This window comes from Marinobacter sp. F3R08 (assembly GCF_018860425.1).
GTDB lineage: Bacteria > Pseudomonadota > Gammaproteobacteria > Pseudomonadales > Oleiphilaceae > Marinobacter.
Genome location: NZ_JAHKPI010000014.1, coordinates 851,013 through 907,215, shown reverse-complemented (window position 1 = coordinate 907,215; position 56,203 = coordinate 851,013). Strand labels below are relative to the sequence as shown.

Below are 56,203 nucleotides of genomic sequence, written 5' to 3'. Positions count from 1 at the left end.
TCAGTTTGGTGTGGTTCGCCGGCTAAAAAACCGGAATGTCTGGGACAAGGCCTGGACTGAGCTGATGCGCCAGCCTCTGCTGGAGGCCCCGGGAGTGATCCCGAAGGCCTGCGGACCCCAGAGTGGCGTTGGTGGTTATGGCAGTCCGGCCTTCGTATTTCCAGACAACTGCCCGGATCGCCAGACCGGAGGCAGCGCCAGGGGTGAAAAACTGCTCGCTTCGTTCCTGGAGCGCCGCTGCGTGGGCTACCAATACAACATTTCCAGCCCGAACACTGCCCCGCGGGCCTGTTCACGGCTCAGTCCGCATATTGCCTACGGTACCGTCAGCCTCCGGGATATCTATCAGCAGGCCAAAACCACCGGCAACCATCGTAATACCCTGCCCCGCAAAAAGAAGAGCCTGACCAGTTTCCGCTCCCGGCTGCACTGGCACTGCCATTTCATCCAGAAACTGGAGGACGAACCGGCGCTGGAATTCCGGGCCATGCATCGGGAAATGGAGGCACTTAAAACCGGCCCTGATGATACCGAACGCCTTCAACGCTGGCAGGAAGGCCAGACCGGCTGGCCCCTGGTGGACGCCAGCATGCGAGCCCTCAAGCACAGCGGTTGGATCAACTTCCGGATGCGGGCCATGCTGATGGCCATCGCCAGTTACCAGCTGTGGTTGCACTGGCGCGATCCTGCCCTGCATCTTGCCCGGCTATTTACCGACTTCGAGCCAGGCATTCATTACTCCCAGACCCAGATGCAGTCCGGCCTGACCGGCATCAATGCCCTGCGGATCTACAACCCGGTGCTGCAGAGCCAGAAGCTGGACCCCGAAGGCGAGTTCATCCGGCGCTGGCTACCAGAACTTGCCGGCGTGCCGGGCGACATGATCCACACACCCTGGTTAATGACGCCGACCCAGAAGGAACGTTACGGCGGCAATACCTACGCCTCACCGGTGTGTGATCATGAGCAGGCGGCACGGCTGGCCCGCAAGGCAGTTGGCGATTTTCGCAAGCAGCATGTCAGCCAAAGGGAGACAGACCGGGTACTGCAACGCCATGGCAGCCGGAAGGGACCGGTGCAGAAGGGGCCGAAAGCAGCAGGACAACGTGAATCACGTGATGACACTGGAAACTCTCAGCTGTCCTTGTTCGAGTGATAAGCTCTGCAGATGGCAATTCGCAATCAGGTTCCGGGGGCGTAATGTGAAAATCGGTGAACTTGCAAAAACAACGGCCATTCCCGTTGAAACCATCCGCTATTACGAGAAAATTGGCTTGTTGCCTGAACCGCAACGGGACCACAGCGGATACCGTTTTTATCTCAACGCTCACCTTGACCGTCTGCGCTTTATCAAACGCTGCCGCAGCCTCGATATGGCACAGGATGAGATTCGTGAGCTGATCCGGCTGGCCGAGAAACCAGAGGCGGACTGCCGTGACGTGAATGCCCTGCTGGCCCGCCATCTCGTTCATGTCCGCGAACGGCTGCAGGAACTGGCCAGCCTGGAACAGACCCTGGTCAGACTGCAAAAAGCCTGCGCTGACGGTGGAAGTGTGCGCGAATGCGGCATTCTGGACGGGCTGAGCTCAGAACTCGAGTCACTGGCAACCGAACATCCTCACAATCATGTACCCGGCACTCATGGTGCGGGTCAGAACTGATCAGTCTGAAAACGACGAGCAACAGCTCTTGACCCTGTAGCTACTACAGGGTTTCCAATAAGACTATCTTAACCAAGGAGGTCTTTATGGCGTGCAGCTGCTCTGCTCCCGAACCCAAATCTTCTGCACCGGGTTTTCGCCGGGCGTTATGGATCGCCTTGTGGGTCAATCTGGCCATGTTTTTTGTGGAAGGACTGGCCAGCCTTTCGTCCGGCTCGGTTTCGCTGATGGCAGATGCCATCGATTTCTTCGGCGACAGCGCCAACTACATCCTGTCCCTGACAGTGCTCTCCATGGGGATGCTCTGGCGCGGACGCGCTGCGATGGTCAAAGGCATCACCATGACAGTATTCGGCCTGGTGGTCTGGGCCCGGGCCGTCTGGGTGGTTCAGGCAGGCATTACGCCGGAACCACTGACCATGGGCACCGTGGGGCTGATTGCCCTTGCCGCCAATGTGGGTGTGGCCGTTATGCTGTTCCAGTTTCGTGAAGGCGATTCCGATATGCGCTCGGTCTGGCTGTGCAGCCGCAACGACGCCATCAGCAATATCGCGGTAATGGTGGCCGCCCTGGGCGTATTTGGAACCGGCACGGCCTGGCCGGATCTGATCGTTGCCGCGATCATGGGTTCGCTGGCCATGACTGCCGGCATCAGCGTAATGCGACATGCCCGCCGTGACATTGCTGAAGCGAAGGCCGGCTCTGCAGAGCCGGCAACGGCAACCTCACAAAGCCGTTAAAAAGCGATGGAGATCATGACCGGGATAAACACCAGGGCAAACAGCGTGGTCAGCAGCACCGTACCCGCTGCCTGCCTTGGCGACGTATCCAGCAGTGTGGCAATCACCACAGTGTTGGCGGCAATCGGCGTGATCGAGATCAGGAACATGGCCTTGTGAACGGCCGGCTGGTAGATGCCAAGAAGCGTTGAATCAACCCACCAGAACACGATGGCCACCATGGGCCAGACAACGAACTTCCCGAAGAACGCCAACGCCGTGAAACGCATGTTACCGGCCAATCCACGAAAGCTGGTGATGCTCATGCCGATGATCATCATTCCCAGGACACTGTAGGCCCCACGCAGATTATCGAACAATGGCACAAAAATATCCGGAATTCCTGCGCCCGCCAGGTTCAGGACAACGGCCGCCAGGAAAGCGTAAACCGAGGGCAGTTTCAGCACCCGCCAGAGCGCTTCCCTGATGCTGTAGCGCCCCCGTGCAGCAAGATAGAAACCGACGGAATTCTCGAAAAGCGTGGTTCCGAGCATGCACACAATGTAAAGCGCCAGCCCCTCTTCCCCGAACAGCAGCAGGGCCACCGGCACGCCGAAGTAACCGGTATTCCCGGAGCCCACGCACAGCGGAATGATGTTGGCACTGCCATCGGAGAGCGTTCTTTTGGCCAGTTGTAACTGCACGATCCCCAGAACAGAACAGAGTCCAAACACCAGAAACGGCAGCAGAATGACTTCCGGCGACAGGGGGGCAGCCATTACTCCGGAAAACACCACGGAGGGAGTCACGATGTAAAGCATGATACCGGCAATATGGCGACCGCTGGCCTCAAGGTAGCGACCTGCCGTCCAACCCAGGGCAACCGTTACATAGAGTGGAATTAGCTTGATGAAAAGGGCAAATGCGGCGGCCATTGACACTCCGTAGGCAAAACATGCTTCCGACAACAGGTGCCGGAGTCTATCACTGAACCCCGTCCAGATCGTCATATCGACTCAGTGAAAAAGCCTTAATGATTTAAGTCATTTCAAACGCCACCTTCCTGATACCATAATTAATCTGACACTCATAACAGGGTCAACTCAATGAACAGCGCTTTCAGGCCAGACCTCGCCTCCGCCCCCTGCATGCTGGGGGAACAACATCCCGATATCGTCCAGCCGCCAGCCGCCAGCGAGTCGACAGCTCTGCAGAATAGTCTCAGCCGGGTATTCGGTATTCGTCTGTCAGGGCATGGCAATGATGCGAACGCACGTTTCCTGGCCAATCTCGCCCGCCTGTTTCATCTTCGCCGGGTCGATCCTGAGTCGGTTATGGAAAAACATGATAAAGCCTGGGCAAACGTTTACCTGATTCAGTACGGCATCATGCGGCTGTTCCGGGAAGCACCCAGCGGCAAGGTCTCGATTCACCATTTCTTTTCCGAGGGCGATATTATCTGGCCGGTGTTTGGCCGTACCCGCACCGTCAGAAACACCCTCTGCCTGACCACGGTCACGCCGGTAACTGCCTGGGTGGCCGACTTCTCCGCGTTCCGGTCGGCCATCCAGTCACACGCTGAGGGGCTCTGGCCCCAGTTCGCACTCGCGTTGACCGAGGAAATCGCAGAGCTGACCAGCATGAGAGAGTTCCGCAAGCATACGATGCCTGCTCGGGATCGTTACACATTGTTGCTGGAGGAATATCCCGAGCTGGTAAAACGGGTGCCAGACAATCAACTGGCGTCGTGGCTGGGTGTTGTACCGGCGACCTTTTCCCGGCTGAAAACCGGGGCCGGGAATAAACGCTCGTAAGCTTCCGCATCGCATGAAAAAGGGCAGCAGCCGTTCGCCTGCTGCCCTGAAAGACGCTCAATACTTGCTCAAAAACCAGCGTTTATCCGTGCAGTTTCACTGCCAGCTCCGCAACATGTTTGCCCTGGTAACGCGCAATCGCCAGCTCTTTCTCACTGGGCTCGCGTGAACCGTCCCCACCCGCGATGGTGGAAGCCCCGTAAGGTGTGCCGCCGTTAACTTCCGAGATATCGAAAAATTCCGGTATGCCGTAGCCCAGAGGCACAATCACCATGCCGTGGTGAGCCAGAGTGGTCCAGAATGAGCTGATGGTGTGCTCCTGGCCGCCACCGGTGCCTGTGGACGTAAAGACACTGGCTACCTTGCCATGCAACTTGCCACCAGCCCAAAGCCCGCCGGTCTGGTCCAGGAAAGTACGCATCTGGCCCGCCATATTCCCGAATCGGGTCGGCGTGCCGAAAATAATCGCATCGTAATCCGCCAGTTCTTTCGGATCAGCTAGGGGCGCGCCCTGATCTGCCTTGCCTCCGGCGCTCAGAAACGCCTGATCGGCCATGGTTTCCGGAACGCGCTTGATGGTGACGTCAGCGCCATCGACACCTTTGATGCCTTCTGCAATTGTATTAGCCATGGTTTCAATATGACCGTACATGGAGTAATACAATACGAGTACCTTTGCCATTGGAAGAATCTCCTTCGTTATTGATCAGATGGCGAAAGGTTATCCAGCGACAGACTTGGGAGAAATCGGAAGTTTTTCGGCAGGTCATTCAGTTTTTCTGAACAGGTTCACAGGGCCTCCACCCCGACTATTGCGTACACGTGTACGCTCAAGTATTTTAGAGCCATGACTTATTCGGAAGGCCCTTCAATGACAACCGCTCAACCCCCGGCCCACAATATTCATCACCGCACCGAGGAATGGCTGAACACTGCTACCCATGGGTTGGGAGCCGTACTCAGCATCATTGGCACCGTGGCACTGATTGCCGGTGCCAGCGAAATTGGAGATACCTGGAAACTGATCAGTTTCAGCATTTTCGGCGCTTCGCTGATCCTGCTCTACCTGGCTTCCGCCCTGTATCACAGCGCACGAAGGCCAGAATTGAAGAGCGCGTTCAAAACCCTTGATCATTGCGCAATCTTTCTGCTGATTGCCGGAACCTACACGCCGTTCCTGCTCGTCAACATGCGGGGCACCGTAGGCTGGACACTGTTCGCGGTGATCTGGTCTCTGGCCATAACCGGCGTGGTGCTGAAGGTCATTTTCAAGAACCGCTTCAAGCTCGCCCGAGTCGGCATATACGTGGCCATGGGCTGGCTGATTACATTCGCCTCCTCAGACCTGGTGGCCAACCTGAGTGAAACGGCGCTCAACCTCACGATTGCCGGCGGCATCGTATATACCGCCGGAGTTGCCTTCTACCTGGCAGACCGCATCCCCTATATGCATGCGATCTGGCATTTGTTTGTCATTGGCGGCAGTGCTTGCCACTTCAGCGCAATCTACTTTGGGGTTCTGCCCTATACGGCCTGACCGGAAGGCCACTTCCATCGGCACCAACACCGGAGAAAGCAATGGCCAAATGGCTCGTAAAATCAGAACCTTCTGAGTGCGGTATTGATGATTTTGTCGCGGCACCGGGCGGAGTGATCCCCTGGGACGGTGTACGGAATTATCAGGCCCGGAATTTTCTGGCCCGCATGGAAGAGGGAGATGAGGTTTTTCTCTACCACTCCAGCTGCAAGCACATCGGGATTGCAGGCATTGTAAAGATTGTTCGCAGCCACTATCCCGACCCGACCCAGTTTGATCCGCAATCACCGTACTTCGACAGCAGGAGCTCTGCGGAGAAACCCCGCTGGCAGGCCGTCGACATGAAGTATGTCTGTACCCTGCCAAGACTGATCCCCCTGGATGAACTGAAATCAATACCCGGGCTCTCTGACCTGCCGTTGGTGAAGAAGGGAAGCCGGCTTTCCGTCATGCCCGTCGGTGAAGAGCAGTGGCAGATCATCCTGCACCAGGTTCAACCGGCTTAGGCTATCCAATTCGTTCACCGCCCTTTAGAATTCGGCACTTCCCCGAATCATCTGGAGCCGTAGTTCATCATGTCGTCCGAAATAAGCCCCGCCTCCGGTTTCGAAAAACTCCGTCGCATAGAGGCCAGCAAGGTTTTTCAGGGTGCCGTCATCAGCATCATCATCCTGTCGGCACTGACCATCGGCGCCAAGACCTATGATCTGCCACCGCTGGTGGAACAGACGCTCATCGCCATGGACAATGCCATCACGCTGTTCTTCCTGGTGGAAATCCTGTTCCGGTTTGGCGTATGCGCCAACAAGAAGCGTTTTCTGTTTGACGGCTGGAACCTGTTCGACACCCTGGTGGTGATCGGCAGCCTGATCCCTCTGGATAATTCTGAAGCGGTGCTGTTAGGGCGTCTCTTGCGGGTGTTCCGGGTTTTGCGTCTGGTGTCGGTGGTGCCGGAGCTTCGGTTTCTGATCAACTCGCTGTTGAAAGCCATTCCGCGCATGGGCTATATCGCCCTGCTGATGTTTATCATTTTCTACATATACGCCGCCATGGGTTCGATGTTCTTCGCCCGGGTGGATGAAGAGCTCTGGGGCGATGTGGCCATTGCCATGCTCACCCTGTTCCGGGTGGCCACCTTTGAAGACTGGACAGACGTGATGTACGCCACCATGGAGCAGTACCCGCTGAGCTGGCTGTACTACCTGACGTTCATTTTCCTGACCGCTTTTGTGTTTCTCAACATGATGATCGGGGCAATTCTGGAAGTCATGAGCGAGGAGCAGAACGCCAAACAGGCCCAGGCCGCTCACGACGAACGGGACGAAATTGCCCGCCAGCTCCAGGCCGTCCAGGCACAACTGGCGGAGCTGACAAGGCAGGTTGCCGGAAAGAACCGGGAGTAGGTTCCGGAGGCCGGGGTTCTAGAAAACCGGCTTGGTCATGGCCAGATGGAATATGGCGGTAATCTGCACAAGCGCAAGCACAGCGGCCACCGCCCTCTTTGGCACACTCAGTGTGGTTCTGAGCGCAAACAGCCCGGCGATAATGTAGCCGATCAACAGAACGATCTTTGCTGTCAGCCAACCATGGACGAAGGACATCCAGGGCGTTACAAACACCAGGCTGATGGCTGCCGCCAGCAACACGGTATCGTTCGCGTGCGGAATCCAGCGCAGCGGTGTTGCCCGCCAACCAGGCTTACCTACGGCATCCAGCAGCAGACGCAGGGCGAAAAGCACAACGGTCAGGTAGGCCGTGGTCATGTGCAGGTGCTTGAGAATCAGGTAGGCACTCATAGATCATCCTGTTTTGAATCAAAGCGATAGTGGCATTGTACGCAAAGATACCCCCAACCGGGTATGGTCTTTTTTGCCTTCCGGATATAACATGTACTTAGTTTACATCTATTATCGGAGATGATCATGCAGGCCACTCACTCAGCCAGCAAACCCGGCACTGCCCGCATCCACCAGCTGTTCGGCTATCCGTTCCGGGTATTTTTCCTTTCGATGACTCTGCTTGGACTATCCGTTATCCCGTTGTGGGTGATGCAGGTGAATGGTGTTATTGGTCTGCCCCTGGCTATGCCTGGGTTGTTCTGGCACCAGCATGAGATGCTTTTCGGCTTCCTCTCCGCGGCCATAGCGGGGTTCCTGTTGACCGCAGTTTGCGTGTGGACCCAGACAGAGCGTACCCACGGATTGAAGTTAGTGATGCTCTGGGGAGTATGGCTGGCCGGTCGTCTGTTACTGGCAACCGGGGCGGACCTGCCCTACTGGCTGGTACAGGCTGTGAATCTCGCCTTCCTGCCCCTGATCATGGTGGATGCCGGCTGGCGAATCTGGCATGCCCGGCAAAAACGGCAGCTGATGATCATGGTAGTCCTCGGCCTGCTCTGGTTGATGCAGATCGGCTTTGTAACGCAGCTCGACATGGCCTTCAGCTACGGTGCTCTGATTATGGCCATGGCACTGATCAGCGTTATCGGTGGCCGCATCACGCCGGCGTTTTCCAGCGGATGGCTGCGCCAACATGGGCAGGACAGTGCCGCTGTGAGCGTGGTCCCGGCACTGGACCTTGCAAGCGTATTCAGCCTTATCCTGCTCATGGTCTCACTGGTCACCGGCTGGCAAACCGTTACCGGTGTACTGGCCCTGATTGCCGGCATGCTTATGCTGGTGCGGCTTGCAGGCTGGAAGGGATGGCTCCTGCGCAAGGAACCGCTGCTCTGGATTCTGCACCTGTCCATACTCTGGGTGCCGGTGGCACTGTTCCTTCTGGCAGGGACATTGCTCGGAGGCTGGCCATCCAATGCCTGGAGTCACGCCGCCGGAACCGGAGCTGTGGCATGCCTTATTCTCGGAGTCATCGCCCGGGTATCTCTTGGCCATACCGGCAGACCACTGGTGTTGCCAAAGGGCATGGTGCTGGCATTCTTTGCGATTCACCTGGCGGCGCTTGTCCGGGTGCTGACTGCCTTTGAGGTCATCCCCTGGCATTCCGGAATCGGCAGCAGCGCGCTGCTCTGGATGTTTGCCTTCGGGATGTTCCTCTATCGCTATACGGGGATTCTGGCCAGCCCCAGACCGGATGGCCGGGAAGGCTGAGATGAAATCAGGGCAATCCGAAACTGCAATCATCCACTAAAGGTCAATAGCCCCTCGCCAAATTCGAGCTACAGTATAAGAAAACCATTTTGTAACAGAGAAACTGGCACTATGAACCCGGATCATTTTGATAAAGAAGACCTGATCAAATGTGGCCACGGCGAGCTCTTCCCTGGCTCCATGCGTCTGCCCATCAACGAGATGCTGATGTTTGACCGCGTCACGCACATCGCAGATGACGACGGCCTGTTCGGCAAGGGCAGCCTGGTAGCCGAGCTAGACATCAACCCGGACCTCTGGTTCTTCAAGGTTCACTTTGTCGATGATCCGGTAATGCCCGGGTGCCTGGGTCTGGATGCCATGTGGCAGCTGGTCGGCTTCTTCCTGGCCTGGGGTGGTGGCGAAGGCAAGGGGCGCGCACTGGGCGCAGGTGAAGTCAAATTTACTGGCCAGGTGTTGCCAACGGCCAAGAAAGTCACCTATCGCCTCGATCTCAAGCGTGTGATCAGGCGCAAGTTGACCATGGCAATCGCAGATGGCCGGATGGAAGTAGACGGCCGGGAAATCTACACTGCCAAAGACCTGCGGGTCGGCATGTTCACCTCGACCGATGATTTTTAGGAGTTAACAGGATGCGTCGCGTTGTAATCACCGGTATGGGCATTGTTTCCAGCCTTGGTACCAACCAGAAGGAAGTTGCCCAATCCCTCAAGGAATCCCGTTCTGGCATCGGCTTCAGCGAAGAAGCCAGGGACAATGGTCTGCGCAGCCACGTGTGCGGCCAGATCAACCTGAACCTGCCTGAACTGATTGACAGGAAACTCTGGCGTTTCATGTGCCCGGCTTCCGGCTACACCTATCTGGCAATGCGTGAAGCGATTGAGCAGGCCGGGCTGACCGACGAGCACATCAAGGCAGACACCACGGGCATTATTTTCGGCCAGGGCGGTGCCTCCACGGTTGAACTGCTCGACTCCATCGACACACATCGCGACCGCGGAATCCGTCGGGTTGGCCCCTATCGCGTACCCCGCACCATGGGCAGCGCGATCAACGCCTCGCTGGCGACCGGATTTGGTATCCGTGGCGTCAACTACGGCATTACATCGGCGTGCGCCACCAGCGCGCACTCCATCGGCCATGCCGCAGACCTGATTGCCCTTGGGCGCCAGGATGTGATGTTTGCCGGTGGCGGCGAGGATATTCACTGGACCCTGAGCCTGCTGTTCGACGCCATGGGAGCCCTGTCCACCAAGTACAACGATACGCCGGAACTGGCCTCACGCACCTATGATGCGAACCGGGATGGCTTTGTTATTTCCGGTGGTGGTGGTGTGCTGGCACTCGAGGCCCTGGAGCACGCGGAAGCACGCGGAGCGAATATTCTGGCTGAGATTGTAGGATTCGGTGCCACCTCAGACGGCGCCGACATGGTCGCCCCGAGTGGAGAAGGTGCGGTGCGCTGCATGCAGCAGGCCATGAAAAACCTGGACGGTGACATCAGCTACATCAACACCCACGGCACCAGTACTCCGGCCGGTGACGTAACCGAACTGAAAGCACTGAAAAACCTCTTTGGCGACAAGATCCCGCCACTGAGCTCCACCAAGCCCCTGTGCGGGCATGCTCTGGGTGCAGCCGGTGTGCACGAGGCGATCTACAGCCTGATCATGCAACGCGAAGGCTTTATTGCGCCGTCCGCCAATATCGAGACCCTCGATGAGGGTGCTGAAGGCTATCCGATCGTGCGCGAGCGCATGGACAATCAGAATCTTGACCTGGTGATGAGCAACAGCTTCGGCTTTGGCGGCACCAACGCCACACTGGTGTTCAAAAAGGTCTGAACCTTATCGGGACAGCCTGACAGAGCGATATTCAGCCGGGGATATTCCCATCCAGCGCTTGAAAGCCCGGCTGAATGCGCTCAACTCCGAAAATCCGAGCTGCTCGGCAATTTCCACCAGCGGCTTGGTTTTATCCTGCATGTAGGTAAGCGCCTGCCTGCGACGCACATCCTCGAGCAAACGGGCAAACGTCAGCCCTTCCCGTTTCAGCTTTTTGTGCAGCGTGTAACGGCTCATGTGCAGCTGCGACGCCACGACTTCCACACCAACCTTGCCACGAGCAAGCTGCACACTGATCAGCGAACTGACCCGCAAACTCAGCGATGCCCGCGCCACCTCTGGCGTCAGAGGCTTGGATGTCATCTGGAACTCCTCCTTTTCAACACGTTAGTCTGAAAACCCGGAACCGTGAGCGTACACATGTTCGCCGAAAATAATCAATACAACCTTTGAGCAGGATCAAGGGAGCGCCCGCCCGACTACGGCAAAATGCCCGCCGTCATAATCGCCCGGAGCCACTATGAACACCCCGGAATTGCTTGCCCCTGCGGGCACCCCAGCACACATGGAAACCGCCTTCGCCTATGGCGCCGATGCGGTGTACGCCGGCCAGCCCCGCTATTCACTGAGAGTAAGGAACAACAGTTTCAAAGACGTTGCAGCGCTCGGCGCAGGTATTGAACGGGCCCACGCTCTGGGCAAACAGTTCTATCTTGTCTCCAACATAGCACCTCACAACGACAAAGTGCGCTCCTACCTCAGAGATCTGGCACCGGTACTGGAACACAAGCCCGATGCTCTGATCATGTCTGATCCCGGCCTGATCATGCTGGTACGGGAAAGGTGGCCGGACCAGCCCATCCATCTCTCGGTACAGGCCAATGCGGTTAACTGGGCCACCGTGGAGTTCTGGCGGCGCCAGGGAATCAGCCGGGTGATCCTGTCCCGGGAGCTGGCTCTGAACGAAATTCGCGAGATCCGCGACCGGGTTCCTGACATGGAACTGGAGGTCTTCGTACACGGCGCCCTTTGTATGGCCTACTCCGGCCGATGCCTGCTGTCGGGCTATATGAATCATCGGGACGCCAATCAGGGCGCCTGCACCAATGCCTGCCGCTGGAACTACCAGCCGGTCCAGCACAGCCACGACCAGACCGGCGATCTGATCGCAACCAGTGGCGGCATGGCACAGGGAGTGTCCCCGAAAGAGATCCTGCTGGAAGAGCCCAACCGCCCCGGAGGCTTCATTCCTGCTTACGAGGACGAGCACGGCACCTACATCATGAACTCGAAGGATCTGCGAGCGGTTCAACATGTGGCGGAGCTCGCCAGAATCGGGGTGCACTCCCTGAAAATTGAAGGCCGCACCAAGAGCACCTATTACGTGGCCCGCACCACCCAGATCTACCGCCACGCCATCGACGACGCCATGCAAGGCAAGCCCTTCGACATGGGCCTGATGGACGAACTGGAAGCCCTCTCAAACCGGGGCTACACGGAAGGCTTCCTGCGCCGGCACGTTCCCCAGGAATACCAATCCTACGAACAGGGCTCCTCATTCCTCGGCACCCAGCAGGTTGTCGGCACCATTACCGATATGAATGACCAGTGGCTGACCATCGACGTGAAAAACAAATTCGCACCCGGCGATCAACTGGAACTGATCAGCCCGTCGGGCAACCTGCGGTTCTCGGCCAATATCATGGAAAACCGAAATGGCCAGTCTATGGAATATGCTCCTGGCAGCGGCCACATCGTTCGTATTCCAAAACCGGCTGATCTCCCGCAGCCCCTGGAGCACAGTTACCTCACAAGAATCCTGCCTGCCGGGGACTAGCAATTCGTATGAGGCGTCGGCTGAGGGAGGCACTCCCGCCCGGCGCCAGCCTCGACCTCACAGCCCTGCAATAACCAGACTATCAGCCTCATTGCCAGCCTCTTAGTGCCCCAAAGGCCGATTAAGGTATAATCAGCCCTGGCACAAATTAATACCTGACTATTTTACTCTGGTATTGTATAATCGCTCGCCAGAAGTGATGGACCAAAGCGGCTTCATCGGCTTTTTTTTCAGCACCCGCTTTGAAAATCCGTCATCCAAAAAGCGATTGCAGGGCGTATTCAACATGCGTACGACCACTGCAACACCCGAACTGATGACATCCGATCGGCAGCCCGCCTATGAGGCTGCCGGCGACACCAAGGGCGCAAGCCCGCGATGAGAGAATACGGAGCGACGATCATGGCGACCACCGACCAAGAGGTGAACGAGCTGATCAAACGGGAATACGAGCACGGATTCGTTACAGACATCGAGTCCGACACGTTTGAGCCCGGCCTGAACGAAGACGTTATCGCCCGCCTGTCCGGCATCAAAAAAGAACCGGAATGGATGTTGGAATGGCGCCTGAAAGCCTACCGTCGCTGGCTCGACATGGAAGAGCCGGACTGGGCCCACGTGGGCTACCCCAAGGTCGACTACGACTCGATTTCCTATTATTCCGCGCCCAAGCGCAAAGAAGACATGCCCCAGAGCCTGGACGAAGTGGATCCGGAGCTGCTCAAAACCTATGAAAAGCTGGGCATTCCCTTGCACGAACGGGAGAAGCTTGCAGGCGTTGCCGTGGATGCCGTGTTCGATTCGGTCTCGGTGGCAACCACCTTCAAGGAACCCCTGGCCAAGGCCGGTGTGATTTTCTGCTCTATTTCCGAGGCCATCCGCGACTACCCGGAACTGGTCCAGAAATACCTCGGCACCGTGGTGCCTCACGGCGATAACTTCTTTGCCGGGCTGAATTCGGCGGTGTTCTCCGACGGCACCTTTGTGTACGTGCCCAAAGGCGTTCGCTGCCCGATGGAGCTGTCCACCTATTTCCGCATTAACGCAGCCAACACCGGACAGTTCGAGCGCACCCTGATTATCGCCGATGAGGGCAGCTACGTGAGTTACCTGGAGGGCTGCACAGCGCCCATGCGGGATGAAAACCAGCTGCACGCCGCAGTTGTTGAACTGGTTGCCCTGGACGATGCCCAGATCAAGTATTCCACGGTCCAGAACTGGTACCCGGGCGATGAAGAGGGCAAAGGTGGCATCTTCAACTTTGTCACCAAGCGCGGCGCTGCCATCGGCAAGAATTCCAAGATCTCCTGGACCCAGGTCGAAACCGGCTCTGCGGTCACCTGGAAGTACCCGAGCTGCGTCCTGCGCGGCGAGAACAGTGTCGGGGAGTTCTACTCCGTAGCGCTGACCAACAACTACCAGCAGGCTGACACCGGCACCAAGATGATTCACCTGGGCAAAAATACCTCCAGTACGATCATCTCCAAGGGTATTTCCGCCGGCAAGAGTTCCAACGCCTATCGCGGACTGGTGAAATTTGGCCCGGGCGCTGAAGGTGCACGCAACTTTACCCAGTGCGATTCACTGCTGATCGGCGATCGCTGCGGCGCACACACCTTCCCGTACATCGAGAGCAAGAACAAGTCGGCCATTGTCGAGCACGAAGCAACCACCTCGAAGGTCAGCGACGAGCAGATGTTCCTCTGCCGCCAGCGTGGTATCGAGCCGGAACAGGCGGTATCCATGATTGTGAACGGCTTCTGCAAGGAAGTGTTCAAGGAGCTGCCGATGGAGTTCGCTGTCGAGGCCGGCAAGCTGCTTGAGGTGAGCCTCGAAGGCTCGGTCGGTTAAACACCCTTGCCCCGCTGGCCTCGAGCAGGTCAGTGCGCAGGCACAGGCAGGGTTCAATTTACATACAGAATTTCAGAATACAGAGAGAAGCCTACAAATGCTGAGCATCAAGAACCTGCACGCATCCGTTGAGGGCAAAGAAATCCTCAAGGGCATCAACCTGGAGATCAAAGCCGGGGAAGTTCACGCCATCATGGGCCCCAACGGCTCAGGCAAGAGCACCCTGTCGCAGGTGCTGGCAGGCAATGACGCATTTGAAGTCACCGGGGGTGAAGTCACCCTGAATGGCGAGAATCTGCTGGAGCTTGAAACCGAAGAGCGCGCTCGTGAAGGCATCTTCCTGGCGTTCCAGTACCCGGTGGAAATTCCCGGGGTAAGCAACCTTCAGTTCCTGCGCACGGCGGTAAACGCCATGCGCCAGCACAAAGGCCAGGGCGAGATGAACGCGGCCGAGTTCATGAAGCTTGCCAAAGAGATCTCCAAACAGGTGGATCTGGATCCGGCGTTCCTCAAGCGCGGTGTCAATGAAGGCTTCTCCGGTGGTGAGAAAAAACGTAACGAAATCATGCAGGCGCTGCTACTTCAGCCCAAGCTGGCGATTCTCGACGAGACCGACTCCGGGCTCGATATCGATGCCCTGAAAGTTGTTTCCGACGGTGTAAACGCCCTGCGTGCAGAAGACCGCGCCATCCTGATGGTGACCCACTACCAGCGTCTGCTGAACCACATCGTGCCAGACTACGTGCACGTTCTGGCTGGCGGCAAGATCATCAAATCCGGCGGCCGCGAACTGGCCCTGGAGCTGGAAGAACGCGGCTACGGCTGGTTGGGCATCAAGGATGAAGACACTGCCGACAGCTCAGCCAACTAAGGAGGTCGCGGAATGAAACCAGCACCAACTCTTTCCACCGCGTTCCTGCACCCGGCTGGCCAGGCACTGCCCGAGCCTCTGCTTGCTCTGCGCAAGCAACGGGGATCAGCCCTGGTCGACATGCCATTGCCGACCCGGAAAACGGAAAACTGGAAGTACTCCAGCAAGTATCTCAAGCTGACCGATGACATGGCCATTTCCCTGCCGGCGGAAGGAAAGACCGGGAGCAGTCTGGCAGTACCGGGCTACAAGGTTGCGTTCCTCAATGGCGTCATGATTCCGGAAGCCTGCGAGTATCCGGATCTGGACGGCATCAGCATCAAGAGCTTTGATGATCTGAGCGACGAGGAGGCCGCTGACCTCGCCGATCGTCTGGACAGCACTCTGGATAACAAGGCGGTCCAGATGGCCCGGCTTAACTCGGCCCGGTTTGAAGATGGCCTGCTGATCCGGCTCAAGCCTGAAGCCGTGCTTGACCAGCCCCTGTTCATTGTCCACGAAGTGACTGCCGAGGCGAGTGGTTCGGCCTTTCCACGCATCTTCGTCGATGCCGGCCGGCACAGCCAGATCACGCTGGTGGAAGAATACATTTCCAGTGGCTCTGCCCAGGTGATGGTCAACACCGTCACTGAATTCAACATGGCAGACGGCGCCAACATCACCAGCATCCGCCTCAACATGGAAGGCGAGAATGTTCAGCACATAGGCTCCACGGGCGTTCTGCAGCAGCGCAGCTCCCGCTTCGAAAGTCACGCCGTTGGCTTTGGAGGCCCTCTGCGCCGGCACGATCTGCAGGTTCGGCTTGAAGGCGAGGGTGCCGAATGCAAACTCAACGGCGTGGTTGTTACCCAGGGCAAACAGCACTACGACAATCACACCACCATTGAGCATGTGGCCGCCCACTGCAACAGCGAAGAAACCTATCGCAATATTGCAGCAGACCAGTCCCATGCCATATTCAACGGTCGGATTCATATCCACCAGGACGCCCAGAAGTCCAATGCAGATATGAACAACAACAACCTTCTGCTGTCGAACGGTGCAGAGATCGATACCAAGCCGGAGCTGGAAATCTACGCCGATGACGTGAAATGCGCCCACGGCGCGACCATTGGCCAGCTCGATGAAATCTCACTGTTCTACCTGATTTCACGGGGTATCGGCCGGCGCGAGGCCAACGTCCTGCTGACCATGGCGTTTGTCAACGAACTGGTAGAACAGATTCCGGTCGAAGCAGTGCGGGAAACGGTCCAGGGCCGGCTGAGCCACTTCTTCGAACAGACATTCCAGGAGGCGTAACCGGTTATGACCGATCTGTCCGTGGCAAGTACCGCCAGGCGTCCCACCTTTGATGTAGACGCTATTCGCCAAGATTTCCCGATCCTGTCGCAACAGGTGAACGGCAAGCCCCTGGTGTATCTGGATAACGGTGCCTCAGCGCAGAAGCCCGAGGCGGTACTGAACGCCATGGATCGGTATTACCGGGAAATGCACTCCAATGTTCACCGGGGCGCCCATACACTCGGAGACCGGGCTACGAGCGCCTTCGAAGGTGCCCGTGACACTGTCCGGGAGTTTCTCAATGCCAAAAGCACCCGGGAAATCATCTGGACCCGTGGTACTACCGAAGCCATTAACCTGGTGGCCAATGGCCTGGCCCCTCGACTGAAGGCCGGTGACGAAATTCTGGTCAGCCACATGGAACACCACGCCAACATTGTGCCCTGGCAAATGATTGCCGAGCGTACCGGTGCAAAGGTGGTTCCGATCCAGGTGACGCCAGAGGGTGAGCTGGACCTGGAGTCTTTCACCAGTCTGCTCAATGACAGAACCCGGGTACTGGCGATCACCCACGTTTCCAACGTGCTTGGCACAGTCAATCCGGTGGCGGCCCTGATTGAGCAGGCTAAAGCCCGCGGCATCATTACCCTGGTCGACGGCGCCCAGGCGGTGCCCCATTATCAGCCGGATGTGCAGGCGCTTGGATGCGACTTTTACGTGTTCTCCTCGCACAAGCTGTTTGGTCCGACGGGCATTGGCGTACTTTACGGGAAGGCCCAACTGCTTGAAGAGCTGCCACCCTACCAGGGCGGCGGCGAGATGATCGAACGGGTCTCGTTTGAGCGCACTACCTGGAATACCCTGCCCTACAAGTTCGAAGCGGGCACTCCGGCCATTGCCGAAGCGGTTGGACTGGGCGCAGCCATTAATTATCTGAACGGACTGGATCGCCAGGCAATGGAAGCGGCCGAAACAGCCCTTCTGGAAAGGGCAAATCAGCTGGTCGAGACGGTCCCGGGCATGAAAATCATTGGCACTGCAAAACAGAAAGTGCCGGTCATGTCCTTTAAAATTGCCGGTCTGCACCCCAGTGATATAGGCACCCTGCTGGATCAGCAGGGTATCGCCATCCGCACCGGCCACCATTGCGCCATGCCACTGATGGATTTTTACGGCGTTCCCGGTACAGCCCGGGCGTCATTCGCGTTTTACAATACTCTGGACGAGGTAGACGCTTTGTTTACCGCCTTGCAAAAAGTCCAGCGCCTGTTTGCCTGAGGGAGGTGGAATCATGACAGCTGAAGTCTTCACGCCAACCGTCGCCGTCACCATGACGCCCAGCGCGGTCAAACACGTGCGCAAGCAGCTGGAGAAGAAGCCGGAAGCCAAAGGCATCCGGCTGGCCATCAAAAAGAGCGGCTGCTCCGGCTTCAAATACGAAACCCAGTGGGTGGAAAGTTCCTCATCCGATGACAAAGTGTTCCACATTGATGGTGTCGACGTTTTTGTCAAAGACGAGCATCTGCCCCTGGTAAACGGCATTGAGATCGACTTTGTGACTGAGGGCGTGAACTCCATGTTCCAGTTCCGCAATCCGAATGCCACCGCAGAGTGCGGATGCGGCGAGAGTTTCACCGTCGCCTGATCCGACACCAAAGATTTAAAAAAGTGAGGCCCGAACAGGCATGCAAGAACGGGAAGTGGTCCTGACCAAACGCGAGGTGGAAGCCCGCCTTGTTCCTTCCGGAACAGAAATCATGATTCCGTCGGACACCTTTGTGACCATCACACAGTCACTGGGCGGTACCTTCACGGTCGCCGTGAACGGCAATCTCGCCCGGATAGAAGGCCACGATGCCGATGCGCTTGGCAAGAAACCCCTGGAAAGCAGCTTCGAGACCCCTGAAGACGGCACAGTGAATGAAAACCAGGTCTGGGAAGCCCTGCGCAACTGCTACGATCCGGAGATTCCGGTTAACGTGGTGGATCTGGGCCTGATCTATGAATGTGACATCCAGAACGGTACCGACGACGGCAACCACATCTACGTCAAAATGACTCTGACGGCCGCCGGCTGTGGCATGGGCCCGGTGATTACCGAAGATGTAAAAACCAAGCTGGAGCATGTGCCCAACGTGGACAAGGTGACGGTTGAACTGACTTTCGATCCTCCCTGGAGCAACGACATGCTCACGGACGAAGCCAAACTCGAACTGGGAATGCTGTAAATGACGGCCAGCGAACAGGACTTTCTGAACAATCCCCTCGGCAAAGACACCACCCTCGAAGACGTTCTGGATGGCTTCGAGTTACTGGACGACTGGGAAGAGCGGTACGCCTTTATTATCGACCTGGGCAAACAGCTTCCCGCATTCCCGGATGAGTCCAGGGTGGAAGAGAACTATGTGCATGGCTGCCAGAGCCAGGTCTGGGTGATACACCACTACGATGACACGAGTGGCCGGCTCTATCTGCTGATTGATTCCGACGCCATGATCGTGCGTGGGCTGGCTGCCATCATTCTCGTCGCCCTGAACGGCAAGACGCCTCGAGACCTGCTTGCCACGGACATTGATGAGTTGTTTGAGCAACTGGACCTGTTCCGTCACATTTCCCCAACCCGTGGCAACGGACTCCGGGCCATGGTTGGCAAGATCCGCGATATCGCTGCCGCCGAGGTGGCAGGCAGCGCAAACTGATGCCTGGCCGGGTTACCAGATAATCGCAATATCATCTCTCTGGATGTTTACGATGCCGCCAAGCAGCGGCATCGTGCCCCGGCTGAAATGCGGCTGGACAGTATCGAGCGTCACAGAAACATCACTATCCTGAAGTTCCGGGGAATCTTCAGGCGAGTCCAGATACCGCTTACTCCGGTAGAGTTTCAGTTCATCGCCCGGCCGAAGCCCGTCGATGGCTCCGGATTTCAGCGTCACCGAGTTTCCGTCCACCCGCGCAATTCGTGTAATAAAGGGCTGACAGGCCAGTGCCTCGGTCACGGCCATCGCCATATCCGAGATCACACCGTCGACCGACTGGCCATAGGCGGTTTTCTGGAAGACGGCCGAGCCGAAACCGACGGAACTCCCCGGCCCGGCATCCCAGTCCGAAGCGGTTGCAAACCGTTCCCGGTATACCGGAGCTCCGCTGAACCCATCATAAATCATGAGATCAACAGCAAATCGACGCCGCTGATCCAACCGACCCATTCGCCGCTGCATGCTGTCCAGTACAGACGTACCCCACGCCGAAGGATCTGCAACACCAAGATCCCGGATCACCCCGGTTACCACAAACTGCACGCCCATTTCACGGGCCAGCTCCAGAACATTGCTCAACCGGTTGTTGCCGTATTGCACTGTAGGTGCATTCAGCAGGTCAGTGAACATCCTGGAGGTTGTCGCCCCGAATACCTGTAACCCGCCCTGCGCCATCAAACGCTGCTGAAGCTGTTGCGGCAAAATCTCGCCGGCATCGTCAATACGCCCGATCCGGGCCTGCTCCGGATAGAGCATCGGGAATCCGGTCACTGCAACCCGCTTCTTTGGTCCGCCAGCCTCTCCGGCTCCGCATTGGCTCCGGCCTTCGCTGATACTCCCGCGAACAATCACCCTCAACAGGTTGCCGGTCTGATACTCATCGATTATCTGCACGTTCCTGGCCCTGGCGCTTGACGCCAGATCCATCCGGGACTCGGTGATAACCCCGTTTTCCATTGTGTCGTGTGTACTTACCCTGGCTTCGTACTGCAGCGAAAGATCACGAATCGCGGCTCTGCGGGCTTCCGCCCGTGCTGCATCCAGATCACCATTGTAGATATTGGCATGGCCTACGCCTTCCAGTACGACGGCGTGGGCACCAGAGGACAAAAGCAGGACCAGGGCAGCCCCAAGCAAAATACGTAACGAAACATGCGTCATAGTTCCAGATACTCTTAACCATTCCGACCAGTGGTTCATTCCAGGTAATACAGGGAATCAACGCCCTTGCTCTGCACATCCCCCACGCTGTCATTTTCCTGTGGCATGGGAATCGGACAGAGATCCTGCACCTGCTTATCGGTCACCTCAGCAACACAGGCCCGGAAACGTGGTTCAAGTTTCAGCTCCATCACGGTCTCGAACACTCCGTCACTGTGTTCGTTTACCGCCACGAGCTTGGCTCCGCGAATGTAACTGTCGACATAGGTTCTGAACGTGTCATTGCGCAGGACAAAGTCATTGACGGTGGAACTGCCGTAGACCACGGTCCCATACACCCGTTCAACCAGATTCCGGTAGGCATCGAGCTGTGAGGCACGCCGGGCCATCAGGCGTTTGCGGGTGCTTGAACGGTCAACCGCAACGTCCTCATAGGTTCCCAGACCACTGACGCGCACGATAATTGGCTCCAGTTCCGTGTCCTGACGGGACTGTTTGCCCGAATTTCCCTGGTAGCTGCCCAACGGTGCGCAGGCAGCAATCGTTGTTGCCAGCAGAGGCAAGAGTATCCAGCGAAGGTTCATTGCGTGTCTCCAGAAAAACATCATTTCCGATTTTCCATGAAATAATTGCGCCAGCTTTCATAACCTGTTGATATTCCGATTAACACCACCTCGGCGCATCGTCTCACTATCGGCAAGCGGCAAAAAAATGCCTCTGTTTATACATCAAAAACAGACCTTTACCCCACAGATCCTGCGCAGAAGCGACTCTGTATTTATTGTGTGGCAATGATCGCTGCACGTTTGTGCTGGCCAAGCCCGCCTCAGGTTTGCCTGTCCTGCCCTGGAACCGGATAATCCACAGACAAACTTCCCGAAAAAACAGGACATTCCATGCAGGTCTATCTGGTTGGTGGTGCCGTTCGTGATGACTTGCTCGGCCTCGAGGTCAAAGACCGGGACTGGGTAGTGGTTGGTGCAACCCCCGCAGAAATGCAGGCCAACGGATTCAAACAGGTGGGCGCCGACTTTCCGGTATTCCTGCATCCCCATACCCGGGAAGAATATGCCCTTGCCCGCACCGAGCGAAAACAGGGACGGGGCTACCATGGCTTCACCGTTTATAGTGCGCCAGACGTCACCCTTGAACAGGATCTGAGGCGACGCGACCTGACCATCAATGCAATGGCAAAAACCGAAAGTGGTCAACTGGTAGACCCGTTCCATGGTCTGAGCGACCTGAAGAATCGCACACTTCGCCATGTATCTGACGCTTTTGCAGAGGACCCCTTGAGAATTCTGCGTACCGCCCGGTTCGCAGCGCGCTTTCGCCCGTTGGAGTTCAACGTATGCGACCAGACCATGGCCCTGATGAAAACCATGGTGGACACCGGTGAAGTGGATCACCTGGTTCCCGAGCGGGTCTGGCAGGAACTCCAGCGGGCGCTGCACGAAACCGTGCCCGAGGCATTTTTTGACGTTTTGCGGGACTGCGGAGCCCTTGACGTGCTTATTCCGGAAATTGCGCCATCCGGAACATTCTCTATGGCTATGGACGCCCTCCGCCGCATCCACAAACAGGCCGACGCCACTACCGCGGAGCACTTTTCTGCCCTGCTCTCACCACTGGGTGAATCCGCTGCGGTGGCACGGGCCAAAGCGTTGAAGGCTCCCAACGACTGCCAGAATCTCGCACAGCTGGTAACCGCTTTCGTGCCTCAGGTCGGCAACATCGACCCGCAACGCCCGAAAGCCGAAACCCTGCTGGATCTGCTCGACCAGGCTGATGTCTGGCGCCGGCCGGAGCGTTTTTCACAACTACTGAGGGTTCTGGGGTGCGCCCCCACTACCGAGCCAGGGACGCTCGCCCTGCTCCGGGCGGCGGCGGAGGCGGCAACCGGAGTCGCCCCCAAAGACCTCATCGCTCAGGGATACAGCGGCAAGGCACTGGGCAGCGCAATCCGGGATGAACGTCGCAAACGTATTGACGACACCGTCGCCCACCCCCACGACTGAGGAATTACCATGGCCGCCACAACGCCCGTCGCCCTGATCACCGGCGCAGCCCATCGCCTTGGCGCACGAACAGCCAGGGCACTGCACCAGAAAGGCTGGAACCTGCTGGTTCATTACCGGAGCCGGGAACAGCAGGCCAACGCGCTCATTGAACAGATGAACCGACAGCGTCCGGATTCCGCCTGCGCCATTCAGGCGGACCTGAGCCAGCTATCCGAGATAACCCGGCTCGCCAGCGAAGCCACCGCACACTGGGATCGGCTGGACGCCTTGGTAAACAATGCGTCAGTGTTCTATCCCACCCCGACCGGGGGTGCCACCGAGGACGACTGGAGCACCATCCTGGACACCAATCTACGGGCGCCCTTCTTCCTGCTCCAGGCCTGCCTGCCCTCTTTACGCAAACACCGCGGCAGCGTGGTAAACCTGATCGACATCTACAGTGAAAAGCCTGTCGCTGACCACCCGCTCTACTGTGCCAGCAAGGCCGGCCTGGCCGCCCTGACACGCTCATGGGCCAAAGATCTTGCACCCGATGTGCGTGTAAATGGCGTTTCGCCCGGGGCGATTCTCTGGCCCGAGGGCAACGGCGACATGGATACTCCCCAACAACAGGCCATTCTCGATAAAACCCCGCTGGCCCGCACGGGTAATCCGGATGATATTGCCGGTGCCATCGTCTTTCTGATCTGTGATGCACCATTCATCACCGGCCAGATTGTCGCCGTCGACGGAGGCCGAAGCCTGAACATGTAGCCTTGTCCGGGGACATGCGAGCCTGACCATTTTGGTCAGGGAGCGCTTTCCGGATACAATGCCGTCAGTTTTCAATCGCGAACGTGCAGGACCAAGGTCCTGCACGAGCCCCTGATCCGGAGAATTCCCATGCGTGATGTCGTTATTGTTGCCGCCCGTCGTACTGCTATCGGAAACTTTGGTGGAGGTCTCTCCAGCCTGAGCGCAGTGCAGTTGGGAACCGCCGTTATCAAAGCACTTCTGGAAGAGACCGGTGTCGCCGGCGACCAGATCAACGAAGTGGTACTGGGCCAGGTTCTCACCGCAGGCTGTGGCCAGAACCCTGCCCGCCAGTCTGCCATCCATGCCGGTATTCCGGCGTCAGTGCCGGCCATGACCATCAACAAAGTCTGCGGCTCCGGCCTGAAAGCCGTTCACATGGCGGTACAGGCCATTCGCTGCGGCGACGCCGAGATGATGATTGCCGGCGGTCAGGAAAGCATGAGTCAGTCCCCTCATGTACTACCTAACAGCAGGAACGGTCAGCGCATGGGTAACTGGTCCATGATCGATACCATGATCACCGATGGTCTGTGGGATGCGTTCAACGATTACCACATGGGCATTACCGCCGAAAACATCGTCGAAAAGTACGGCATCAGCCGGGAAGAACAGGACAGCTTTGCCGCAGCTTCACAGCAGAAAGCCAACGCTGCCCGCGAAGCCGGCCGTTTTGATGACCAGATCGTTCCGGTCTCCATCCCCCAGCGCAAAGGCGACCCGATCGTGGTTGACCGAGACGAAGGCCCCCGCGATGGCGTGACTGCCGAGGGACTGGGCAAATTGCGTCCGGCCTTCAAGAAAGATGGCACGGTCACTGCCGGCAATGCTTCGTCACTGAACGACGGCGCCGCTGCCGTGATGGTCTGCAGTGCTGAGAAAGCCAAAGAACTGGGGCTCACTCCCCTGGCCACTATCAAGGCCCATGCGAATGCCGGCGTGGATCCAGGCATCATGGGTACCGGCCCGATTCCCGCCAGTCAGCGCTGCCTGAAACTCGCCGGCTGGAACGCTGACGATCTTGATCTGGTGGAAGCCAATGAGGCGTTTGCGGCCCAGGCCATTTCTGTGAACCGTGATATGGGCTGGGATACCAGCAAAGTGAACGTGAACGGCGGCGCCATTGCCCTGGGCCACCCCATCGGCGCATCCGGTTGCCGAATCCTGGTCTCACTGCTGCATGAAATGGTTCGCCGCGACGCCCACAAGGGCCTCGCCACCCTGTGTATCGGCGGCGGCATGGGCGTTGCTCTTGCGGTTGAGCGCTAAGATCCATGCTCAACGTGGTGCTTTACGAGCCGGAGATACCGCCGAACACCGGCAATATCATCCGGCTGTGCGCCAACACCGGCTGCCGGCTGCATCTGATCGAACCGCTGGGCTTTAGCCTGGAGGACAAACAGATGCGGCGGGCCGGACTGGATTACAGCGAGTACGCCACGGTCAAGGTCCACAAGAACTACCAGGACTTCCTCTCCAGCGAGCAGCCCGAACGCCTGTTCGGGCTGACCACCAAGGGCAGCATCCACTACCATGAAGTCAGCTATCAGGATGGCGACTACCTGATGTTCGGGCCTGAAACCCGTGGCTTGCCTGCCGGTATTCGTGAGGGCTTGCTGCCCGGACACCGCCTGAGGGTTCCAATGCAGCCGGAAAGCCGGAGCCTCAATCTCTCCAACACAGCGGCTCTGGTCGTCTACGAAGCCTGGCGGCAACTGGGATTCAAGGGCGCCAGCTGAGCCCTCACAGGTGCACCGCGCCGCGGCACCACCATGGGGTAACCTTCCTCCAGCTCGACCACCCTCGCCGAAAAACCGTAGACGGTTTCCAGCAGGTCCGGCGTAAGCACGTCCCATGCTGATCCGGAGTGGACACGATAACCTGCCTTCATCAACATCAGGCGATCGGCAAATTGGGCCGCCAGATTGAGATCGTGCATAACCGCCAGCACTGCCACGCCTTCCTCTTTGGCCAGACGGCGAACCAGGTCCAGAACCATTTGCTGATGTGCCGGATCCAGGGCGGATGTGCACTCGTCCAGAAGCAAAAGTCGCTCGCCCGGACTGTCCATGATCTGAGCCAGAACCCGTGCCAGCTGCAACCGCTGCTGCTCACCACCGGACAGACCGGGAACCAAGCGATGCCTGAGGTGAGCAATATCCAGATCATCCATCAACCGATCAACCACCGGATCGTTCATGCCGGCTCTCAATTCTGACCGCCCCAATTGTACGACCTCCTCGACCGTCAGCGGAAAATTCACCTCTACCCGCTGGGGCATTACCGCACGCTGACGGGCCAGGTGTTCGGGGCGCCACTCTCCAAGCTCCCGCCCCGAGAGGCTAACGCTGCCGCCATAAGCGAGGTCGCCGCTGATGGCCCTGAGTAACGTCGATTTACCCGCACCGTTCGGGCCCAGGAGCATCAGGAGTTCTCCTTCGTGCAGGTGGCAATCAATGCCATGAACAATCCTGGAGCGTTCAATGGATACGCTGAGGTTTTTAACACAAAGAACCATCAGATCACCTTTGTCCTCAACAGAAGTGCCAGGAAAAAAGGCCCTCCGATCAATGCCATCATCAGGCCAATAGGCAGCTCTGCCGGCGCGACCACCACCCTTGCCAGGGAATCCGCAGCCACCAGAAGTGTTCCTCCCACCAGGATACTGAGCGGTAGCACCATCCGGTGGCTGGCGCCAACCATCTGGCGGACCAGATGAGGCACGACCAGACCGACGAACCCGATCAACCCACTGACCGCAACGGCAGCTCCCACCCCCAGGCCAACCACCAGAATAGCGGCCTTTTTGATGGTATCTGTGCGATATCCCAGGTGACCGACAACCGATTCGCCCAGCAGAAACGCATCCAGCGGACGGGCCAGCCAGGGGGTTGCCAGCAGCGCCAGCAGCATGAACGGAGCTCCCACCAGCAGATCATCCCAGCCTGCATGGCCCAGGCTGCCCATGGTCCAGAAAGTCAGCGAGCGCAGCTCTTCATCGGTAGCGTAGAAGGTCAACAATCCTGTTGCCGCACCAGCCACGGCATTGATCGCGATACCGGCAAGCAACAGGGTCGCTACGGCCGTCTGCCCGGACCGGTTGGCAATACGCCAGGCCAGTAACACCGTTCCACTGCCACCGAGAAAGGCTGCAATGGGCAACGCCCATTCTCCGGTCATTGCCAACCATCCGCCAAGCCAGGTATTGCCCAGCACGATTACAGCAATGGCCGCCAGGGAGGCACCGGCGGAAACCCCGATCAGCCCCGGATCGGCCAGAGGGTTGCGGAACAGCCCCTGCAGCAGTGCGCCCGAGACTGCCAGCACCGCCCCAACCAGAAAGCCCAGCAAAAATCTCGGCATCCGCACTTCCAGCAGCACCATGGAGGCGACCGGGTCGGTCGCCTCCTGACCGGTGAACACGCTCAGGATATCGGCAAGCGCCAGAGGGTAGGCACCACTGGTGATGGATACCAGTGCCACAAGGACGGCGGCCGACAAGGCAACCAACAATGACGGTGAATAACCGATGCGGCCTGCGGCATCACGGATCATTGGCTGCCACATTCGATGGCGCAGATAACACGTCGTTCACCGCCGCCATTGCGTCCGGCAGACGCGGACCGAACCCCAGCAACATCATGCTGTCTGCCACCAACCGGTGCCCGCTCTGCCAGGCCTCAAGCCGCTCCACCTCAGACCACGACCGGATATCAAACTGGCCCGGCGTAGATTCTGCAATAACAATGGCATCCGGTCGGGAAGCCAGAATGGCCTCGCGATTGGCCGGCTTGTAGCCCTGGATCCCGGACACAGCATTGACCGCTCCCACTGTATCCAGCAGTGCGGAAGCCGCGGTTCCTTCACCTGCCAGCATCACCGAATGATTGCCCGCAGCAAGTATGAACAATACCTTCGGCTGATTGCCTCTAGCCAGTGATGCCTGTTGAATGTGTTTGATCTTCGAACGGAGCTCGGAGGCCAGGCTCTCTGCCCTGTCCTCCTCACCCAGCAATCTGCCCACAGACACAATCCGTTCCAGCACGGCCTCCGGTGAGCGGGCCAGAGGCAGTTTCTCAACCTGAACACCGGCCCGGCCCAAACGCTCAAGACTGTCTTCCGGGGCGGCCTGCTCGGAGGTGATCAGCAGATCCGGCTTCAGCGCCAGCACGCCTTCAAAAGGTAGCGCCCGCAGATAACCGACCTTGGGCAAAGACTCAGTCTGTTCCGGATAACCGCTGGTGGTATCTACACCCACCAACAACGATTCCAGCCCCAGACGGTAAACGATCTCCGTAATGGCACCGTCGGCCGTCACAACCCGCGGAGGCTCTCCCGCCTGGGCGACAGGAAAGAGCACCGTCACCAGCAGGAACGCGGCAAACACCCGGAATCTCATGACAACGCCTCCAGTGTCGCAGCCTGCTCCCGCCAGAGTTCGGATTCCGGTATGCCCGGTTTGCGCTCACCGAACACTGTCAGCACAAGCTCCCCTTCGGCGTTAAACGCTTCCACAGAGGTAATGATGCCATCTGCAGAGGGCCGACGGACAAGCCACCAGCGGCGGATTGACTCGGTATTGGCGTGCAGGTTGAACCCCGGATCCAGAACATTCATCCAGGCACCGGTGCGCCGCAAATTCTCCACCTTGCCCGTGAATATCTGCACAATGCCAGGGTTGCCGACGAAGAACATAGCCGGGCATTGATTGTCTCGAAGCAGTTCCAGTAGCCGGTCGAGCACATCGTCTTCAGTGCGCACCAACTCGGTAGCCCACTCGCCTCTCAACAGCTCCAGCGCGGTCAGCCGGTCGGCGCCAGCACGCTTCAGAAGTGCACCGAAATGATGGACATCCTTCAGCTCCCGCCAACCCTCGCGAAGAACCTCTGTGTCGACCGTTTCCGGATCAACCCGCTGTGGAGCCGGTCGTTTGCCCCGGGATTCGAACGGCTTCCGTTGTTCGCTTTCATACTCGCTGACAAGGCGTTGCCATGCATCCCCATCGGTATCAGCAACACGATAGATTTTGTGGACCGCAGCGCCATACTGGTCGAAAAACTGCAGACTTTCCCTTAATCCGGAACGAACTTGCTCCCGCACCCGGTAGCCGAAATCCCAGTGTTTAAAAAAGACCCGGATATCGATCTCACCAACTGCCAGCCCCATGGCGCCCGATCGTCCGCTGGTGAACTCCTTGAAGGTGCCGGTAACTTCATGAACCACTTCATTGTTGCGAGTCAGGATCATCACCGGCCCCACCTTCTCAAGAGCCTTGAGCAGATCACTGAAGCTGTCCTTGAGCGGAGTCAGCGCATCGCCATCGCGCAGCCGCACAAGCTCCATCTCGCTCACGCCCAGCTGGTCGGCCATCTGACGGATCCTCATCGTTGGCTCTGCTTCCCGCAGAGCTTCCCAGCGCATTGAGAGCGAACGGGGTTCCTTCACCGGGGCAATTGCTGTCTTTTCCATGGTTTACTCCTCCACCTGCTGGAGTTCAACGGGCAGCCAGCGCACCGTGGGCTGACCGCTATTTCCATTCTGGTCGTAGTAACCAATGATCTGCAGTGCCCAGACCTGAGACTCCGGATCATCGACGTCAGCCTTGATCAGGAAGGTTCGGAAATCGGGCCAGATCTTGTGCTGTTCCAGCAGGTTGTAGGCATACCAGGTGTTATCCGTGAATACCCCGCCGGTTGAATCCGTGCTGTAAAGCTGAGGAACACCCGGATCGCTGTCATTGGCAGCAAGGTCAGCCCAGGTCATCGGATCAGAGACGCCACCACTGCCGTTCCCGGACACTCCGCTATTGGACTTGAGATACCAGTCGCGATCAGAGAAGCCTACCTGGACATCCCATACCTCGCTGGTGGAGCAATCGACAACAGAAGCCGAGTCAAAATCGAAACAGGCGTCGTCGCCGTTGTAGCCTGCCGGGGGCGTGAAAGAGATCGGTGTGTCACTAAATGTTGACGCGCCAGCGGCCTGCACCTCAAATTCGAACGTGAAACTTTCAATGCCCTGTCCTGTGCGGGTCGGAAAATTGAAGTCGACAACCCGCATTCGGGCAAAACTGTTGCCTTCGGCAGACCGGACCAGATAACCCACGTCTTCTGCCGCGCTGATCACGCCCGTGGCGAAATCGTATTGAGACCAGGTATCTGACGATCCAAAGCCGCTGGCGAAGTCGTCTTCCTGCCAGCTCTCAGGTTCCCCGAAAATACCCAACAGGTGTTCCTGCTCGGAGTTTGCGGTCGCGTTGGTGAACACATTGACGTCGGGGTTACCATTCTCGTCATAGAAATCATCCGGGGCTACGGCAAGGGCTCCGCCAACACTGCCGCTGCCGGAAGCACCGCTATTTACCTGAAAGTTCAGACGGTTGGCAGCAATGTGCCAGTCTCCGCCCTCTTCCACCATCGCTCCGGTCTCCAGATTCAGGTAAACGGTCTCCGTTGCCGCAGGCATCAACTGCTCGGAAAAATTGCCGCCAGTATTCGCCTCATCCTCTGCAATGGTATTGTCACTGCCACCGCCACAGGCCGTCAGGGCCAGTGCCGCCAGCAAAATGGCCGGCGGCCTTGTATCAAAATGGTCCATGGATATCTCCTTCCCGTTTTTTTTGAAATCAGGCGTTATTCGCCAAAGGAAACCGTCAGCCCTGCGTAAAGGAAACGCCCGGCAACCGGTCTGAAATCTTCACTGGCATTGGAAAAATCACGCTGTTCATTGGTGAGGTTTTCAGCACCAGCGAACAACCGAAGTTGATCAGAGAATTGGTAATTCATGGTCAGATCAGCCGTGGCATACCCGGGGGACCGGGATCCGACTTCCGAATCCACAAACTCGTCACTTTGGTAGCGAAGTCGCACGTTCCAGGACAAGCCTGCCAGCCACAGCGGACCATCCAGCCCAAGACGTGCCTGATGCCTTGGGCGGCGATTGAGCTCATAGCCGGTTTCGACATTCTCGGTTCGGGTGTGGGTGTAGCCGGCGGTGAGCCGCCAATGCTCCGAAGGCTCCCAACCCGCGGTGGTCTCAAGCCCCCAGGTTCGAGCCTCGGCGAGATTTTCGTAGGCATAGACCTGAACACCGTCGTTTCGCGCCTGGGTGGCCTCAGCATCAGGTGAGGTCTGAATCAGCTGCTTTATATCGTTATAGAAAGCGTTAGCTTCCAACCAGACAGACCGGTTCCAGGACAATCCTCCACCAAACTGGTAGCTGACGGATTCCTCCGGCTCCAGATCCGGAGTCCCCTGCACGACGTAACCAAGCTCGCTATGATCAAAGGTAAAGTGCCGTTCCTTGAGGTTTGGCACGCGGTATCCTGCGCCTATACCTCCACGGACGAAGGCGGCCAGGGTGTCGGTCTGAATCAGGTCGTAGCGCCCATTGATCTTCGGTGCCGTATAGAACCCGAAATCAGAGTCACTCTGGAACCGGACTCCTGGCACCAATTCCAGTTTCCTGGTGGGCATCCAGGTGTCCTGTACCCACATTTCCTGACTTTCACGCTGTCGGCGGGCTTCAGAGCCCAGCTCGGAAGCGCCGTCCTTGGTTTGCTCAAGCGTTTCCCGGTTGAAATCGACTCCACCCTGCAAATGGTGGCTAAGCCCTGCCGGCGAGCCCAGATGGGCAGAGAGCCTGGAAAGGGTGGATTCCGCACGGCGGTCGTCAAAGACCCCATTGCTCGTGTATTTCAGCGTATCGTCATTCAACACCTCATGAACGGCCGACCAGCCGGCACGCAGATCAGAATGACGGCCATGATCGCCCGACAGGAAGTAGCGGGTACGGGTAACCGTTTCATCTTTACCCTGATTGATCACAAAAGGCGGATTACTTTCAGTAAACCGTGAGCCAGACGCTTCCTCAAAGCGGGCGATCGCGGCGCTTATCCGATGATTATCGTCAGGAGACCAGTCGCTGCGGAAACTGAGATCCGTGCGATCATATTCGTCAGCCGGCCGGGCCCAGGTCTCCGGCTCCGGATCAATGCCATCTGAGTGCTGATGTGAAGCGGACAACCGCAGTGCCAGCTTTTCACTCCCTCCCTGGATGGTGGCTCGCGCGTTGTATCGCGCGGGATCGGCCTCATCGCCAGAGGGGTTCTGGTCACCATAGCTGCCGACATCGGAGGTGAACTGGCCGGAGAGCCCCGAAGCCGGCTGACGGGTAATGACGTTGACCACCCCGCCAATGCCGGAGCTGCCGTACTGGGTAGAGACCGCTCCCTTGACCACTTCCACCCGCTCGATATCCAGCACGCTCAACTGGCTGACATCCACTGTCGAACCAGTGGTGGCAGTCATCGGCATACCGTCGATCAGGACCAGCACCCGGTCAGATTCAATTCCCTGGAGCCAGACCTCATGACCGGGCTTGCCATGGATTTCCCGGAGTTGCAGCCCCGGTACATTTTCCAGAGCCTCCTTCAGACTGCGAGCATGGGTTTTTTCGAGCTCGTCGGCGGTAACCACTTCGGTTCGGACCGGAGTGTCCAGCAACTGACGCTCGGTGCGGGTTCCGGTGACAACCAGCTCATCCAGGTAACCTGCGGTTCCGCTGTCAGCGAGCGCCGCCGAGGAAACCAGAACGATCACAGATCCACAGCACAACGATACGTGTGATTTTCGGGAATACATAAACCCACCAAACGATCCATTTTGTAATGCGAACGATTATCGTTTGATTTTAGGTTTATATCAATACGTCTGCCCGAATTTTTATGCAGGCACAAAAAAACCGGCCGAAGCCGGTTTTGTTATCACGGAATAGGGTATTTCCGATCAGTGCGTCTGTGGCTGCTCTTCGCTTGCCTCGCCAGCCGCCTCTTCCTGCTTGCGCTTGAGCGCTTGGGCATAAATGGCATCGAAGTTCACCGGCGCCAGCATCAGGGCCGGGAAGCTGCCTTTATTTACGATCCCGTCGATCGCTTCGCGGGCATACGGGAACAGGATAGTCGGGCAGTAAGCACCGAGCATCTGGCCCAGCTGCTGGCCATCAATACCCTGAACCAGGAATACACCGCCCTGCTGAATTTCGACGATGTAAGCTACTTTCTCGCCAACTTTCGCGGTAATGGTCAGAGACAGCACAACTTCATACTGGTTATCGCTGACTTTGTTGTGGGACGTATTCAGATCCAGATTAACCTGCGGCTTCCACTGCTCCTGAAACACCGCAGGAGAGTTTGGCGATTCAAAAGACAGATCCTTCACATAGATGCGCTGAAGGGCAAACTGGGGTTGGTTCTGGTTGTCACTGCCTGCTGCAGCTTGCTGATTCTCAGCCATTTTCAGTCCTTTCGTTCTCGATCATGGGCCTGAGCCCGTTGTTATGAAGTGGAGTGCCGGAACATTCTACTTTGGCACTCGGCCAGCTTATGTGAAACAGTGCGGCAGAATGATCTTCAGATCAAGGGTCGCCTTATTTCTTCACCAGCGGAAGATTGCTGGCCTTCCAGTCAGCAACGCCACCGTTCAGTCGGACGACATCGGTAAAGCCTTCCGCATTCAGCTGTTTAACCGCCATGGCTGAATGCTGTCCCATCTTGTCGGCAACAATAATCTGCTTGTCCTTAAACTTGTTCAGCTCGCCCACCCGGCTCTTCAGGCTGTTCAGGGGGATGTTGACGGAGCCTGTAATGCGACCCTCGCCAAACTCCTTCCGGTCGCGGATATCTACTACAACGGCTTCGTCTTTGTTAATCAGATTGACTGCGCCCTGGGCCGAGATTTTGGCACCGCCACGACGGGATTCCAGAATAAGGATAGCGACCAGGAATGCCACAAACAGCGACACAAGAATGTAGTGGTTAACGACAAATTCAAACAACCGGTCCATGAATTTACCCTGACAATGAGTTTGGCGGGATTATACACAGCCTGCCCCCCTGACAGAAGGTGACTAAACTGGTCAGTAAATGCGAAAATAGCTAGACTCGACTCTCGTTTTAGTAAATTTACTAATATTTTACTTCCGGAACTAATGATGACCGCAATGCGCAAGCCGACTGCACTTATTATCCTGGACGGCTGGGGCCACCGCGACCCGGCCGAAGACAACGCCATCAGTAACGCCAACACCCCATTCTGGGACAAACTCTGGCAGAGCCAGCCCAGGACCCTGATCAATACCTCAGGCATGTTCGTTGGGTTGCCGCAGGGGCAAATGGGCAACTCCGAAGTTGGCCATATGAACCTGGGCGCAGGACGCGTGGTCTATCAGAGCCTCACCCGGATCGACAAGGACCTTGAAGAAGGTACTTTTCAGAAAAATGAGGTGCTGTGTTCTGCAATCGATAAGGCTGTTCAGAGCGGACGCGCGGTTCACTTAATGGGCCTGCTGTCGCCTGGTGGCGTGCACAGCCATGAAGAGCACATCATTGCCGCCGCTGAACTGGCGGCTTCCCGTGGGGCGAAGGAAGTGTACGTACATGCCTTCCTTGATGGCCGTGACATGCCTCCCCGCAGCGCAAAACCTTCACTGGAGAAAGCCGCAGCCAGACTCAAGAGTCTTGGCGTAGGACGCGTTGCATCCATCGTAGGACGCTATTACGCAATGGATCGGGATAACCGCTGGGACCGGGTCGAAACTGCCTACAACCTGATGACCCAGGGCACCTCAGAATTCATTGCACCAGATCCGGTATCCGGTCTGGAACAGGCCTACGAACGCGGTGAAAACGACGAGTTCGTAACACCCACCCGGATCCACGCCCCAGGCGAACCGGAAGGTACTATCAATGATGGCGATACGGTTCTGTTCATGAATTTCCGGGCCGACAGGGCCCGAGAAATGACTCGCACGTTTGTCGATCAGGATTTTGAGGGCTTCGAGCGCAAGAAACACCCGGAACTGGCCGACTTCGTGATGCTGACCGAGTACGCAGCCGACATCAAGACCTCCTGCGCCTACCCGCCGGAACAGCTTTCCAACGGACTCGGCGAGTACATGGCCAAGCAGGGCAAGACCCAGCTGCGCATTGCCGAAACCGAAAAATACGCCCACGTTACGTTCTTCTTCAACGGCGGACTGGAAACGCCGTTTGAGGGCGAAGACCGTATCCTGGTGCCCTCACCCAAGGTGGCTACCTACGATTTGCAACCGGAGATGAGCGCGCCCGAAGTAACTGACAAGCTCGTAGAAGCCATCAAGAGTGGCAAGTACGATCTGGTTGTCTGCAATTATGCGAACGGAGATATGGTGGGTCATACCGGGAAGCTCGATGCCGCCATCAAGGCAGCTGAATGCCTGGACACCTGCGTGAGACGTGTTGTTGAAGCCCTCGATGAGGTCGGCGGCGAGGCACTGATTACAGCCGACCACGGCAACTGCGAACAGATGACCGACCCCAACTCGGGGCAGGTTCACACCGCCCATACGATCGGTCCGGTGCCACTGGTCTATACCGGTCACCGCGAGGTTAGCCTGAAAAACGATGGCAGCCTGAGCGACGTCGCCCCCTCATTGCTTTCCCTGATGGGGCTGGAGCAACCAGCGGAAATGACCGGGCATAGCCTGGTTAAGATCAGCTGATCGGGGATCGGAACCAACCTTTGCGACTTTCCGCAATTCTGGCGCTCTCCATATTCCTGGGTGCAGCGTCAGCAGCCGCTCAGCAGGATGTCACCCCGGCACAGGTCGAGGAACTCAAGAAACGTATTGAGGACATCGACGATTGGCTGGAGGATGCAGAAGAAGACCGCTCCGCCGTGGAGCGGCAGCTTACTGCTACCGAAAAGAAAATCAGCCGCCTGACGCGGGAACGCCGCTCTCTGCGTCAACAGGCAGAGCAACAACAGCAAAAACTCGAGGCGCTGAAGACCGAGGCGCAAGAGCTCACCCGCACGCTGGACCGTCAGCGAGACAGCCTCAGAAAACAGATCCGCGCTGCCTGGATGGAAGGGGATACACCGGCGGTAAAGGTACTCCTCAATGAAATTGATCCGGACAGGATTGCCCGGACCATGACCTATTACGAATACCTCAGCAAAGACACCGTCGATCGCCTCGAAGCATTCCGACAAAGCCTGCGGGAGCTCAGAAAGACTCAAGCCCAGGTCCAGTCGACCCGGGTTGAACTGGCCAGAACCGAAGAAGATGCCGCAAAACGCCAGCAGGAACTGACAGCCTCGAAAGACGAGCGCCAACAGACATTGGCCGCCCTCGATACCGATATCCGGAACCGCCGAGGTGAACGGGACGAACTGGAGTCGGATCGCAAACGACTGGAAACTCTGCTGGAGGAAGTGCAGCAGGCAATCAACAACATCCCCTCACCCAACGAATCCCAGCCTTTCGCCTCTTTGCGCAACAAGCTCCCCTGGCCGGTCCAGGGTAAGGTAATCAGCCGTTATGGCGATCAATACGCCGACGGCAAACTGCGCCGCAACGGTCTGCTCATAAGCACCGGAGAGCAGGCTGAAATCCGCGCCATTCATTATGGTCGGGTCGTCTTCGCCAACTGGCTCCGGGGCTTTGGCCTGATCACCATCATTGATCACGGCGATGGCTACATGACACTGTACGGGCACAGCAGCAGCCTGTTCACCAGCCCGGGAGACTGGGTGGCTGCCGGCGAGTCCATAGCCCAGGCAGGCCGCACTGGCGGCACGGACTCTCCGGCTTTGTACTTTGAAATCCGGCACAAGGGCAAGCCCGACAATCCCGGGCGCTGGCTCGCGAATTGAGAGGTTCCTGGAGGGCTGACAAACGCCGCGGGTAACGCCATACTGTCGTAAGTCAGGGAATCCAGTCCAACTATCGGAATCAAAACAGGATATGTGAATGAAACGGGTCCGAATTACTCTCCATGCCTTTCCATTACGCAGCATTGCGCTCGCGACCTGTTTCGCCACTGCTTCCGGATTGACCTGGGCACAAGACAAAGACACCACCACCGAACAGCTTCTGGAAAGCGTTCAGAACGGCGAACGGGTTGAAATCAGCCTGCCCGATCCCGAGAAACAGCTCCCACTGGAGGACCTCCGTAAATTTACAGAGGTCTTCAGCCGGATCAAGGACGCCTATGTAGAGGAAGTAAGCGATCGCGAACTCCTCGAGAGCGCTATCAAAGGCATGCTGTCGGACCTTGATCCCCATTCGACCTATCTGGCTCCCAAAGATTACGAGGAACTGGAAGAAAGCACTTCCGGCGAATTTGGCGGACTGGGTATTGAAGTCGGCATGGAAAACGGCTTTGTAAAAGTGATCGCCCCTATCGACGATACGCCGGCCCAGAAAGCTGGCGTCCAGGCCGGAGACCTGATCATCAAGCTTGATGAAAAGCCGGTGAAAGGCATGAGCCTGGAAGAGGCCGTCCAGTTGATGCGGGGTAAGCCTGATTCTGTGCTGACGCTGACCATCATGCGCGAAGGCGAGACCGGCCCCATTGAAATCGATGTCAGGCGCGACATTATCAAAGTCACCAGTGTGAAATCCCGGATGCTGGAAAATGGCTACGGCTATGTACGCATTACCCAGTTTCAGGCAGACACGGGCGCACAGTTCAAAAACGCCCTCAGCGGGCTGGAGGACGAGCTTGGCCGGGATCTGGACGGACTGGTCATCGATCTTCGCAACAACCCGGGCGGGGTTCTCCAGGCTGCCGTCGAGACTGCTGATGCGGTGCTGGATAATGGGTTGATAGTCTACACTGAAGGTCGAATCCAGAGTTCACGCCTGCGATTCAGCGCAGGCGCTGGCGACATCATGGAGGGCACCCCCATTGTGGTTCTGATTAACGGTGGCTCCGCCTCCGCCTCCGAGATTCTCGCGGGCGCGCTCCAGGATCACGAGCGGGCTGTCGTCATGGGCACTCAATCGTTTGGCAAAGGCAGCGTTCAAACGGTCATCCCCCTGGATGAGACCCATGCCATCAAAATGACCACTGCGCGCTACTACACGCCTGATGGCCGTTCCATTCAGGCCACGGGCATCAAGCCGGATATAGAAGTGCGACCGGCAGAACTGAAAGAGATCGACAGCAAACCCTTCTTCACCGAAGCGGATCTCAGCGGCCACCTTGTGGGTCAGAACGAAGGCCAGCAAGAAGATGGTGAGGCAGATGCGGAAAGTGAACGCAGCTCTCTTGCAGATCGGGATTACCAGCTGCGCTCGGCACTGAACCTGCTTAAAGGCATCCGCATTCTGACCCCGAACAACGGTAGCAAGGCCGAAGGAAGCGATCAGTGAGATTAGCGTGTTTCGTGCTGGCCCTGACCTTGTGGAGCGGGGCCGGCTCAGTGTCAGCAGAACCAGCAAGGAAGGCTCTGCCACCGACCATTGCCATCATTATCGATGACATGGGCCACAACCTGATTGAAGGGGAACGCCTGGTAAACCTGGATCACCCCCTGACACTGGCGTTCCTGCCCTATCGTCGTCATACAGACCGGCTTGCCCGGCTGGCCCATGACCGGCATAAGGAAATCATGCTGCACGCCCCCATGGCCAATACCCACAACTACGGCCTTGGGCCCGGTGGTCTGACGCAGGACATGGACGAACAGAGCATAACCAGCACACTGCGCAGGGCACTCCAGTCCATTCCTCATGTCCAGGGCGTCAACAACCACATGGGCAGCCTGCTGACCCAGCAGCTTCAACCCATGGATTGGGTGATGAAAGAACTGTATCGCTACCCGGTTTATTTTATTGACAGCCGCACCATCGCATCGTCTGTTGCCGGTGATGTAGCTGCCGCCTACCAGGTACCAACCATGACCCGTGACGTCTTCCTCGACCACGAGCAAACCGAGGAATTTGTGGATCAGCAGTTCAAGCTACTGATCAAACGTGCCCGACAGAACGGCAGTGCCATTGGCATTGGCCACCCCCACACCGTCACCGTGGATTACCTGGAAAAGCACCTTCCTGAGCTGGATCGACAAGGCATCGCCATTGCCACCGTCAGCGGCCTTTGGGCTGTGCGTAACGGTAACCGTGAAATGTTTGCAGAGGGAGAAAAACAGGCGATCAGACCCGCTTTTGCAAGAAAGGAATAAAGCGGAGCAGAGGCGCGTTTTCCTCCACTCCTCTGTGGATCAGTCCCGGACTTCTATACCCTGGCTCTTCATAAAAGCCTTGGCCTCAGGAATGGTGTGCTGACCAAAGTGGAAAATAGAAGCCGCCAGAACGGCATCAGCCCCACCCTCGGTTACGCCATCAGCCAGGTGCTGCAGTTCTCCGACACCCCCGGAGGCAATCACCGGCACAATAACAGCGTCACTGATCGCCCTGGTCAGGCCCAGATCAAAGCCAACCTTGGTACCGTCGCGATCCATACTGGTCAGCAGTAACTCGCCAGCGCCCATCTCCACCATCTTGCGGGCCCAGTCAACGGCGTCCAGCCCGGTTGGCTTACGTCCACCATGGGTGAAAATTTCCCAGCGCGGCTCGGCACCTTCCTCACTGACCCGCTTGGCATCAATGGCCACCACAATACACTGGCTACCGAAACGCTCTGACGCTTCCTGAACAAACTCGGGATTGAAGACAGCTGCCGTATTGATCGACACCTTGTCGGCACCGGCATTCAGCAGCTTGCGTATGTCATCCACGGTGCGCACACCTCCGCCAACCGTCAGCGGGATGAAAACTTCCGCCGCCATACGCTCAACGGTTTCATAGGTGGTGTCCCGGCTTTCGTGACTGGCCGTGATATCCAGAAAAGTGATCTCATCGGCACCCTGTTCATTATAACGACGGGCCACTTCCACAGGGTCACCGGCATCGCGGATATCAACGAAGTTAACGCCCTTTACCACACGGCCTTTGTCGACATCCAGACAGGGAATGATGCGTTTCGCCAGAGCCATAACTTCCTACCCCTTCAGGCTGTCGCAGAAAGCCTGGGCTTCCGCCACATCCAGTGTACCTTCGTAAATGGCACGACCGGTGATGGCGCCAAGAATGCCTTTGTCCGCCACGGTAGCCAGGCGTTTCAAGTCGTCCATGTTGGTCACTCCTCCGGAGGCAATGACCGGGATGCCACCCTCTTCTGCCAGTGCCGCAGTGGCTTCCACATTTACGCCCTGCATCATGCCGTCACGATTGATGTCCGTGTAAACAATGGCGTCCACACCATCATTGGCAAACCGCTTGGCCAGATCGGTAGCCATCACCTCAGAGACTTCCGCCCAGCCATCGGTGGCTACACGACCATCTTTGGCGTCCAGCCCAACAATGATATGGCCAGGAAACTTCTTGCACATCTCAGTCACGAATTCAGGCTCTTTCACGGCCTTGGTGCCGATGATGACCCACTGCACGCCAGCCTTGAGATAGGCTTCGATGGTCTCTGCTGAGCGAATACCACCACCGATCTGAATCGGCAGATCGGGGTATTTTCGGGCGATGGCCTGTACGATCTCGCCGTTGACCGGCTCGCCGGCAAAGGCGCCATTCAAATCGACCAGATGCAGGCGACGAGCACCGGCTTCGACCCACCGGGTCGCCATATCGACGGGATCGTCACCAAAGACCGTGGAGTCGTCCATCCGACCCTGGCGCAGGCGCACGCATTTGCCGTCTTTCAGATCAATAGCGGGGATTATCAGCATTTTCCAGTCCAGTTTGTAAAATTCTCAAGCAACTGCAAACCTGCCCGGGCACTCTTCTCCGGGTGGAATTGCACGGCAAAAATATTATCTCTCGCTACCGCCGCCGCAACGTCCACGCCGTAGTGCGTGCGGCCGGCCATATCAGCATTTCCGTCAGCTTCGGCGTAGAAGCTGTGCACGAAATAGAACCGGTCATCGTCCGGAATCTTGTGCCACAGGGGATGCTCGATCGTATGCTGCACCTGGTTCCAGCCCATGTGGGGCACCTTCAGGCGCTCTCCGTTTTCGGTCAGATGGTCGCCGAAGTAACGCACTTCCGATGGAAACAGGCCGATACAGTCAACGCCGCCATTCTCTTCACTGCGGGACATCAGGGCCTGCATACCAACGCAGATACCCAGAAAGGGTCGATCCCTGGAAACTTCGCGAACCAGGGTGTCGACGCCCAGGCGGCGGATTTCCGCCATACATTCGCGGATAGCGCCCACTCCCGGAAGAATCACATGATCGGCTTCACGGATTCTGTCGGCGTTGTCGGTGACCAGAACGGTGGTGTTCGGGGCTACGTGCTCTACCGCTTTTTTGGCAGAGTGAAGATTGCCCATGCCGTAGTCGATTATGGCAACGGTTTTCATGATTGTTGCGGTGTCCTTGGGTAGCCGGTTACAGCGAGCCTTTGGTCGACGGGGTAATACCCGCCATTCGATCGTCCATCTCGATAGCCATGCGAAGAGCGCGGCCAAAGGCCTTGAACACAGTTTCAATCTGGTGATGGGTGTTCTTGCCCTTCAGATTATCGATATGCAGGGTCACCATGGAGTGGTTCACGAAGCCGTGGAAGAATTCCTCGAACAGATCCACATCGAAGCCGCCAACGGCGCCCCGGGTATAGGGTACGTCCATCATCAGGCCCGGGCGGCCAGACAGATCAATCACCACGCGAGACAGGGCTTCATCCAGAGGCACATAGGCATGGCCGTAACGACGGATACCTTTCTTGTCACCAACAGCCTGCTTGAAAGCCTGCCCGAGGGTGATACCGATATCTTCCACCGTATGGTGATCGTCAATGTGCAGGTCGCCCTTGGAAACAATATTCAGATCCACGAGACCATGCCGCGCAATCTGGTCCATCATGTGCTCGAGGAAGGGGACGCCTGTGTCGAAACTGGATTTGCCGGTGCCGTCGAGATCAATCTCAACGGTAATCTGGGTTTCAAGGGTATTTCGTTCTACCCGAGCCTTACGTTCGGCCATGGGGGCTCCGTGACAATTGAGCGGCATAATGCCGGAAATAGATAATCCGGCAATTATACCTTCTATGCCCCCTGGAGTCCCACAACCGGTTTAATCGACCTGATAGAAAACGCGGTCAGAACGCCTTCTTGAGATTGTTCATGTAGGTGTCCACGAGGCTGTTGAACTCGTGTTTGATCACCGGGCTGATTGCCAGCTTGAGCAGGCTTGGCAGCGGCACGGTGAGTTCTGCACTAGTGCGAAACTTCACCGTGGTGGCCTGTTCTCCAGTGGATCTGACGGTCCAGGAACCGCTCACAATACCATTACCTTCCCCCTTAACAGGGTCCCAGGTGATCGTTCCGGCTTCTTTATCCGAATGGTATTTGCAGGCATACACGGATTGAATCGCATGCTTGTCGACGCCGACTTTCTCCATCTCCCAGCGGTAGGTGTTGTCACCAAGATCGGTCAGTTTATGGACCTTGGGGAAGTGGCTGGCAGAACGTGGCACATCCGCCAGCAGATCAAAGACGTCATCGTAGCTTCCCGGAATTTCAAGTTCCCGGTTCAGCTCAATCGAAACAGTAATAGCCACGGCCAACTCCTTCTTATGTTTATTGGCATCAATGTAGTCGTAAAATCAAGGATATGTATTTTGGCCCAACACTACGGCATTGTCATACTCCTGCGCTGTTAATTTGTTAACCCTGCGTTATCCTTTGGGTCATTGGCGTCGATATTCGCCCCGAATTACTGCAAGCTCCCAACATCAGGAAGGAAGCCTTAATCATGAAAGCCCTCCGTTATGCGTTCATTGGCCTGGTTGCGCTGATCATTCTCGCCGTGGCCGCCGTTGCCATCGCCATGGCAGTGATTAACCCCAACGATTACAAACCTCAGATTGAGCAGGCCGTTGAGGATGCAACAAACCTGGACCTGCTGCTGGAAGGCGACATTAGCTGGTCTTTCATTCCGTTGGGTCTGGAGCTGAATTCCGTAGAGGCCACGCTGGAAGGCAATCGCTTTATTGCCCTGGAGCAGCTGGTCGCCCAGATCGACTTCTGGTCACTCATTGCCATGTCTCCGAAGGTAGATACCTTCGTGCTTGACGGGCTTGACGCCCGCCTCGAAGTGGATGAGCAGGGTAACGGCAACTGGACACGCATCATGCCCGAGAAGCCGCCCGGAGCGGCAACAGAAGAAACAGCGGGCGCCCAGGATGAGCCGGCACAGGAAGATGAGGGTGCCAGTGGTGAGGCCCTCAATTTCAATGTTGAAAATGTTCAGATCAGCAATGCCCAGGTGCACTACTCCGACAAGACCACGGGCCAGTCAGTCACGTTGGATAACTTCACCGTTAATGCCAGTAACATCACTCTGGGCTCAGAGTTCCCTCTGGAAATCGGATTCCGGGTTGCCACGACCCAGCCTACATTTGAAGTGGATGGAAGCATCAGCGCCCAGCTTGCCGCCAACCAGGCTCTCAACGATTTCGCCGTGTCCGGTCTGACTGCCGTGTTCGACATGACTGGCGAGCCATTCGGCGGCAAAGAAGTCACGGCTGAGCTGGCCGGTTCTGCCAGGGCCAACCTGGAAAACGAAACCGCCAACCTGAGCGACTTTACTGCCAGCCTCGCAAACCTGAACCTGTCTACCGACCTGACTGTTTCCGGATTCGGTGACAAGCCAACACTGAGCGGTGAAGTGTCAATTGCCGAGTTTTCCCTCAAGGAACTGCTCGACAATCTTGGCCAGCCCGCAATGGAAACCAGCGACCCGGACGTGCTTGAAGCGATCGCGTTCTCCACCGGCATTGGCGGCCCTGCCGGCAAGGTGGAGCTGACCGATCTGACCATCAAGCTGGATGACACCACGTTCAACGGCTCAGGCAGCTACAACCTGGCTGACACCGGTATCGTGTTTAAACTCCAGGGCGACGAGCTGAACGCAGACCGGTACCTGCCACCTCAATCCGACGGAGATACAGAGCAACAAACCGAAGAGGCGCCTGCCCCCCAGGAAACCGCCGCCTCCGGACCAGAGGGCGATCTTCTGCCCCTGGAGACCATTCGCAGCCTGCTGCTGGACATTGATCTGGGCCTCGGCCAGCTGATCGTCAGCAACCTGACCATCAACGAAATCAAGGCCAGCACAACCGCCAAGGACGGCCTGCTGAAGGTAGATGAATTCAGTGGTCAGCTGTACGAAGGCAGCTTTGGCGCCAATGTGACCCTCGATGCCCGCAGCGATAATCCGAAATGGTCCGTTGGCTCGGATGTCACCAACGTACAAACCCTGCCCCTGCTGACCGATCTCGCGGAAGTGGACATGCTCATCGGCGGCGCCAACCTGAAGATCAATGCCACCTCCAGCGGCAACCGCATCTCGGCACTGCGCAGCAATGCCGATGGTCAGATCAGCTTCAATCTGGCTGAAGGCGAATTTCGCCAGATGAATCTGACCCATATGGCCTGTCAGGGAATCGCTCTGGTGAACCAGGATGAACTGACAACGACAGACTGGGGCACCAGCACGCCCTTTAACGATATGCACGGCACCCTGGACATCAACGGCAACACCCTGAACAACACCGACCTGGTAGCAGCGCTGGCCGGCATGCGGCTTGAAGGCAATGGTACCGTGGACATGGCCCAGAGCCAGATCGACTACGAAGTGGGTCTGAGAGTTGTGGGCGAGATCCACCGGGACAACGCCTGCCGGGTTACCGAGTATGTTGAGAACGCGGTTATTCCGGTGGAATGCCGTGGCAACTTCGCCGAGAACCCCGGCGGCCTCTGCTCTTTCGATGGCTCACGCTTCAGGGACACCCTGAAAACCATCGCGGCGAACGCAGCCAAAGCCAAGGCGCAAGAGGAAGTGAATAAAGCCAAGGACAAGGCGGAAGAGAAGATCAAGGAAAAACTGGGCGATGAACTCGGCGACAAACTCAAAGGCCTGCTCAACTGATGCCCGACAGTTTCGCCCACAAACTGCTGAACTGGTACGACAGCCACGGCCGGCATGACCTGCCGTGGCACCATAACCGGAACGCCTACCGCGTGTGGGTTTCGGAGATCATGCTGCAGCAAACCCAGGTCACTACCGTCATCCCCTACTTCGAAGCGTTCATGAAGCGTTTTCCGGATGTCCGGGCACTGGCCGAAGCTCCTGTGGACGATGTGCTCAGTCACTGGTCTGGCCTCGGCTATTACGCCCGGGCCCGAAATCTGCAGAAAGCCGCCCAGGCGGTCGTTCGTGACTTCGGTGGTGAGTTTCCGCAAAACCAGGAACAGCTTGAGGCCCTCACCGGGATCGGGCGCTCCACCGCTGCCGCAATACTGGCCCAGGCATTCGGCATTCGCGCGGCCATACTCGACGGCAACGTAAAACGCGTACTGGCCCGCTACCACGCCATCCCCGGCTGGCCGGGCCAGACCGCCGTGCTGAACCAGCTCTGGCAACGGGCAGAGGAGCACACCCCGGAGCAACGCGTGCGCGACTACACCCAGGGCATCATGGATCTGGGCGCCATGGTGTGTAACCGCAGCCGTCCAACCTGCGACAGCTGCCCGCTGCAAGACGGCTGCCAGGCCTATGCCCGGGGCGAAACCACACTCTACCCGGGCTCCAAACCCAAAAAGGCCAAGCCTGAGAAGACCACCTGGATGGTGATCCTTGAAGACGACGAGGGACGGATTTTGCTCGAACGCCGTCCGCCCAGTGGCATCTGGGGCGGCCTCTGGAGCCTGCCTGAACTGGACCCGGCCTATGGTGCAGACGAACTCCAGGAAGCCTGCGAACAGAACCTGGGGCTGGATTGCGGAGAACCGAAGCTGATCAGTGGTTTCCGTCACACGTTTTCCCATTACCACCTGCACATACAGCCCGCGCGCCTGAACGTGAAAGGCAACGCCACCAGTATCGCAGACCGGGATCACCTGAAATGGCTGCACCGCCATGATGCTCTGAACCTCGGGCTACCGGCACCGATTCGCTCCCTGCTTACCGAACCTGAGCAAGCAGCCCTGCTTTGAACCGCACCACCCGGGCCTTCGCCCGTTTCGATCTGTTATCATCACCGCCACTGACACATGCCAACAGGAGCCGCCATGAGCCGCACCGTTTTCTGCCGTAAATACCAGAAAGAGCTGGATGGCCTGGATTTCCCGCCCATGCCGGGCGCCAGAGGCCAGGATATCTTCGAGAACGTATCGAAACAGGCCTGGGAAGAATGGCAGGCCCAACAGACCATGCTGATAAATGAAAAGCACCTGAGCCTGATGGACCCGAACACCCGTAAATACCTGCAGGCGCAGATGGAGCACTTCTTCAATAACGAGCCTTTCGACAAGGCCGACGGCTACGTTCCACCAGAACAATAAAGCCGGATTGATCAAAGGCTGAGCAGGTCTGAAAAGATTCGTATTTTTTTCCGGCTCAGCCTTGACTCAAAACATCGAAACCGGTTTAATAGCGCCCCGTTGCACAGCAGTAGCGCAACACGCCCGGATAGCTCAGTTGGTAGAGCAGGGGATTGAAAATCCCCGTGTCGGTGGTTCGATTCCGCCTCCGGGCACCATTATTCAATGACTTAGCCCGCCTTGTGCGGGCTTTGTTGTTTCTGGGGCGCCACGTAGTCAGCGCCCGCCAGTCCCGCCTTGAGACTGGCGCAGCCATCCGTCGGTCACGCCCTGGCAGTTAAAGCCTCAGGCGGCTAGATTCCACCGACCTGCCTCATGATTTCGGTTGCAGTCTGTCTCAACTCAGAGCGCAACGTTTCCATCACCCCGTCTGCATTCATCACTGGATCCGGACCAGAAATATTAATGGCAGCGATCACCTGCCCGGTAAAGTTCCGGATAGGTACTGCCAGTGCCGTTGAGTGGTCCGAATAATGATGAGTCCACCCTTGTGCGCGCTCTTTTTCACAAAGAGAAATCAGTTCGGGCATTGTCTGGGGCGCGGGTCGAGGGTAACCATCCAGCCGCTGTCCCTGGAAAAGACTTTGCAGCTCAGCGGGAGTCATCCCCATCAAAAGCGCCCTGCCCATAGCCGTTGTATGCAGCGGGAAGCGGGTACCCACAGGCACGTTGACCGACACCCGCTGCAAGGCCAGCGCTCGAAACACATAGAGCACTTCGGTGCCGTCACGAACCCCGACATGACTGGACAACGAAGTGCCATCGCGCAACTGAGTAATAAATGAGGCAGCAACCTCGACTATTTCACGATTGGCAAGGTAGCTGAAACCCCGGGAAACCACTTGAGTGCCGAGCGCATAGGTGTTGGTTCCGATTTTGTTCAGGTAACCCATGGATGTCAGGGTCTGCACAATCCGGTAAATCGAGCTTGTGCTCACCCCCAGGCGTTCGGCCATCTCCACCTGGCTCAATGCCCGACAAGTACTGTCGAACATCTCCAGGATGCGCAGCCCCTTGTACAGGGCTGGCACGGTATAGTCTTTCTCACTCAAGTGGTTTACTCCCTATCCCGTCTGAGTCGCTAACTGATAGTTTCCGATTCTATAGTTTCTGCCAAGGATCAAGAAAACCAGGCCCCCGGAAATCAGCAGCAGCCACGGACTGTGTGCCACCAGCGACAACCCGGCAAGGCTCAGGAGGATTTTCTCTGGTTTCGAAAGCGGCGCGCTGAAGAATCCGATATAAGCAGCCGACAACGCGACAATGCACAGGATGCCACTGATCATGGCAATCGAGAACTCGTACCAGGTAAAGTCAAGGAACAGCAGGCTTGGCGCGTAGATAAACATCAATGGCACCAGCGCCTTGCCCATGGACAGCCGGAAGGCCGTAGTGCCCGTCCTCATTGGATCAGAGCCTGAAATGCCCGCCCCCGCATAGGCGGCCAAGGCAACCGGTGGTGTCACATCCGCCAGCACACCGTAATAGAAGATAAAGAAATGGGACGCCAGCAACGCGATCCCGAAATCATCCAGCGCCGGAGCCACAATGGAGGCCAGAATGATGTAGGTCGGTGTGGTTGGAATCCCAGCGCCCATCAGGATACAGGCGACAGCCACCAATAACAGCGCGATAAACAGCGTCAAACTGTTTTCGGTCACCAGATCGAAGGGTATGAATGCGGCAAGCGTACTGCCGAAATCATGAGCCAGACCAACGATGGCGCCAGAGAACTTGAAACCAAGTCCGGTCAGCGTGGTAACACCTAGCAGGAAACCAACGCAGGCACAGGCGGCGGTAATGGCAATGGACTGTTTGGCGCCTTCTTCAAGGCCATCGATCAAACGACGAGGTGTAAGCACGCTCTCATGATCCAGCTTCCTGAAACCCAGGGGCCGCAAAACCAAGGGGATATAGGAGCAGCCAATCGTCAGGATGATGCCCCAGAATGCAGCCAGAAACGGCGTAAACTGCATCAGCAACAGTGTCACCATCACCACCAGCGGAATCACTTGATGCCAATGTTTGGAGAGCACAGCGCCCAGGCGGGGAATCTGGTCAGCCGGCATGCCCTTGAGGTTAAGGCGACGGGCCTCGAAATGAACCATGCAGAGGGTGGCCAGGTAATGGAATGCAGCCGGAATGATGGCGATGAGAATCAGCTCATTGTAGGGTACGCCCAGCATTTCAGACATGACAAAAGCCGAAGCGCCCATGATCGGCGGAGTGATCTGCCCACCACAAGAAGAAGCAGCCTCTGTAGCGGCGGCAAAACGACCGCTGAAGCCGTACTTTTTCATCATCGGGATTGTAAATGCCCCGGTCGTAACGGTATTCGCAACCGGGGAACCTGAGATCATGCCGAAAAAGCCCGATGAAACGACAGACACTTTTGCCGGTCCCCCGGAGTAACGGCCTGCAACCAGTGTCGCCAACTCGATGAACAACTGGCCAAGACCGGACGCCTGAGCAAGCACACCAAATAACACAAAGTGGTAAACGTAGGTGGCAACCACGCCAATAGCGATGCCGTAGATGCCTTCCGTGCCCAGGTACAAATGCTCCACCAAGCGGATAATGTCATACCCCCGGTGCGCCATCACACCTGGCAGATAGGGGCCAAACATCGCATACAACAACGCCAGTACGCCAATGATGGACAATGACTCTCCCATGGTCCGGCGAGCGCCCTCAACGACCAACATCACGGCGACACCACCCATCATGTAATCAAAAGCCTGCGGGAAACCAACGTTGATAATGAAGATCTCATCGAAGAAGACGATCAGATAGGCGGAAAAGCCAGCTCCCGCCAACATCAACGGCCAGTCAATCCAGCTGGGCTTATTACGACCACCCAGAGCAGCTACGGGCAAGGCAGACAATCCCATCAGCGCGGCAAACGCGTATATCCCCCACCCCCACCAGGCTGGGATGTCGCCGGCCAGCGCTTGAACCAGCTGGTGGGCAATCAAGAGGTAGAACGCGCCGTATAGAAGGCTCAACCCGACGTTGAGTTTGAAATGCTTCGGTTGCCGCCTGGGAAACACGATAAACAGCAGGCCCATGATGAAGGCCATATGCACGTTACGGTGGGTCACTTCATTCAGCAGGCCGAAACCCGCTGTGTAAATATGGAAGACACTGAGAACGACGCAGGTAACGGTCACCAGCGTTTTGAGAGCACCTTTGAGATCTCGGAAATTCGATTCGTTATCGAACTTTTTTATCAGGCTATCCAGATCCGCCTGGTGCATTTCAGGTCCGGTGGATGACGAACCGCTGGCCGTCTGGCTGTTCGAATTGCTCATACCCGTTGACTCTGAGTTATTGTTGGCAGTTAGAGACCGGTGTAAACAGCAGCCCGCTGTCCGGCCATTGATTTAAATTGATCGTGCTGTTGCCAGTGTGAAGTCTGTTTTTGAAGCGTTGATCGGTACGAACAACCAGGCGACCAATCTTACGATCCATCTTCAAAATGAACTGGCCATTCCGATGCTCAAATGACAAGGCGTCCGGTTCATTTACCAGTGATGGCAAACCCTGTCCGTGAGCAATGAAAACTTCGGCTGTCTGAGAGATCGTCAGATCACCAACCGGGGACGTAATGAGACGATAGAAGTCCGTCACTGGCGTCAACGATACGGAGTGGATGAACGAGAGTTCAAACATCCCGTCAGTCACGGGAACGCAGGTTAACAACCTGCCCTCCCGATACTGACTGATCTCAAGACCATCAGCCTGCAAATGACCGGCCGAGGAAAGAACCCCAGCCAGCAGCAGGCGCAAGGCAACCTTATTCAATGACACCCTTCTCACGGAAATACTTCTCCGCACCGGGGTGCAGCGGGATAGAAACAGACTCAAGCGCGGTCTCAACCGAGATTTCCTTGCCTTTCACATGAACCTTGCCAAGCGTTTCGGTGTTCTCGTAAAGCGCCTTGGTCACGGCGTAGGCGATGTCTTCCGGCAAATCCGCATGAGTTGCCCAGATAGCACGGACAGCGATCGTTTCAACATCCTTGTCGACCCCCTTGTAAGTTCCGGCAGGCAGCACCGTGGACGTGTAGTACGGCTGGGTTTCCTGTAGTTTTTTGATGGGATCGCCAGTCAGAGGAATAACGCTGATGTCATGTCCATTGGCCAGTTCTACGATGGAGGCAGTCGGAGCACCTGCGGTAATCAAAGATGCATCCAGGTTACCATCCTTGATCTTTTCAGCAGACTGGGAAAATGACGAGTAATCTTCGTTCACATCGTCACGGCTCATTCCGTGAGCGTTGAGCAGGTCGCCCAGCAGCTGCCATTGGCCGGAACCGGGGGATCCTGAGCTAACCGATTTGTCTTCCAGGTCGGTGAACGAATCAAGTCCGGGCTGAGCCACCAACTGGACCGTTTCCGGGTAAAGTGCTCCCAAAGCCCGCAGGTTCTTTTGTGCCTTACCCTCGAACTGATTTTTGCCCTTATAAGCAGAATCCAGAATATCAGCGGCCACAAAAGCAGACTCGATATCACCACGTCCCAGCAGACCGGCGTTGGCGACTGAGGCGTTGCCCGTTTCGGCCGTTGCGGACAGCTTCTTGCCATCGAGATCGGCATTATTGGAAATCACTTGCGCCAGCATGCCGCCAAGAGGGTAGTAAGTACCGCCCGTTCCGCCGGTCGCAATGCCAAAAAACACTCTCTCTTGCGCCTGAGCAGCACCAGCGGCGAGGCCGACTCCCAAGGCAGCAGACACAAGAATCGTCTTCAGTTTTCTCATTGTTGCACCTTCCTTTTCTGTTTGAACTTAGGGGTGCCGCCTCACGGACGGCGGTTAGGACACAGAAGTGCGTCCGCCAGCAGGGCCGCCGTTTTAGCGGTCACGCCAGATTCGTCGAATTCAGGGTTCAATTCGGATATTTCTACCAGGGGCATGCCCTGGGGAAGCGAGCGGGCGAGGTGCTCCACCTCATCGATCACCGCATCAATCACTTCCAGTGCAACACCTCGTGCCGCTGGAGCGCTGACACCCGGAGCCTGATAGTGCGGCAGCACATCAAGGTCGATGGTCAGATAGAGCATGTCCATGCCCTGACAAAAATCACGTATTTGCTCCAGCACTTCGGGGATATCCGATACACGCATATCCCGGTCCTCCCGGTAGCTGACACCCAACTCATCGGCACGCCCGAAAAGAGACCGGGTATTACTGGTTCTTGCAAGACCAAGACAACAATAATGAAAGGCTTCTCGCCCAAATTGCTCAGCGATCTGGGCAAAGGGCGTACCGGACGAAGGCCCCTGCTCACCCGTCATGCGCAGATCGAAATGAGCATCCAGATTGATAATGCCAATTCGAGTCGTGGTCGGGTCAAAGACACGGGCAAGGCCAGAAAAGCTACCCCATGCTGTCTCATGCCCTCCACCAACAACCAAAAGACGGCGAACGAGCGGCAACGTGTCAGCAACCTTTGAGGCCAGCTCCTCCTGCCCCGGCTCCAGAGCATCACCAGCAACCTCAACAGTGCCGAAATCCTGTACCGACAGGTCGTCGTCGCCATACCACGCCAGGTTTGCCAACTGACGACGTAAGGCATAAGGCCCCGCTGCAGCGCCCAGTCGGCCCTTATTTCTGCGGACTCCCGCATCACAGGCAAAACCAAGCAAACCAACCGTCGAACCAACACCGGCAGTTGGCGACGATGACACCTTCTGATGCCAACGAATTGCATCCGGATTTTCTTCCTTATCTATCCGGCCTTCCCATTTTTGTGCTGGTTTAAACGTCACGACAAGCTCTCAAAAATTTAATATGCAATCATATAAGCATACAAAAATGCCTCATGGAACACTTTGTCAGCACAAGCCATTCACCTGTGCATTTATTTTTTATATATGAATTTTAAGAACAGAAAGTGAAGTATTTTCTCACCTCGCGATAAGCCAATAAGCACGGCAACGGGTACAGTGATAAACACCAAGCAGAATGAGCCGAAGAAAATGCAACGAAGCGGGATTCAGACCCTGGACAGGAGCTATTCATTGCTTCAACTCGTGATCAGGGCAGGTTATCGAGGCCAATCCATATCTCAACTTGTCGAGGCGTCAGGGCTGAGTACGCCAACTGTGTACCGGCTGGTCCGGGCGCTAAAGGATCTGGGATTGCTGAGACAGCCCCTGAATCGCGGTTCGGTATACCCGGGGCCGGAACTTCTTGGTTGGGGTGAACTCATTCGCGACGCTCTGGACAACATCGCGCACATGCACCTTCTGGACATGGCCGAAACGCTAGGAGACAGCTTTTTCCTGATGGTGCCGGACGGATTTCATGTGCTGTGCCTGGACATAGTTGATGGTCGGCACCCGGCACGGAGCTATACCCGTCAGAAAGGTGACCGTATTCCCTTCGGAGTTGGCCAGGCGTCTATTGCGATACTGAGTTTCATGAGCGAACCCGAACAAGCGCATATTCTTGACCACAACGAACCTGCCTTCCTGCGGGCACGGGGCATTAACCAGCGTCGTGTAAAAGAAGCCATTGCCAACTGCCAGCATCTGGAAATCACCTGCGGTGTTGAAGACTCCGATCCACCGGAATTCACCGGTATCGCTGTCCCGGTCTTTGACAAAGACCGAAGACCAATCGCCGCCCTGAGCTGCTGCCTCAGGCGATCCAGACTGTCAGATGATCACTACGAAAGACTTGTAACAGCACTCCTGACCAGTGCCCGAGCGATCAGCCAAAACCTTTTCGACTCGCTGGAATCCACCCGATAGAAGAGCGAAATCACGATGAGTACAAGTGGTTCTCCATACCCTGTTTATCAAAGCACCTGCGGTTGGACTGACACGCCAAGCCTGCGCCGAACGCATCCGCGCCTAAAAGGTGCCCAGACATGTGATGCGGTCATTATCGGCGCCGGCTATACGGGAATCGCCATAGCAAAACAGCTGGCGAGTCAGATGCCGGAGCTGGACATCAGGATCCTCGAAGCGGAGACCATAGGCTCAGGCTCTCCGGGCCGCAACTCGGGCTTCGTCCTTGAACACGCCTTCACGGCAGCCAGCACGGCTACCGCGGGCGCGCTATACGAACACTACAAAACAACCCAGGATGAAATGCGTGCCACTGTGTTTCAGGGCGCCTACACGCCAGAAGCCCGGATTTTTAAGGGTGCCGCGACCCAAAGAGGCGAAAAGAAACTGGTCGCTCTGGCACAGCTACTGGAGAAAAGCGGCCAACCCTTCGAGTGGATGGGCTATGACCGCATGAGATCCATCACAGGTAGCCGCTACTATCGGGCTGGATTGAACCTGCCGGGCAACAGCCTGGTGAACCCTTACGCCCTGATCTCAAATCTGGCCCACAGTCTGCAAAAACAAATCACGCTTTACGAGGAGAGCCCTGCCACTCGCCTTTCACGAGGCGCTTCAGACAAATGGTTCATAGCAACCCCGGAAGGTTCCTTACAAGCTCCGATGGTCTTTTTAGCCAACAATGCCTTTGCAACCTCTCTGGGCATTGGTAATGCGTACAGCGTAAAAATCTTTACCTATGCTGGCGTCACACCTCCTCTTCCACCCGATCTGTTTGCCGCCCTCGCACCTGAGGGTCATTGGGGCCTGCTGCCAGCTCATCGGCTCGGCTCCACCCTCAGAACGACCGATGACGGTCGACTTCTGATCCGTGGCTTCTACGGCTATGAACATGAGGACAATGATTCAACCCGCGGCTACCTCGAACAGAGCCTTTTTAGCCGCTTCCCGGAACTGCGTCACTACGGCCTGGAGAAATGGTGGGGCGGCACAACCTCACTGACAGCGAATGGCGCCCCCCTCTGGGGCCAGTTCGAGAAAGGCCTGTTCGCCTCTATAGGCTGCAACGGCGTGGGCATCCTCAAAGGAACCCTTCTTGGCAAACAGTTAGCCAACCTGGCGACAGGGCAGCCTTCCATGGATGTCCAAAGGCTTATGGGGCGGCCCGGCTGGATGCCACCGGAACCGATCCGGCATATCGGATTCAATATGGTCAGTGCCGTAGAGAGGCGACTGGCAGGTGCTGAACGTTAACCACAGACAACCAAAGGAAACCTGACAACATGATTAAAACGGTCAAAACCGAACTGTACCAATCACCTTCGCCACTCGAGTGGGCCACTATTGGCAACGGCATACTGTTTACCGCCCAGATTCCAATAGATGACCAGGGTAAGGTGGTGACCGGCGGCATCGAAGCCCAGACCTACCAGACCATGAAAAATCTCTGCCATACACTGGACTGCGCCAACGCCGACCTGACAGATATCACTCAGGTCATGATTTACGTGACAGACAGGGCCTATCTGTCAACGGTGAACAGGATATATAGTGAATACTTCAAAGAACCGTATCCGAATCGCGCCGCTCTTGTGGTTGCAGGTCTGGCAAGAGAAGACATGCTCGTGGAACTGGTGGTTTACGCTGCGGTTAAGAATTAAAAGCTAACAGGAAACCAAATGACTGCCGCACTCGTTTTTGAAGACTTATACCGCGCAGGATCTGACATTGATTTGCGAGGACTGAAACTTGCGGGCGGGTTAACCTCGCTAGGTCTGAATGAGGGCGACGTTGTTGCGGTCATGATGAAAAACCACCCAGCACTTATGGACATCATGGTGGCGTGTCGAACGATAGGGATCTATCACTGTGCGATCAACTGGCACTTCAAGGCTGAGGAAGCGCGTTACATCATGAACGACTGTGATGCCAAAGCCATCATAATCCAGTCGGAGTTCCTGAGAGCAGTTGAATCCGCCATTCCTGCAGGCATACCTGTTCTGGTTATAGATTCCCACGGCGCAAGTCACACAAACTACGAGGACTGGCTAAGTAAACAGCCGGTCTACAGCGGCTCCGAGAGAAACCCCAGAGGCATGATGCCCTATACCTCGGGTACCACGGGGAAACCCAAAGGGGTTCGCCGTATGCCCCTTGCCCCTGCCTACCTGCCATTGATGAGAGAACTTGCAGACAAAGGCTGGGGCATCAAACCCGGCGTAAAGACGTTAATGCCAGCACCGCTTTATCACAGTGCACCCTGTAACATGACACAGCAGGCGCTGTTAAACGGCGAATTGCTGGTACTCACTCAAGGCTTTGATGCGGAAAATATTCTGCGCCTGATCGAACGGCACGCAATCACAACGGTCTACCTTGTCCCTATCATGTTTACGAGGCTGCTGCGCCTGCCAGAAGAGGTAAAGCAACAATACGACCTATCCTCGGTGTCTTTCGTTGCATCAACAGGAGCACCCTGCTCCCCCGAGCTAAAAACATCAATGATTGAATGGTGGGGAGCCGTCATTCACGAAACATATGCCTCCAGCGAAACCGGAATGCTCACTATCCAGCATCCCAAAGACGCACGGAACAAACCCGGAAGTGTCGGCAAACCGGCGCTGGGCGCGGAGGTAAAGATCATTGACGAGGATGGCAATGAGTGCCCTTCCGGTGAGGTTGGAATTATCTACGGACGGCAGCCTGCTTACCCGGATTTCACGTACCAGAATAACCAGCAGGCAAGAGACAAAGCCGCGTTCGGTCAACTGGCAACCGTGGGCGATATGGGTTACTTCGACAAGGATGGCTATTTGTATATATGTGATCGCATCTCAGACATGGTCATTTCAGGCGGCGTGAACATCTACCCGGCTGAAATCGAAAATGTATTGCTGGAACTCAAAGGCGTTCAGGACTGTGCTGTCATCGGCGTTCCTGACCAGGAATATGGCGAATCACTTGTCGGGCTGGTCAAACTCCACAATCCCAATGACGATACCCTCACGGAAATCAGGGCCCATCTGGAAAACCGGCTTGCAAAATACAAAGTACCCCGGACCCTCACGGTCGTCGACGACATTGCCCGGGACGACAACGGCAAAATCTCCAAGAAAACAATCAGACAGCAGTTTATTCAAGTACAGCCGCCATCATCCCAAGCCAGCCGCGATACTCTGGCGCGCCAGTAATCCCGGCGACCTTGCAACCAAATACAAAAACAGGAGTTCAGGCACATGAGTCTGCCCGATAGCCTCAAAGACCGACTGGCACTGCCAGTGATCTGCTCGCCGCTGTTTATTATCTCCACCCCCAAGCTTGTTATCGAGCAGTGTAAAGCCGGCCTTGTGGGTTCGTTCCCGGCGCTGAATGCACGGCCCGCCGAGAAGCTCGATGAGTGGCTAACGGAGATTGAAACCGAACTGGCGGCCTATCAGGCAGCAAACCCCGACGTTAAAGTCGCCCCCTACGCCGTCAACCAGATTGCTCATGGTTCCAATGACCGGCTTGCCCACGATATGGAGGTCTGCGTAAAGCACAAGGTGCCAATCATCATTACCAGCCTGCAGGCATCACCGATGGTGATTGAGGCAGCGCACAGCTACGGCGGCCTGGTATTCCACGATGTCATCAACGTACGGCATGCCAGGAAGGCACTGGCAGCGGGTGTTGACGGCCTGATTCTGGTGACCGCAGGGGCCGGCGGCCATGCCGGCACCTTAAGCCCTTTTGCCCTCCTGTCTGAGGTTCGCAGTTTCTTTGACGGCCCGATCATTCTGGGCGGCGCGATCACCCAAGGTAACCACATACTCAGCGCCAGGGTGATGGGTGCAGACCTGGCCTACATGGGCACACGGTTCATTGCCACTCAAGAAGCCAATGCAGACCAGGCCTATAAAGACATGATCGTGCAATCCACGGCATC

At 56.9% G+C, this 56,203-nt stretch carries 58 protein-coding genes and 1 tRNA gene (2 of these 59 only partly in view); 35 read left to right on the top strand and 24 right to left on the bottom strand.

Annotated features, from left to right (window positions below):
* From KO499_RS07195 to KO499_RS07185, 3 genes are all read left to right on the top strand, one after another.
* Nucleotides 1-1,156: the 3' portion of an FAD-binding domain-containing protein gene (locus KO499_RS07195; RefSeq protein ID WP_215983015.1), read on the top strand. The gene continues 380 nt to the left of window position 1, outside the view; the window shows 1,156 of its 1,536 coding nt (coding positions 381-1,536); its start codon lies beyond the left edge, outside the window; the stop codon is at nt 1,154-1,156.
* Between the two features lie 46 nt (nt 1,157-1,202).
* Nucleotides 1,203-1,661, top strand: coding sequence for a Cd(II)/Pb(II)-responsive transcriptional regulator (cadR, locus tag KO499_RS07190; protein WP_215983014.1), 459 nt, complete (start codon nt 1,203-1,205; stop codon nt 1,659-1,661).
* A gap of 86 nt (nt 1,662-1,747) precedes the next feature.
* Complete coding sequence (locus tag KO499_RS07185; RefSeq protein ID WP_215983013.1) at nt 1,748-2,401, top strand: cation transporter; 654 nt, start codon at nt 1,748-1,750, stop codon at nt 2,399-2,401.
* Here KO499_RS07185 and KO499_RS07180 read toward each other — a convergent pair.
* The gene (locus KO499_RS07180) at nt 2,398-3,315 is read right to left on the bottom strand and encodes an AEC family transporter (protein WP_215983012.1); all 918 of its coding nucleotides are present in this window, start codon (nt 3,313-3,315) and stop codon (nt 2,398-2,400) included. The two genes, KO499_RS07185 and KO499_RS07180, sit on opposite strands and share 4 nt — an antisense overlap.
* 171 nt (nt 3,316-3,486) lie before the next feature.
* Between KO499_RS07180 and KO499_RS07175 the strand changes: the two genes are divergently transcribed.
* Nucleotides 3,487-4,194 (top strand): Crp/Fnr family transcriptional regulator, encoded by a 708-nt coding sequence (locus tag KO499_RS07175; protein WP_215983011.1) that lies wholly within the window; start codon nt 3,487-3,489, stop codon nt 4,192-4,194.
* Between the two features lie 82 nt (nt 4,195-4,276).
* Here the strand turns inward: KO499_RS07175 and wrbA are convergent, their stop codons facing one another.
* Nucleotides 4,277-4,876, bottom strand: a complete 600-nt coding sequence (wrbA, locus tag KO499_RS07170; protein ID WP_215983010.1) for an NAD(P)H:quinone oxidoreductase — start codon at nt 4,874-4,876, stop codon at nt 4,277-4,279.
* Nucleotides 4,877-5,065: 189 nt separating this feature from the next.
* On the opposite strand from wrbA, the gene trhA reads away from it, so the two are divergent.
* The 3 genes from trhA to KO499_RS07155 all read left to right on the top strand — a co-directional run bounded on the left by trhA (nt 5,066) and on the right by KO499_RS07155 (nt 7,134).
* Nucleotides 5,066-5,731 carry a PAQR family membrane homeostasis protein TrhA gene (gene trhA, locus KO499_RS07165; protein ID WP_215983009.1) on the top strand — a complete coding sequence of 222 codons (666 nt, stop codon included), beginning with the start codon at nt 5,066-5,068 and terminating at the stop codon, nt 5,729-5,731.
* Between the two features lie 41 nt (nt 5,732-5,772).
* Complete coding sequence (locus tag KO499_RS07160) at nt 5,773-6,237, top strand: EVE domain-containing protein (protein ID WP_215983008.1); 465 nt, start codon at nt 5,773-5,775, stop codon at nt 6,235-6,237.
* 69 nt (nt 6,238-6,306) lie between these two features.
* Nucleotides 6,307-7,134: an ion transporter gene (locus tag KO499_RS07155; protein WP_215983007.1), complete on the top strand. Its 828-nt coding sequence runs from the start codon at nt 6,307-6,309 to the stop codon at nt 7,132-7,134.
* Nucleotides 7,135-7,152: 18 nt separating this feature from the next.
* Here the strand turns inward: KO499_RS07155 and KO499_RS07150 are convergent, their stop codons facing one another.
* On the bottom strand, nt 7,153-7,527 hold the full coding sequence (locus tag KO499_RS07150) for a SirB2 family protein (protein ID WP_215983006.1): 375 nt from the start codon (nt 7,525-7,527) through the stop codon (nt 7,153-7,155).
* A gap of 126 nt (nt 7,528-7,653) precedes the next feature.
* Between KO499_RS07150 and KO499_RS07145 the strand changes: the two genes are divergently transcribed.
* The 3 genes from KO499_RS07145 (at nt 7,654) to fabB (ending at nt 10,682) form a co-directional block, all read left to right on the top strand.
* Nucleotides 7,654-8,838, top strand: a complete 1,185-nt coding sequence (locus KO499_RS07145; protein WP_215983005.1) for an NnrS family protein — start codon at nt 7,654-7,656, stop codon at nt 8,836-8,838.
* Nucleotides 8,839-8,949: 111 nt separating this feature from the next.
* The gene (gene fabA / locus KO499_RS07140; protein ID WP_215983004.1) at nt 8,950-9,459 is read left to right on the top strand and encodes a bifunctional 3-hydroxydecanoyl-ACP dehydratase/trans-2-decenoyl-ACP isomerase; all 510 of its coding nucleotides are present in this window, start codon (nt 8,950-8,952) and stop codon (nt 9,457-9,459) included.
* A gap of 11 nt (nt 9,460-9,470) precedes the next feature.
* The gene (gene fabB / locus KO499_RS07135; RefSeq protein ID WP_215983003.1) at nt 9,471-10,682 is read left to right on the top strand and encodes a beta-ketoacyl-ACP synthase I; all 1,212 of its coding nucleotides are present in this window, start codon (nt 9,471-9,473) and stop codon (nt 10,680-10,682) included.
* A gap of 3 nt (nt 10,683-10,685) precedes the next feature.
* Here fabB and KO499_RS07130 read toward each other — a convergent pair whose 3' ends face one another.
* Nucleotides 10,686-11,045: a helix-turn-helix transcriptional regulator gene (locus KO499_RS07130; RefSeq protein ID WP_215983002.1), complete on the bottom strand. Its 360-nt coding sequence runs from the start codon at nt 11,043-11,045 to the stop codon at nt 10,686-10,688.
* Between the two features lie 157 nt (nt 11,046-11,202).
* On the opposite strand from KO499_RS07130, the gene yegQ reads away from it, so the two are divergent.
* The 8 genes from yegQ (at nt 11,203) to KO499_RS07090 (ending at nt 19,221) form a co-directional block, all read left to right on the top strand.
* On the top strand, nt 11,203-12,519 hold the full coding sequence (yegQ, locus tag KO499_RS07125; protein WP_215983001.1) for a tRNA 5-hydroxyuridine modification protein YegQ: 1,317 nt from the start codon (nt 11,203-11,205) through the stop codon (nt 12,517-12,519).
* Between the two features lie 402 nt (nt 12,520-12,921).
* A complete protein-coding gene (gene sufB, locus KO499_RS07120) occupies nt 12,922-14,370 on the top strand; it encodes a Fe-S cluster assembly protein SufB (RefSeq protein WP_215983000.1) in 1,449 nt (482 codons plus the stop codon).
* Nucleotides 14,371-14,467: 97 nt separating this feature from the next.
* The gene (gene sufC, locus KO499_RS07115) at nt 14,468-15,241 is read left to right on the top strand and encodes a Fe-S cluster assembly ATPase SufC (protein ID WP_215982999.1); all 774 of its coding nucleotides are present in this window, start codon (nt 14,468-14,470) and stop codon (nt 15,239-15,241) included.
* A 12-nt stretch (nt 15,242-15,253) separates the two neighbouring features.
* On the top strand, nt 15,254-16,540 hold the full coding sequence (sufD, locus tag KO499_RS07110) for a Fe-S cluster assembly protein SufD (protein ID WP_215982998.1): 1,287 nt from the start codon (nt 15,254-15,256) through the stop codon (nt 16,538-16,540).
* 6 nt (nt 16,541-16,546) lie between these two features.
* Nucleotides 16,547-17,800, top strand: a complete 1,254-nt coding sequence (locus tag KO499_RS07105) for an aminotransferase class V-fold PLP-dependent enzyme (protein ID WP_215982997.1) — start codon at nt 16,547-16,549, stop codon at nt 17,798-17,800.
* Nucleotides 17,801-17,813: 13 nt separating this feature from the next.
* The gene (locus KO499_RS07100; RefSeq protein ID WP_215982996.1) at nt 17,814-18,167 is read left to right on the top strand and encodes a HesB/IscA family protein; all 354 of its coding nucleotides are present in this window, start codon (nt 17,814-17,816) and stop codon (nt 18,165-18,167) included.
* Between the two features lie 40 nt (nt 18,168-18,207).
* Nucleotides 18,208-18,750: a putative Fe-S cluster assembly protein SufT gene (gene sufT, locus KO499_RS07095; protein ID WP_215982995.1), complete on the top strand. Its 543-nt coding sequence runs from the start codon at nt 18,208-18,210 to the stop codon at nt 18,748-18,750.
* Nucleotides 18,751-19,221, top strand: coding sequence for a SufE family protein (locus KO499_RS07090; protein WP_215982994.1), 471 nt, complete (start codon nt 18,751-18,753; stop codon nt 19,219-19,221).
* A 12-nt stretch (nt 19,222-19,233) separates the two neighbouring features.
* Here the strand turns inward: KO499_RS07090 and KO499_RS07085 are convergent, their stop codons facing one another.
* Nucleotides 19,234-20,442 (bottom strand): flagellar assembly protein T N-terminal domain-containing protein, encoded by a 1,209-nt coding sequence (locus KO499_RS07085; RefSeq protein WP_215982993.1) that lies wholly within the window; start codon nt 20,440-20,442, stop codon nt 19,234-19,236.
* Nucleotides 20,443-20,477: 35 nt separating this feature from the next.
* The gene (locus KO499_RS07080) at nt 20,478-21,026 is read right to left on the bottom strand and encodes an LPP20 family lipoprotein (protein WP_215982992.1); all 549 of its coding nucleotides are present in this window, start codon (nt 21,024-21,026) and stop codon (nt 20,478-20,480) included.
* Nucleotides 21,027-21,338: 312 nt separating this feature from the next.
* Here KO499_RS07080 and KO499_RS07075 point away from each other — a divergent pair, with 312 nt between their 5' ends.
* The 4 genes from KO499_RS07075 to trmL all read left to right on the top strand — a co-directional run bounded on the left by KO499_RS07075 (nt 21,339) and on the right by trmL (nt 24,994).
* Nucleotides 21,339-22,460 carry a multifunctional CCA tRNA nucleotidyl transferase/2'3'-cyclic phosphodiesterase/2'nucleotidase/phosphatase gene (locus KO499_RS07075; RefSeq protein ID WP_215982991.1) on the top strand — a complete coding sequence of 374 codons (1,122 nt, stop codon included), beginning with the start codon at nt 21,339-21,341 and terminating at the stop codon, nt 22,458-22,460.
* A gap of 9 nt (nt 22,461-22,469) precedes the next feature.
* Nucleotides 22,470-23,216 carry a pteridine reductase gene (locus KO499_RS07070; protein ID WP_215982990.1) on the top strand — a complete coding sequence of 249 codons (747 nt, stop codon included), beginning with the start codon at nt 22,470-22,472 and terminating at the stop codon, nt 23,214-23,216.
* Between the two features lie 129 nt (nt 23,217-23,345).
* The gene (locus KO499_RS07065; protein ID WP_215982989.1) at nt 23,346-24,524 is read left to right on the top strand and encodes an acetyl-CoA C-acetyltransferase; all 1,179 of its coding nucleotides are present in this window, start codon (nt 23,346-23,348) and stop codon (nt 24,522-24,524) included.
* Nucleotides 24,525-24,529: 5 nt separating this feature from the next.
* Entirely contained in the window at nt 24,530-24,994 is a 465-nt protein-coding gene (gene trmL, locus KO499_RS07060) for a tRNA (uridine(34)/cytosine(34)/5-carboxymethylaminomethyluridine(34)-2'-O)-methyltransferase TrmL (protein WP_215982988.1), read from the top strand.
* Here the strand turns inward: trmL and KO499_RS07055 are convergent.
* The 8 genes from KO499_RS07055 to KO499_RS07020 form a co-directional block, all read right to left on the bottom strand.
* Complete coding sequence (locus KO499_RS07055; RefSeq protein ID WP_215982987.1) at nt 24,952-25,773, bottom strand: heme ABC transporter ATP-binding protein; 822 nt, start codon at nt 25,771-25,773, stop codon at nt 24,952-24,954. The two genes, trmL and KO499_RS07055, sit on opposite strands and share 43 nt — an antisense overlap.
* Entirely contained in the window at nt 25,773-26,810 is a 1,038-nt protein-coding gene (locus tag KO499_RS07050; RefSeq protein WP_215982986.1) for a FecCD family ABC transporter permease, read from the bottom strand. The genes KO499_RS07055 and KO499_RS07050 overlap by 1 nt, the downstream gene beginning before the upstream one ends.
* Nucleotides 26,800-27,654, bottom strand: a complete 855-nt coding sequence (locus KO499_RS07045; RefSeq protein ID WP_228339775.1) for a heme/hemin ABC transporter substrate-binding protein — start codon at nt 27,652-27,654, stop codon at nt 26,800-26,802. The genes KO499_RS07050 and KO499_RS07045 overlap by 11 nt, the downstream gene beginning before the upstream one ends.
* Entirely contained in the window at nt 27,651-28,724 is a 1,074-nt protein-coding gene (locus KO499_RS07040; protein ID WP_215982985.1) for a hemin-degrading factor, read from the bottom strand. The genes KO499_RS07045 and KO499_RS07040 overlap by 4 nt, the downstream gene beginning before the upstream one ends.
* A 3-nt stretch (nt 28,725-28,727) precedes the next feature.
* Nucleotides 28,728-29,852 (bottom strand): HmuY family protein, encoded by a 1,125-nt coding sequence (locus KO499_RS07035; protein WP_215982984.1) that lies wholly within the window; start codon nt 29,850-29,852, stop codon nt 28,728-28,730.
* A 35-nt stretch (nt 29,853-29,887) separates the two neighbouring features.
* Complete coding sequence (locus KO499_RS07030) at nt 29,888-31,897, bottom strand: TonB-dependent receptor plug domain-containing protein (RefSeq protein WP_215982983.1); 2,010 nt, start codon at nt 31,895-31,897, stop codon at nt 29,888-29,890.
* Between the two features lie 144 nt (nt 31,898-32,041).
* Nucleotides 32,042-32,548 (bottom strand): protein-export chaperone SecB, encoded by a 507-nt coding sequence (gene secB / locus KO499_RS07025; protein ID WP_215982982.1) that lies wholly within the window; start codon nt 32,546-32,548, stop codon nt 32,042-32,044.
* A gap of 133 nt (nt 32,549-32,681) precedes the next feature.
* The gene (locus tag KO499_RS07020) at nt 32,682-33,098 is read right to left on the bottom strand and encodes a rhodanese-like domain-containing protein (RefSeq protein ID WP_215982981.1); all 417 of its coding nucleotides are present in this window, start codon (nt 33,096-33,098) and stop codon (nt 32,682-32,684) included.
* Between the two features lie 147 nt (nt 33,099-33,245).
* On the opposite strand from KO499_RS07020, the gene gpmM reads away from it, so the two are divergent.
* From gpmM to KO499_RS07000, 4 genes are all read left to right on the top strand, one after another.
* Nucleotides 33,246-34,793 carry a 2,3-bisphosphoglycerate-independent phosphoglycerate mutase gene (gene gpmM / locus KO499_RS07015; RefSeq protein WP_215982980.1) on the top strand — a complete coding sequence of 516 codons (1,548 nt, stop codon included), beginning with the start codon at nt 33,246-33,248 and terminating at the stop codon, nt 34,791-34,793.
* A gap of 20 nt (nt 34,794-34,813) precedes the next feature.
* The gene (locus tag KO499_RS07010) at nt 34,814-35,947 is read left to right on the top strand and encodes a murein hydrolase activator EnvC family protein (RefSeq protein ID WP_215982979.1); all 1,134 of its coding nucleotides are present in this window, start codon (nt 34,814-34,816) and stop codon (nt 35,945-35,947) included.
* 97 nt (nt 35,948-36,044) lie between these two features.
* Nucleotides 36,045-37,451: a S41 family peptidase gene (locus KO499_RS07005; RefSeq protein WP_215982978.1), complete on the top strand. Its 1,407-nt coding sequence runs from the start codon at nt 36,045-36,047 to the stop codon at nt 37,449-37,451.
* A 23-nt stretch (nt 37,452-37,474) separates the two neighbouring features.
* A complete protein-coding gene (locus tag KO499_RS07000) occupies nt 37,475-38,263 on the top strand; it encodes a divergent polysaccharide deacetylase family protein (protein ID WP_228339842.1) in 789 nt (262 codons plus the stop codon).
* Nucleotides 38,264-38,302: 39 nt separating this feature from the next.
* Here KO499_RS07000 and hisF read toward each other — a convergent pair whose 3' ends face one another.
* The 5 genes from hisF to KO499_RS06975 form a co-directional block, all read right to left on the bottom strand.
* The gene (gene hisF, locus KO499_RS06995; protein WP_215982977.1) at nt 38,303-39,076 is read right to left on the bottom strand and encodes an imidazole glycerol phosphate synthase subunit HisF; all 774 of its coding nucleotides are present in this window, start codon (nt 39,074-39,076) and stop codon (nt 38,303-38,305) included.
* A gap of 6 nt (nt 39,077-39,082) precedes the next feature.
* Entirely contained in the window at nt 39,083-39,820 is a 738-nt protein-coding gene (gene hisA / locus KO499_RS06990; RefSeq protein ID WP_215982976.1) for a 1-(5-phosphoribosyl)-5-[(5-phosphoribosylamino)methylideneamino]imidazole-4-carboxamide isomerase, read from the bottom strand.
* Complete coding sequence (gene hisH / locus KO499_RS06985) at nt 39,814-40,455, bottom strand: imidazole glycerol phosphate synthase subunit HisH (protein WP_215982975.1); 642 nt, start codon at nt 40,453-40,455, stop codon at nt 39,814-39,816. The genes hisA and hisH overlap by 7 nt, the downstream gene beginning before the upstream one ends.
* Nucleotides 40,456-40,483: 28 nt before the next feature.
* Nucleotides 40,484-41,077 (bottom strand): imidazoleglycerol-phosphate dehydratase HisB, encoded by a 594-nt coding sequence (hisB, locus tag KO499_RS06980; RefSeq protein WP_215982974.1) that lies wholly within the window; start codon nt 41,075-41,077, stop codon nt 40,484-40,486.
* Between the two features lie 115 nt (nt 41,078-41,192).
* Nucleotides 41,193-41,654, bottom strand: a complete 462-nt coding sequence (locus KO499_RS06975) for an SRPBCC family protein (RefSeq protein ID WP_215982973.1) — start codon at nt 41,652-41,654, stop codon at nt 41,193-41,195.
* Nucleotides 41,655-41,848: 194 nt separating this feature from the next.
* Here KO499_RS06975 and KO499_RS06970 point away from each other — a divergent pair, with 194 nt between their 5' ends.
* The 4 genes from KO499_RS06970 to KO499_RS06955 all read left to right on the top strand — a co-directional run bounded on the left by KO499_RS06970 (nt 41,849) and on the right by KO499_RS06955 (nt 45,638).
* Nucleotides 41,849-44,026 carry an AsmA family protein gene (locus KO499_RS06970; RefSeq protein ID WP_215982972.1) on the top strand — a complete coding sequence of 726 codons (2,178 nt, stop codon included), beginning with the start codon at nt 41,849-41,851 and terminating at the stop codon, nt 44,024-44,026.
* Complete coding sequence (gene mutY, locus KO499_RS06965; RefSeq protein WP_215982971.1) at nt 44,026-45,093, top strand: A/G-specific adenine glycosylase; 1,068 nt, start codon at nt 44,026-44,028, stop codon at nt 45,091-45,093. Before KO499_RS06970 ends, mutY begins: the two co-directional genes overlap by 1 nt.
* A 75-nt stretch (nt 45,094-45,168) precedes the next feature.
* Entirely contained in the window at nt 45,169-45,441 is a 273-nt protein-coding gene (locus KO499_RS06960) for an oxidative damage protection protein (RefSeq protein ID WP_215982970.1), read from the top strand.
* A gap of 121 nt (nt 45,442-45,562) precedes the next feature.
* Nucleotides 45,563-45,638: transfer RNA gene (locus tag KO499_RS06955), tRNA-Phe, on the top strand.
* A 135-nt stretch (nt 45,639-45,773) separates the two neighbouring features.
* Here KO499_RS06955 and KO499_RS06950 read toward each other — a convergent pair.
* Genes KO499_RS06950 through hutG form a run of 5 tightly spaced genes read right to left on the bottom strand, consistent with a single transcriptional unit; the run spans nt 45,774 to nt 51,252 of the window.
* Nucleotides 45,774-46,532 (bottom strand): IclR family transcriptional regulator, encoded by a 759-nt coding sequence (locus tag KO499_RS06950; protein WP_215982969.1) that lies wholly within the window; start codon nt 46,530-46,532, stop codon nt 45,774-45,776.
* 12 nt (nt 46,533-46,544) lie between these two features.
* The gene (locus tag KO499_RS06945; protein WP_215982968.1) at nt 46,545-48,791 is read right to left on the bottom strand and encodes a TRAP transporter permease; all 2,247 of its coding nucleotides are present in this window, start codon (nt 48,789-48,791) and stop codon (nt 46,545-46,547) included.
* A 16-nt stretch (nt 48,792-48,807) separates the two neighbouring features.
* Entirely contained in the window at nt 48,808-49,284 is a 477-nt protein-coding gene (locus KO499_RS06940; RefSeq protein WP_215982967.1) for a DUF1850 domain-containing protein, read from the bottom strand.
* Complete coding sequence (locus KO499_RS06935; RefSeq protein WP_215982966.1) at nt 49,277-50,242, bottom strand: TAXI family TRAP transporter solute-binding subunit; 966 nt, start codon at nt 50,240-50,242, stop codon at nt 49,277-49,279. The genes KO499_RS06940 and KO499_RS06935 overlap by 8 nt, the downstream gene beginning before the upstream one ends.
* 41 nt (nt 50,243-50,283) lie before the next feature.
* On the bottom strand, nt 50,284-51,252 hold the full coding sequence (hutG, locus tag KO499_RS06930) for a formimidoylglutamase (protein ID WP_215982965.1): 969 nt from the start codon (nt 51,250-51,252) through the stop codon (nt 50,284-50,286).
* A 210-nt stretch (nt 51,253-51,462) separates the two neighbouring features.
* Between hutG and KO499_RS06925 the strand changes: the two genes are divergently transcribed.
* The 5 genes in view from KO499_RS06925 to KO499_RS06905 are tightly spaced (at most 45 nt apart) and all read left to right on the top strand, a layout consistent with a single transcriptional unit that may run on beyond the window.
* Nucleotides 51,463-52,239: an IclR family transcriptional regulator gene (locus KO499_RS06925; RefSeq protein WP_215982964.1), complete on the top strand. Its 777-nt coding sequence runs from the start codon at nt 51,463-51,465 to the stop codon at nt 52,237-52,239.
* 15 nt (nt 52,240-52,254) lie between these two features.
* Nucleotides 52,255-53,532 carry an NAD(P)/FAD-dependent oxidoreductase gene (locus KO499_RS06920; RefSeq protein ID WP_215982963.1) on the top strand — a complete coding sequence of 426 codons (1,278 nt, stop codon included), beginning with the start codon at nt 52,255-52,257 and terminating at the stop codon, nt 53,530-53,532.
* A 29-nt stretch (nt 53,533-53,561) separates the two neighbouring features.
* The gene (locus tag KO499_RS06915; RefSeq protein WP_215982962.1) at nt 53,562-53,939 is read left to right on the top strand and encodes a RidA family protein; all 378 of its coding nucleotides are present in this window, start codon (nt 53,562-53,564) and stop codon (nt 53,937-53,939) included.
* Between the two features lie 18 nt (nt 53,940-53,957).
* The gene (locus KO499_RS06910; RefSeq protein WP_215982961.1) at nt 53,958-55,469 is read left to right on the top strand and encodes an AMP-binding protein; all 1,512 of its coding nucleotides are present in this window, start codon (nt 53,958-53,960) and stop codon (nt 55,467-55,469) included.
* Between the two features lie 45 nt (nt 55,470-55,514).
* Nucleotides 55,515-56,203, top strand: the 5' portion of a protein-coding gene (locus KO499_RS06905; RefSeq protein ID WP_215982960.1) for an NAD(P)H-dependent flavin oxidoreductase. The gene runs 280 nt beyond the window's last position; only the first 689 of its 969 coding nucleotides appear in the window; its start codon is at nt 55,515-55,517; its stop codon lies off the right edge, out of view.

Bases quoted from the DNA above. Each gene is read 5' to 3' on its own strand.
- KO499_RS07185 (WP_215983013.1), top strand. From the start codon at position 1,748: ATGGCGTGCAGCTGCTCTGCTCCCGAACCCAAATCTTCTGCACCGGGT.
- KO499_RS07180 (WP_215983012.1), bottom strand. From the start codon at position 3,315: ATGGCCGCCGCATTTGCCCTTTTCATCAAGCTAATTCCACTCTATGTA.
- KO499_RS07175 (WP_215983011.1), top strand. From the start codon at position 3,487: ATGAACAGCGCTTTCAGGCCAGACCTCGCCTCCGCCCCCTGCATGCTG.
- wrbA (WP_215983010.1), bottom strand. From the start codon at position 4,876: ATGGCAAAGGTACTCGTATTGTATTACTCCATGTACGGTCATATTGAA.
- trhA (WP_215983009.1), top strand. From the start codon at position 5,066: ATGACAACCGCTCAACCCCCGGCCCACAATATTCATCACCGCACCGAG.
- KO499_RS07160 (WP_215983008.1), top strand. From the start codon at position 5,773: ATGGCCAAATGGCTCGTAAAATCAGAACCTTCTGAGTGCGGTATTGAT.
- KO499_RS07155 (WP_215983007.1), top strand. From the start codon at position 6,307: ATGTCGTCCGAAATAAGCCCCGCCTCCGGTTTCGAAAAACTCCGTCGC.
- KO499_RS07150 (WP_215983006.1), bottom strand. From the start codon at position 7,527: ATGAGTGCCTACCTGATTCTCAAGCACCTGCACATGACCACGGCCTAC.
- KO499_RS07145 (WP_215983005.1), top strand. From the start codon at position 7,654: ATGCAGGCCACTCACTCAGCCAGCAAACCCGGCACTGCCCGCATCCAC.
- fabA (WP_215983004.1), top strand. From the start codon at position 8,950: ATGAACCCGGATCATTTTGATAAAGAAGACCTGATCAAATGTGGCCAC.
- fabB (WP_215983003.1), top strand. From the start codon at position 9,471: ATGCGTCGCGTTGTAATCACCGGTATGGGCATTGTTTCCAGCCTTGGT.
- KO499_RS07130 (WP_215983002.1), bottom strand. From the start codon at position 11,045: ATGACATCCAAGCCTCTGACGCCAGAGGTGGCGCGGGCATCGCTGAGT.
- yegQ (WP_215983001.1), top strand. From the start codon at position 11,203: ATGAACACCCCGGAATTGCTTGCCCCTGCGGGCACCCCAGCACACATG.
- sufB (WP_215983000.1), top strand. From the start codon at position 12,922: ATGGCGACCACCGACCAAGAGGTGAACGAGCTGATCAAACGGGAATAC.
- sufC (WP_215982999.1), top strand. From the start codon at position 14,468: ATGCTGAGCATCAAGAACCTGCACGCATCCGTTGAGGGCAAAGAAATC.
- sufD (WP_215982998.1), top strand. From the start codon at position 15,254: ATGAAACCAGCACCAACTCTTTCCACCGCGTTCCTGCACCCGGCTGGC.
- KO499_RS07105 (WP_215982997.1), top strand. From the start codon at position 16,547: ATGACCGATCTGTCCGTGGCAAGTACCGCCAGGCGTCCCACCTTTGAT.
- KO499_RS07100 (WP_215982996.1), top strand. From the start codon at position 17,814: ATGACAGCTGAAGTCTTCACGCCAACCGTCGCCGTCACCATGACGCCC.
- sufT (WP_215982995.1), top strand. From the start codon at position 18,208: ATGCAAGAACGGGAAGTGGTCCTGACCAAACGCGAGGTGGAAGCCCGC.
- KO499_RS07090 (WP_215982994.1), top strand. From the start codon at position 18,751: ATGACGGCCAGCGAACAGGACTTTCTGAACAATCCCCTCGGCAAAGAC.
- KO499_RS07085 (WP_215982993.1), bottom strand. From the start codon at position 20,442: ATGACGCATGTTTCGTTACGTATTTTGCTTGGGGCTGCCCTGGTCCTG.
- KO499_RS07080 (WP_215982992.1), bottom strand. From the start codon at position 21,026: ATGAACCTTCGCTGGATACTCTTGCCTCTGCTGGCAACAACGATTGCT.
- KO499_RS07075 (WP_215982991.1), top strand. From the start codon at position 21,339: ATGCAGGTCTATCTGGTTGGTGGTGCCGTTCGTGATGACTTGCTCGGC.
- KO499_RS07070 (WP_215982990.1), top strand. From the start codon at position 22,470: ATGGCCGCCACAACGCCCGTCGCCCTGATCACCGGCGCAGCCCATCGC.
- KO499_RS07065 (WP_215982989.1), top strand. From the start codon at position 23,346: ATGCGTGATGTCGTTATTGTTGCCGCCCGTCGTACTGCTATCGGAAAC.
- trmL (WP_215982988.1), top strand. From the start codon at position 24,530: ATGCTCAACGTGGTGCTTTACGAGCCGGAGATACCGCCGAACACCGGC.
- KO499_RS07055 (WP_215982987.1), bottom strand. From the start codon at position 25,773: ATGGTTCTTTGTGTTAAAAACCTCAGCGTATCCATTGAACGCTCCAGG.
- KO499_RS07050 (WP_215982986.1), bottom strand. From the start codon at position 26,810: ATGATCCGTGATGCCGCAGGCCGCATCGGTTATTCACCGTCATTGTTG.
- KO499_RS07045 (WP_228339775.1), bottom strand. From the start codon at position 27,654: ATGAGATTCCGGGTGTTTGCCGCGTTCCTGCTGGTGACGGTGCTCTTT.
- KO499_RS07040 (WP_215982985.1), bottom strand. From the start codon at position 28,724: ATGGAAAAGACAGCAATTGCCCCGGTGAAGGAACCCCGTTCGCTCTCA.
- KO499_RS07035 (WP_215982984.1), bottom strand. From the start codon at position 29,852: ATGGACCATTTTGATACAAGGCCGCCGGCCATTTTGCTGGCGGCACTG.
- KO499_RS07030 (WP_215982983.1), bottom strand. From the start codon at position 31,897: ATGTATTCCCGAAAATCACACGTATCGTTGTGCTGTGGATCTGTGATC.
- secB (WP_215982982.1), bottom strand. From the start codon at position 32,548: ATGGCTGAGAATCAGCAAGCTGCAGCAGGCAGTGACAACCAGAACCAA.
- KO499_RS07020 (WP_215982981.1), bottom strand. From the start codon at position 33,098: ATGGACCGGTTGTTTGAATTTGTCGTTAACCACTACATTCTTGTGTCG.
- gpmM (WP_215982980.1), top strand. From the start codon at position 33,246: ATGACCGCAATGCGCAAGCCGACTGCACTTATTATCCTGGACGGCTGG.
- KO499_RS07005 (WP_215982978.1), top strand. From the start codon at position 36,045: ATGAAACGGGTCCGAATTACTCTCCATGCCTTTCCATTACGCAGCATT.
- hisF (WP_215982977.1), bottom strand. From the start codon at position 39,076: ATGGCTCTGGCGAAACGCATCATTCCCTGTCTGGATGTCGACAAAGGC.
- hisA (WP_215982976.1), bottom strand. From the start codon at position 39,820: ATGCTGATAATCCCCGCTATTGATCTGAAAGACGGCAAATGCGTGCGC.
- hisH (WP_215982975.1), bottom strand. From the start codon at position 40,455: ATGAAAACCGTTGCCATAATCGACTACGGCATGGGCAATCTTCACTCT.
- hisB (WP_215982974.1), bottom strand. From the start codon at position 41,077: ATGGCCGAACGTAAGGCTCGGGTAGAACGAAATACCCTTGAAACCCAG.
- KO499_RS06970 (WP_215982972.1), top strand. From the start codon at position 41,849: ATGAAAGCCCTCCGTTATGCGTTCATTGGCCTGGTTGCGCTGATCATT.
- mutY (WP_215982971.1), top strand. From the start codon at position 44,026: ATGCCCGACAGTTTCGCCCACAAACTGCTGAACTGGTACGACAGCCAC.
- KO499_RS06960 (WP_215982970.1), top strand. From the start codon at position 45,169: ATGAGCCGCACCGTTTTCTGCCGTAAATACCAGAAAGAGCTGGATGGC.
- KO499_RS06945 (WP_215982968.1), bottom strand. From the start codon at position 48,791: ATGAGCAATTCGAACAGCCAGACGGCCAGCGGTTCGTCATCCACCGGA.
- KO499_RS06935 (WP_215982966.1), bottom strand. From the start codon at position 50,242: ATGAGAAAACTGAAGACGATTCTTGTGTCTGCTGCCTTGGGAGTCGGC.
- KO499_RS06925 (WP_215982964.1), top strand. From the start codon at position 51,463: ATGCAACGAAGCGGGATTCAGACCCTGGACAGGAGCTATTCATTGCTT.
- KO499_RS06920 (WP_215982963.1), top strand. From the start codon at position 52,255: ATGAGTACAAGTGGTTCTCCATACCCTGTTTATCAAAGCACCTGCGGT.
- KO499_RS06915 (WP_215982962.1), top strand. From the start codon at position 53,562: ATGATTAAAACGGTCAAAACCGAACTGTACCAATCACCTTCGCCACTC.
- KO499_RS06910 (WP_215982961.1), top strand. From the start codon at position 53,958: ATGACTGCCGCACTCGTTTTTGAAGACTTATACCGCGCAGGATCTGAC.